Annotated in this window: 52 protein-coding genes (1 of these 52 cut by a window edge); 14 read left to right on the top strand and 38 right to left on the bottom strand. The window is 76.1% G+C overall.

All coding sequences use genetic code 11. From position 1 onward, the window contains the following. From ACI8AB_RS11300 to ACI8AB_RS11290, 3 genes are all read right to left on the bottom strand, one after another. Positions 1–1029: the 5' portion of an alkaline phosphatase gene (locus ACI8AB_RS11300; RefSeq protein WP_456950214.1), read on the bottom strand. It extends 315 nt beyond the left edge of the window; only the first 1029 of its 1344 coding nucleotides appear in the window; it begins with the start codon at positions 1027–1029; the stop codon falls past the left edge of the window. Positions 1030–1234: 205 nt separating this feature from the next. Further along, positions 1235–6139 carry an NAD-glutamate dehydrogenase gene (locus tag ACI8AB_RS11295; protein ID WP_456950213.1) on the bottom strand — a complete coding sequence of 1635 codons (4905 nt, stop codon included), beginning with the start codon at positions 6137–6139 and terminating at the stop codon, positions 1235–1237. Between the two features lie 181 nt (positions 6140–6320). Then, on the bottom strand, positions 6321–6686 hold the full coding sequence (locus ACI8AB_RS11290; protein ID WP_387991841.1) for a phage holin family protein: 366 nt from the start codon (positions 6684–6686) through the stop codon (positions 6321–6323). Positions 6687–6834: 148 nt separating this feature from the next. Here ACI8AB_RS11290 and ACI8AB_RS11285 point away from each other — a divergent pair, with 148 nt between their 5' ends. Then, entirely contained in the window at positions 6835–7785 is a 951-nt protein-coding gene (locus ACI8AB_RS11285; RefSeq protein ID WP_456950212.1) for a chemotaxis protein CheB, read from the top strand. 7 nt (positions 7786–7792) lie between these two features. Here ACI8AB_RS11285 and ACI8AB_RS11280 read toward each other — a convergent pair whose 3' ends face one another. Beyond that, entirely contained in the window at positions 7793–8176 is a 384-nt protein-coding gene (locus ACI8AB_RS11280) for a nuclear transport factor 2 family protein (RefSeq protein WP_456950211.1), read from the bottom strand. 54 nt (positions 8177–8230) lie between these two features. Beyond that, positions 8231–8947: a GAP family protein gene (locus ACI8AB_RS11275; RefSeq protein WP_456950210.1), complete on the bottom strand. Its 717-nt coding sequence runs from the start codon at positions 8945–8947 to the stop codon at positions 8231–8233. 72 nt (positions 8948–9019) lie between these two features. Between ACI8AB_RS11275 and ACI8AB_RS11270 the strand changes: the two genes are divergently transcribed. Continuing rightward, the gene (locus ACI8AB_RS11270) at positions 9020–9619 is read left to right on the top strand and encodes a TetR/AcrR family transcriptional regulator (RefSeq protein ID WP_456950209.1); all 600 of its coding nucleotides are present in this window, start codon (positions 9020–9022) and stop codon (positions 9617–9619) included. Positions 9620–9673: 54 nt separating this feature from the next. Beyond that, positions 9674–10861, top strand: coding sequence for an AAA family ATPase (locus ACI8AB_RS11265; RefSeq protein WP_456950208.1), 1188 nt, complete (start codon positions 9674–9676; stop codon positions 10859–10861). Here the strand turns inward: ACI8AB_RS11265 and ACI8AB_RS11260 are convergent. Next, positions 10815–11690: an alpha/beta fold hydrolase gene (locus ACI8AB_RS11260; RefSeq protein ID WP_456950207.1), complete on the bottom strand. Its 876-nt coding sequence runs from the start codon at positions 11688–11690 to the stop codon at positions 10815–10817. The two genes, ACI8AB_RS11265 and ACI8AB_RS11260, sit on opposite strands and share 47 nt — an antisense overlap. A gap of 137 nt (positions 11691–11827) precedes the next feature. On the opposite strand from ACI8AB_RS11260, the gene ACI8AB_RS11255 reads away from it, so the two are divergent. Next, positions 11828–12595 carry a ZIP family metal transporter gene (locus ACI8AB_RS11255; RefSeq protein ID WP_456950206.1) on the top strand — a complete coding sequence of 256 codons (768 nt, stop codon included), beginning with the start codon at positions 11828–11830 and terminating at the stop codon, positions 12593–12595. A gap of 17 nt (positions 12596–12612) precedes the next feature. Next, positions 12613–13536 (top strand): alpha/beta fold hydrolase, encoded by a 924-nt coding sequence (locus tag ACI8AB_RS11250; RefSeq protein WP_456950205.1) that lies wholly within the window; start codon positions 12613–12615, stop codon positions 13534–13536. Here the strand turns inward: ACI8AB_RS11250 and ACI8AB_RS11245 are convergent, their stop codons facing one another. After that, positions 13537–15309, bottom strand: a complete 1773-nt coding sequence (locus ACI8AB_RS11245; protein WP_456950204.1) for a SpoIIE family protein phosphatase — start codon at positions 15307–15309, stop codon at positions 13537–13539. A 171-nt stretch (positions 15310–15480) separates the two neighbouring features. On the opposite strand from ACI8AB_RS11245, the gene ACI8AB_RS11240 reads away from it, so the two are divergent. Beyond that, on the top strand, positions 15481–17163 hold the full coding sequence (locus tag ACI8AB_RS11240) for a SpoIIE family protein phosphatase (protein ID WP_456950203.1): 1683 nt from the start codon (positions 15481–15483) through the stop codon (positions 17161–17163). A 113-nt stretch (positions 17164–17276) separates the two neighbouring features. Then, positions 17277–17732, top strand: a complete 456-nt coding sequence (locus tag ACI8AB_RS11235; protein ID WP_387991874.1) for an ATP-binding protein — start codon at positions 17277–17279, stop codon at positions 17730–17732. Positions 17733–17836: 104 nt separating this feature from the next. On the opposite strand, the gene ACI8AB_RS11230 is transcribed toward ACI8AB_RS11235, so the two are convergent. From ACI8AB_RS11230 to ACI8AB_RS11170, 13 genes are all read right to left on the bottom strand, one after another. Continuing rightward, complete coding sequence (locus tag ACI8AB_RS11230) at positions 17837–18331, bottom strand: hypothetical protein (RefSeq protein ID WP_387991877.1); 495 nt, start codon at positions 18329–18331, stop codon at positions 17837–17839. Continuing rightward, positions 18328–18690 (bottom strand): response regulator, encoded by a 363-nt coding sequence (locus tag ACI8AB_RS11225; RefSeq protein ID WP_387991880.1) that lies wholly within the window; start codon positions 18688–18690, stop codon positions 18328–18330. The genes ACI8AB_RS11230 and ACI8AB_RS11225 overlap by 4 nt, the downstream gene beginning before the upstream one ends. Beyond that, positions 18687–19205, bottom strand: a complete 519-nt coding sequence (locus ACI8AB_RS11220; RefSeq protein ID WP_456950202.1) for a chemotaxis protein CheX — start codon at positions 19203–19205, stop codon at positions 18687–18689. The genes ACI8AB_RS11225 and ACI8AB_RS11220 overlap by 4 nt, the downstream gene beginning before the upstream one ends. Further along, positions 19202–19591 carry a response regulator gene (locus ACI8AB_RS11215; protein ID WP_456902936.1) on the bottom strand — a complete coding sequence of 130 codons (390 nt, stop codon included), beginning with the start codon at positions 19589–19591 and terminating at the stop codon, positions 19202–19204. The genes ACI8AB_RS11220 and ACI8AB_RS11215 overlap by 4 nt, the downstream gene beginning before the upstream one ends. Then, entirely contained in the window at positions 19588–20412 is an 825-nt protein-coding gene (locus tag ACI8AB_RS11210) for a CheR family methyltransferase (RefSeq protein WP_387991888.1), read from the bottom strand. Before ACI8AB_RS11210 ends, ACI8AB_RS11215 begins: the two co-directional genes overlap by 4 nt. Beyond that, the gene (locus tag ACI8AB_RS11205) at positions 20409–21530 is read right to left on the bottom strand and encodes a protein-glutamate methylesterase/protein-glutamine glutaminase (protein ID WP_456950201.1); all 1122 of its coding nucleotides are present in this window, start codon (positions 21528–21530) and stop codon (positions 20409–20411) included. The genes ACI8AB_RS11210 and ACI8AB_RS11205 overlap by 4 nt, the downstream gene beginning before the upstream one ends. A gap of 398 nt (positions 21531–21928) precedes the next feature. Then, a complete protein-coding gene (locus tag ACI8AB_RS11200) occupies positions 21929–22822 on the bottom strand; it encodes a hypothetical protein (protein WP_456950200.1) in 894 nt (297 codons plus the stop codon). A gap of 157 nt (positions 22823–22979) precedes the next feature. Next, positions 22980–23426, bottom strand: coding sequence for a chemotaxis protein CheW (locus tag ACI8AB_RS11195; protein WP_387991897.1), 447 nt, complete (start codon positions 23424–23426; stop codon positions 22980–22982). A gap of 1 nt (position 23427) precedes the next feature. Next, the gene (locus tag ACI8AB_RS11190) at positions 23428–25779 is read right to left on the bottom strand and encodes a chemotaxis protein CheA (protein WP_456950199.1); all 2352 of its coding nucleotides are present in this window, start codon (positions 25777–25779) and stop codon (positions 23428–23430) included. 205 nt (positions 25780–25984) lie between these two features. After that, positions 25985–27586, bottom strand: coding sequence for a methyl-accepting chemotaxis protein (locus ACI8AB_RS11185; RefSeq protein WP_456950198.1), 1602 nt, complete (start codon positions 27584–27586; stop codon positions 25985–25987). A gap of 401 nt (positions 27587–27987) precedes the next feature. After that, positions 27988–29589: a methyl-accepting chemotaxis protein gene (locus ACI8AB_RS11180; protein WP_456950197.1), complete on the bottom strand. Its 1602-nt coding sequence runs from the start codon at positions 29587–29589 to the stop codon at positions 27988–27990. Between the two features lie 306 nt (positions 29590–29895). After that, the gene (gene otsB, locus ACI8AB_RS11175) at positions 29896–30636 is read right to left on the bottom strand and encodes a trehalose-phosphatase (protein WP_456950196.1); all 741 of its coding nucleotides are present in this window, start codon (positions 30634–30636) and stop codon (positions 29896–29898) included. Next, positions 30633–32024, bottom strand: coding sequence for an alpha,alpha-trehalose-phosphate synthase (UDP-forming) (locus ACI8AB_RS11170; protein ID WP_456950195.1), 1392 nt, complete (start codon positions 32022–32024; stop codon positions 30633–30635). Before ACI8AB_RS11170 ends, otsB begins: the two co-directional genes overlap by 4 nt. 158 nt (positions 32025–32182) lie before the next feature. On the opposite strand from ACI8AB_RS11170, the gene ACI8AB_RS11165 reads away from it, so the two are divergent. After that, entirely contained in the window at positions 32183–32614 is a 432-nt protein-coding gene (locus ACI8AB_RS11165; protein WP_456950194.1) for an ester cyclase, read from the top strand. Positions 32615–32620: 6 nt separating this feature from the next. On the opposite strand, the gene ACI8AB_RS11160 is transcribed toward ACI8AB_RS11165, so the two are convergent. From ACI8AB_RS11160 to ACI8AB_RS11140, 5 genes are all read right to left on the bottom strand, one after another. Further along, positions 32621–32971, bottom strand: a complete 351-nt coding sequence (locus tag ACI8AB_RS11160) for a fluoride efflux transporter FluC (RefSeq protein WP_456950193.1) — start codon at positions 32969–32971, stop codon at positions 32621–32623. After that, complete coding sequence (locus ACI8AB_RS11155) at positions 32968–33354, bottom strand: fluoride efflux transporter FluC (protein ID WP_456950192.1); 387 nt, start codon at positions 33352–33354, stop codon at positions 32968–32970. Before ACI8AB_RS11155 ends, ACI8AB_RS11160 begins: the two co-directional genes overlap by 4 nt. Further along, complete coding sequence (ngg, locus tag ACI8AB_RS11150; protein ID WP_456950191.1) at positions 33351–35108, bottom strand: N-acetylglutaminylglutamine synthetase; 1758 nt, start codon at positions 35106–35108, stop codon at positions 33351–33353. Before ngg ends, ACI8AB_RS11155 begins: the two co-directional genes overlap by 4 nt. Before the next feature lie 11 nt (positions 35109–35119). Then, positions 35120–36901, bottom strand: coding sequence for an N-acetylglutaminylglutamine amidotransferase (locus ACI8AB_RS11145; RefSeq protein ID WP_456950190.1), 1782 nt, complete (start codon positions 36899–36901; stop codon positions 35120–35122). 101 nt (positions 36902–37002) lie between these two features. Next, positions 37003–38481 (bottom strand): S8 family serine peptidase, encoded by a 1479-nt coding sequence (locus tag ACI8AB_RS11140; protein WP_456950189.1) that lies wholly within the window; start codon positions 38479–38481, stop codon positions 37003–37005. A 136-nt stretch (positions 38482–38617) separates the two neighbouring features. Here ACI8AB_RS11140 and ACI8AB_RS11135 point away from each other — a divergent pair, with 136 nt between their 5' ends. Next, positions 38618–39289 carry a hypothetical protein gene (locus tag ACI8AB_RS11135; protein ID WP_456950188.1) on the top strand — a complete coding sequence of 224 codons (672 nt, stop codon included), beginning with the start codon at positions 38618–38620 and terminating at the stop codon, positions 39287–39289. A 3-nt stretch (positions 39290–39292) separates the two neighbouring features. Here ACI8AB_RS11135 and ACI8AB_RS11130 read toward each other — a convergent pair whose 3' ends face one another. The 4 genes from ACI8AB_RS11130 to ACI8AB_RS11115 form a co-directional block, all read right to left on the bottom strand. Further along, the gene (locus ACI8AB_RS11130; protein WP_387988575.1) at positions 39293–40051 is read right to left on the bottom strand and encodes an iron ABC transporter ATP-binding protein; all 759 of its coding nucleotides are present in this window, start codon (positions 40049–40051) and stop codon (positions 39293–39295) included. After that, complete coding sequence (locus ACI8AB_RS11125; protein WP_456950187.1) at positions 40048–41055, bottom strand: iron chelate uptake ABC transporter family permease subunit; 1008 nt, start codon at positions 41053–41055, stop codon at positions 40048–40050. Before ACI8AB_RS11125 ends, ACI8AB_RS11130 begins: the two co-directional genes overlap by 4 nt. Further along, the gene (locus ACI8AB_RS11120) at positions 41045–42001 is read right to left on the bottom strand and encodes an ABC transporter permease (protein WP_456950186.1); all 957 of its coding nucleotides are present in this window, start codon (positions 41999–42001) and stop codon (positions 41045–41047) included. Before ACI8AB_RS11120 ends, ACI8AB_RS11125 begins: the two co-directional genes overlap by 11 nt. A 79-nt stretch (positions 42002–42080) precedes the next feature. Continuing rightward, entirely contained in the window at positions 42081–43091 is a 1011-nt protein-coding gene (locus tag ACI8AB_RS11115; protein ID WP_456950185.1) for a siderophore ABC transporter substrate-binding protein, read from the bottom strand. A gap of 133 nt (positions 43092–43224) precedes the next feature. Here ACI8AB_RS11115 and ACI8AB_RS11110 point away from each other — a divergent pair, with 133 nt between their 5' ends. Further along, the gene (locus tag ACI8AB_RS11110; RefSeq protein ID WP_456950184.1) at positions 43225–44217 is read left to right on the top strand and encodes an aldo/keto reductase; all 993 of its coding nucleotides are present in this window, start codon (positions 43225–43227) and stop codon (positions 44215–44217) included. A gap of 62 nt (positions 44218–44279) precedes the next feature. On the opposite strand, the gene ACI8AB_RS11105 is transcribed toward ACI8AB_RS11110, so the two are convergent. Next, positions 44280–45092, bottom strand: a complete 813-nt coding sequence (locus tag ACI8AB_RS11105; RefSeq protein WP_456950183.1) for a PaaX family transcriptional regulator C-terminal domain-containing protein — start codon at positions 45090–45092, stop codon at positions 44280–44282. A 62-nt stretch (positions 45093–45154) separates the two neighbouring features. On the opposite strand from ACI8AB_RS11105, the gene ACI8AB_RS11100 reads away from it, so the two are divergent. Together ACI8AB_RS11100 and ACI8AB_RS11095 are read left to right on the top strand one after the other, a co-directional pair. Further along, positions 45155–45520, top strand: coding sequence for a hypothetical protein (locus ACI8AB_RS11100; protein ID WP_387988581.1), 366 nt, complete (start codon positions 45155–45157; stop codon positions 45518–45520). Beyond that, on the top strand, positions 45513–45986 hold the full coding sequence (locus ACI8AB_RS11095) for a hypothetical protein (RefSeq protein WP_456950182.1): 474 nt from the start codon (positions 45513–45515) through the stop codon (positions 45984–45986). Before ACI8AB_RS11100 ends, ACI8AB_RS11095 begins: the two co-directional genes overlap by 8 nt. A gap of 4 nt (positions 45987–45990) precedes the next feature. Here the strand turns inward: ACI8AB_RS11095 and ACI8AB_RS11090 are convergent, their stop codons facing one another. Continuing rightward, a complete protein-coding gene (locus tag ACI8AB_RS11090) occupies positions 45991–46842 on the bottom strand; it encodes a hypothetical protein (RefSeq protein ID WP_456950181.1) in 852 nt (283 codons plus the stop codon). A gap of 120 nt (positions 46843–46962) precedes the next feature. On the opposite strand from ACI8AB_RS11090, the gene ACI8AB_RS11085 reads away from it, so the two are divergent. Next, on the top strand, positions 46963–49368 hold the full coding sequence (locus ACI8AB_RS11085) for a SpoIIE family protein phosphatase (protein ID WP_456950180.1): 2406 nt from the start codon (positions 46963–46965) through the stop codon (positions 49366–49368). Between the two features lie 45 nt (positions 49369–49413). Here ACI8AB_RS11085 and ACI8AB_RS11080 read toward each other — a convergent pair whose 3' ends face one another. Continuing rightward, on the bottom strand, positions 49414–49908 hold the full coding sequence (locus tag ACI8AB_RS11080) for a flavin reductase family protein (RefSeq protein ID WP_456950179.1): 495 nt from the start codon (positions 49906–49908) through the stop codon (positions 49414–49416). After that, on the bottom strand, positions 49905–50849 hold the full coding sequence (locus ACI8AB_RS11075; protein ID WP_456950178.1) for a hydroxymethylglutaryl-CoA lyase: 945 nt from the start codon (positions 50847–50849) through the stop codon (positions 49905–49907). The genes ACI8AB_RS11080 and ACI8AB_RS11075 overlap by 4 nt, the downstream gene beginning before the upstream one ends. Before the next feature lie 130 nt (positions 50850–50979). Between ACI8AB_RS11075 and ACI8AB_RS11070 the strand changes: the two genes are divergently transcribed. Continuing rightward, the gene (locus tag ACI8AB_RS11070) at positions 50980–51870 is read left to right on the top strand and encodes a diguanylate cyclase domain-containing protein (protein ID WP_456950177.1); all 891 of its coding nucleotides are present in this window, start codon (positions 50980–50982) and stop codon (positions 51868–51870) included. 6 nt (positions 51871–51876) lie between these two features. Here the strand turns inward: ACI8AB_RS11070 and ACI8AB_RS11065 are convergent, their stop codons facing one another. The 5 genes from ACI8AB_RS11065 to ACI8AB_RS11045 all read right to left on the bottom strand — a co-directional run bounded on the left by ACI8AB_RS11065 (position 51877) and on the right by ACI8AB_RS11045 (position 56687). Then, positions 51877–52530 carry a hypothetical protein gene (locus ACI8AB_RS11065; RefSeq protein ID WP_387988588.1) on the bottom strand — a complete coding sequence of 218 codons (654 nt, stop codon included), beginning with the start codon at positions 52528–52530 and terminating at the stop codon, positions 51877–51879. Between the two features lie 66 nt (positions 52531–52596). Next, complete coding sequence (gene pgm, locus ACI8AB_RS11060) at positions 52597–54231, bottom strand: phosphoglucomutase (alpha-D-glucose-1,6-bisphosphate-dependent) (RefSeq protein WP_456950176.1); 1635 nt, start codon at positions 54229–54231, stop codon at positions 52597–52599. Positions 54232–54280: 49 nt separating this feature from the next. Next, entirely contained in the window at positions 54281–54655 is a 375-nt protein-coding gene (locus tag ACI8AB_RS11055; protein WP_456950175.1) for a hypothetical protein, read from the bottom strand. Further along, entirely contained in the window at positions 54652–56367 is a 1716-nt protein-coding gene (gene bluB, locus ACI8AB_RS11050) for a 5,6-dimethylbenzimidazole synthase (protein ID WP_456950174.1), read from the bottom strand. The genes ACI8AB_RS11055 and bluB overlap by 4 nt, the downstream gene beginning before the upstream one ends. After that, entirely contained in the window at positions 56364–56687 is a 324-nt protein-coding gene (locus tag ACI8AB_RS11045; RefSeq protein ID WP_456950173.1) for a hypothetical protein, read from the bottom strand. Before ACI8AB_RS11045 ends, bluB begins: the two co-directional genes overlap by 4 nt. Positions 56688–56833: the final 146 nt, after the last annotated feature.

Genomic DNA, 56833 nt, shown 5'->3' with positions numbered 1-56833 from the left:
CGGGTGCTCGGCCACGTACGCCCGGGCCACCGCGACGGCCGCGTCGAGGGACCGCATGGCCTCGAGCACGCGGGTGCCGTTGTCGTTGTGCGCCATCTCGTCGACGGCCTCCTCCTCGACGAGGAGGAAGAAGCCGTCCTCGTCCTGGGAGAGGACGTCGAGGGCCTTGGTGGTCATGTCGGCGAGCGACACGGCGGGGTCGAACTCGTCGCCCTCGCCCTCGGGCCGCTGCTGGAACATCTCCTCGTTGGCGAACAGCCCGAGCAGCGGGCCGGAGCCGGCGGCGGCGAACTCCTCGGCGGTGCTCACGTACTCGTAGCCCTGCGCCTGCGCCCGCGCGACCAGGTCGCCGTGGGTGCTGCGGGACACCTCCGGGTCCTCCGTGTCGCCGGTGCGCGGCGGGTGGGTGCCCTCGTCGCCGGCGGGCAGCCACCAGTCCTCGCCGCCGCCGAGGACCACCTCGGGCCGGCTGCGCTCCAGGTACTGGCGGGCGATGTCGTCCTGCGCGGCACGGTCGGTGCTGTTGGCGAAGAACGCCGCGGGGCTGGCGTCGGTGACCTGCGCGGTGGTCACGATGCCGCCGGCCAGGCCCGCGTCCTCCACCTGCTGCCCGACGGTCGGCAGCGGCTCGCCGTCGACGTCGACGCTGATCGCCCCGTTGTAGGTCTTCACGCCGGTGGCCCAGGCCGACGCCCCGGCCGCGGAGTCGGTGACCGTGTCCTCCGGGTCCCGCGCGTCGGTGGTCTGCAGGCCGGCGATCGGCAGCGAGTCCATCGCCAGCTGCCCGTCGAAGCCGACCTGGTCGAGCCGGGCGGCCTCGCGGTGGGCGGCGCCCATGCCGTCGCCGGTGATGAAGATGACGCTGCGCGGGTGCCCGTCCGCGTGGCCGCCGCCGTGCCCTCCGCCGCCGTGCGCGGATCCGCCCCCACCGGCGAACGCCCCCGTCAGCGGCAGCAGCGCGAGCGTGCCGCCGGCCACCGCCACCACGGTGGCCGTCCGCAGCCGCCGTCCTGTCCTCGGGTCGGTCATGGTCGTCCTCTCGTCGCCGGGCCCCCGGCGACCGGTCGCACCGCCCGGGGGACGCCCCACCGTGGGACGTGACCCGGGCCACTCGCGCAGGCGGCGCACCACCGGCGTTCCGGGTCGCGGCCGGTCCGGTCGGACCGTGACGGACCGACCCCTCACAGCGACCGCACAGCCGCCTCCCAGCCGCGCCCGGTGGCGGCGCCGGTGGTCAGCGGCGGCGCAGGCCCCGCAGGGTCCGGACGGCGACCAGCAGCTCGGGCAGGTCGTGCCGGTCGCCGGCGGCGATGTCCGCGAGCTGGGCCGCGGCCCGCCGCTGGGCGGGGTCCCAGCCCTCCACCCAGCCCGCGACCAGGGTCGTGGCATCGGGGGAGGCGTCGTTCCCGCTCCCCCGCCCGGCCAGCACCTCGACGGCGAGCTCGGCCTGCTCGGCGGCCAGGTCGTCGCGCAGCGCCGCGCGGGCCATCGACGGCCAGCGCCGGTCCCGGGGCAGCGCCGTCACGAGCTCCCGCAGCGGCACCAGCGCCAGCCGCTCGGCCAGCTCCTCGGTGACCCGCCCGGCCAGCTCGATCGGCGCGCCGGTGCGCTCGGCGACGACGGCCAGGTCGAGGGCCGTCGGCAGCAGCGGCGCGGCCGCCAGCTCGCCCGCCAGCCCGGCCGGCACGCCCGCGGCCTGCAGCCGCCGCGCCCGCTCGGCGTAGGCGGCGGCCTCGTGGCCCAGCAGCCAGCCCGGCAGACCGGCCCGCACCGCCGCCACGGGGCCGGCGAACCGCTCGGTGAGGGCGGCGATCCCCGCCGCGGGGTGCGCGCCGATCTCGGGCAGCCGCAGCAGCCACCGGGCCGCCCGCTCGGCCAGCCGGGTCGCCTCGGTGCGCAGCTCCACCTGCACCGGCGCGGGCACCCGGTTGTCCAGCGGCCGGACGGCGTCCCACAGCCGGTCGACGTCGAACACCGCGCGGGCCACCGCGTGCGCCCGGACGACGGCGGCGAGGTCGAGCCCGCTCTCCTCGGCCAGCCGGAACAGCCCGGTCACGCCGGCGGTGTTGACGGCCCGGTTGGTCAGCGCGGTGGCGATGATCTCCCGGCGCAGCGGGTGGGCCTCGACCGCGTCGGGGAACCGCTCGCGCAGCGGGGCCGGGAAGTACTCGCGCAACAGCCGGGCCAGGGCGGGGTCGTCGGGCAGGTCGGAGCCGAGGACGGCGTCGCCCGCCTCGAGCTTGGCGTAGGCCAGCAGCACCGACAGCTCCGGGCTGGTCAGCGCGTGCCCGTCGCGGCGCCGCTGGGCGAGCGCCCGGTCGTCGGGCAGCGCCTCGACCGTGCGGACCAGCCGCCCCGACCGCTCCAGCGCCCGGATGAACCGCTCGTGCGCGTCGAGCAGGCTGCGCGCGGAGGTCACCTCGACGGCGAGCGCGGCGTTCTGCGCGTGGTTGTCGGTGAGGACGGCCGCCGCGACCTCCTCGGTCATGTCGGCCAGCAGCGCGGCGCGGCCGTCGGCGGCGAGCACGCCGGCCTCCACCACCTCGTTGAGCGCGATCTTGATGTTCACCTCGTGGTCGGAGGTGTCCACGCCCGCGGAGTTGTCGATGGCGTCGGTGTTCACCCGGCCGCCGGCCAGCGCGTACTCCACCCGCCCGCGCTGGGTGAGGCCGAGGTTGCCGCCCTCCCCCACCACGCGCACGCGCAGCTGGGAGCCGTCGACCCGGACGGCGTCGTTGGCCTTGTCGCCGACGTCGAGGTGGCTCTCGGGGGCGGCCTTGACGTAGGTGCCGATGCCGCCGTTGAACAGCAGGTCCACCGGGGCGAGCAGCACCGCGCGGACGAGCTCCACCGGGGAGAGCGTGTCGACGTCGGCGTCGAGGCCGAGCGCGGCCCGCACCGGCTCGCTGACCGGGATCGCCTTGGCCGTCCGCGGCCACACGCCGCCGCCCGCGCTGATCAGCGCGGGGTCGTAGTCGGCCCACGACGAGCGGGGCAGGTCGAACAGCCGCCGGCGCTCGGCGTAGGACGTCGCGGCGTCGGGGGTGGGGTCGACGAACACGTGGCGGTGGTCGAAGGCGGCCACCAGCCGGATGTGCTCCGACAGCAGCATCCCGTTGCCGAAGACGTCGCCGCTCATGTCGCCGATGCCGACGACGGTGAACTCCTGGCTCTGCACGTCGACGCCGAGCTCGCGGAAGTGGCGGGTCACCGACTCCCAGGCGCCGCGGGCGGTGATGCCCATGGCCTTGTGGTCGTAGCCGACCGAGCCGCCGGAGGCGAAGGCGTCGCCGAGCCAGAACCCGCGCTCGAGCGCGACGGCGTTGGCGATGTCGGAGAAGGTCGCCGTCCCCTTGTCCGCGGCGACGACGAGGTAGGCGTCGTCGCCGTCGTGGCGGACCACCCGCTCCGGGGGCACGACCTTCCCGCCCACCAGGTCGTCGGTGAGCGACAGCAGCGCGCCGATGAACAGCCGGTAGCAGGCCTGGCCCTCGGCCAGGACCTCCTCGCGGGAGGCGCCCTCCGGTGGGGGGGTGCGGACGACGAACCCGCCCTTGGCGCCGGTGGGCACGATGACGGTGTTCTTCACCATCTGCGCCTTGACCAGGCCCAGGACCTCGGTGCGCAGGTCCTCGCGGCGGTCGGACCAGCGCAGCCCGCCGCGGGCCACCGCGCCGAACCGCAGGTGCACGCCCATCACCCGCGGGGAGCTGACGAACACCTCGCGGGCCGGGCGCGGCTCGGGCAGGTCGGGGACCGTCCGGCAGTCGAGCTTGATCGCCAGCGGCCCGCCCGCGTAGTAGGTGGTGCGCTGGGTGGCGAGGACGGCGGCCAGCAGGCTGGTGAGCACACGGTCGGCGTCGAGGGTGTCGACCCGGCCGATGGCCTCGCGCAGCGACGCGGCCAGCGCCTCCTGGCGGGTGGCCCGGCCGGCCTCGCGCCCGGGCGAGAACCGGGTCTCGAACAGCGCCACCAGCCGCGCGACGACGTCGGGGTGGGCAGCCAGCGTCGTCTCCACGTACCGCTGGCCGAAGGGCAGCCCGGCCTGGCGCAGCCACTGCACGTAGGCGCGCACGACCGTCACCTGCCGCCAGTTGAGCCCGGCCAGCAGCACCAGCGCGCCCAGGCCGTCGTCCTCGGCGTCACCGCGCCACACCGCGGCGACCGCCTCGGTGAACCGCTCGGGCAGCGAGCCGGGGAAGGGCAGCTCCCCGCCGGGGGCGGTCAGCCCGAAGTCGTAGATCCAGGCCGGCGGGGCGCCGATCCGGTCGATCTCGTAGGGCCGCTCGTCGACGACGTCGACGCCCATGTGCTGCAGCACCGGCAGCACGTCGGACAGCAGCAGCCGCTCCCCCACCCGGTAGACGGTCAGCCGCGGCTCGGTGGCGTCGGCACCGCGCGGTCGGCGCAGCCGCAGGCCGAGCTCGCCGGGCGGCAGCGCGTCGAGGCGGGCGAGGTCCTCGACGGCCGTCGCCGCCGGGAAGTCCTCCTGGTAGGCGGCCGGGAAGGCGTCGGCGATGCGGGCGAGGACCTGGTCGCCGTCCGGGCCGTACCGCTCGGCCAGGGCGTCGGACAGGTCGTCGGTCCAGCTGCGGGCGACGGCCGCGAGCTCCTGCTGCAGCGCCTCGGCGTCGACGTCGGGCAGCGCCGGCGTCCCGCCCCGGCCCACCGGCAGCCGGACGACGAAGTGCAGCCGGGCCAGCACCGACTCGGTGGAGCGGGCGGTGAACTCGATGTCCCGGCCGCCCAGGCGGGACAGCAGCAGCCGCTGCATCGCCAGGCGGACCTCGGTCGTGTAGCGGTCGCGCGGCAGGTAGACCAGCGCGGACCAGAACCGGCCGTAGGGGTCGAGGCGGAGGAACAGCCGGGTCTGCCGGCGCTCCTGCAGGTAGAGCACGGCCAGCGCCACCGGCAGCAGCTCGGCGGCCGGCGCCTGGAACAGCTCGTCGCGCGGCAGGGTGTCCAGGACGTCGACCAGCGTCTTGCCGGTGTGGCTGTCGGCCGGCACGCCGGAGCCCTCGACCACCTCGGCGACGCGCCGGCGCACCAGCGGCACGTCGCGGACGTTGGCCGCCGCGGCCGCGGAGGGGAACAGCCCGACCAGCCGGTGCTGGCGGGCGGGGCGGTCGCCGTCGGCGGGCTCGGTCACCGCGACCAGGTCCAGCCAGGCGCGGCGGTGCACCGTCGAGCGGATGTCGGCCTTGGTGACCGTCAGCAGCGCCGGGCCCAGCGGGCCGGCGGCCTCCGGCAGCGCGGTCCCGGTGTCGCTGCGCAGGACGCCCAGGCCGGTGCCGGGGACGGCGCGCACGGCGGTCCCGACCTCGACCTCGCGGGCACCGAGGAACACGAAGTTGCCGTCGGCCAGCCAGCGCAGCAGGGCCGCGGCCTCGGCGGGGTCGTCGGCGGGGTCGGCGGTGTCGGCGCTGCCGCGCTCCTCCAGCCGGGTGGCCAGCTCCAGCGCGCGGGCGGCGGTGCGCGGGGCGTCCTCGTCGACGGCGCGGACGTCGGCGAGCACGGTGCGCAGCCCGGCGACCAGGTCACCGGCGGCCTCGTCGTCGAGCGGGCCGTCCAGGACGGCGGCCATCCACGACTCGGCCAGCGCGTCGGGGCCGCAGCGGGCCACGGCCGTGCCGGGGCTGTCGCAGAAGGCCCGCAGCACGCCGGAGACGTCCCGCCGGACCACGACCACGGGGTGCACGACGTGCTGCAGCCCCACGCCCTGCCGGACCACCTCGGCGGTCACCGAGTCGACGAGGAAGGGCATGTCGTCGGTGACGACGAGCAGCAGCCCGCGCCCGTCGCCCAGCCGCTCGACGACGACGGTGGCCGCGCCCTGCGCCCGGACGCCGGCCAGCCGGAGGTGGCGCAGCGCCAGCCCGGCGAGGTCGGCCGGGTCGTGCCCGAGGACCTCGGCGGCCGGCTCGCTCCAGTAGTAGCGCTGCAGCAGGGCCGGGAGGTCCGCGGTGCCGCACCCGGCGGGCAGGTCGGGCCCGCCGTCGGCGTCGTCGGCGGCGGCGCGCGCGGCCTCGGCGAGCAGGGCCCGCTTCTCCTCGTTGGCGGCCTCGAGGGCGACCAGTCCCGGCGGGACGTCGTCCTCCGGTCGGTCGGGGACGACGGTGTCCACGCCGGTGGTGCTCATGTCCGGCGACGCTAACCCGCCCGCGCCACCTCGTCAGCGCGACGCGGCCGCCCGGCGGGGTGACGTGCTGGAACGGCCCCGCTGCAGGAGCCCGCCGCGAGCCAGGTGACGTGCTGGAACGGCCCCGCTGCAGGGGCCCGCCGCGAGCCTGCGAGCGGTGGGGGGCAGCGGGGTCCTTGCTCTAGCGGTCCAGGAGCTGGTCGGCGGCCCAGCCGACGACGGCGAGGACGAGCCCGCCCAGGATCGCGGTGCCGAAGCCGTCGACCGAGAGCCGGTCCGACAGCGCGGCGGTGAGGCCGAGCAGCGCGGCGTTCACGACCAGGAGGAACAGGCCGAGGCTCAGCAGGATCGCCGGGAAGGACAGGAACCGCAGGATCGGCCCGACCACCGCGTTGACGACGGCGAACAGCAGCGCCACCCAGAGGAAGGTGCCGCTGACGCCGAGCGCCCCGTTCTCGTTGCCGTCGATCTGGATGCCCGGCAGCAGCCGCGTGAGGCCGTAGAAGGCCAGGGCCATGACGACGACCTTGAGCGCGAACCTGATCACGCGTCCACGCTAGTGGCCGGGCCTGGCAGTCCCCTGGTTCTGCACACCTCTACCGCTCTCTGGCGTCCGCGCTAGAGAGCGGTAGACCGGCCTCGACGTGCGTGCGGGCGCGTCCGTGTGGGCACTGCGGACGGTGAGGAGGTGCACCGTGGTGGACCGACTGGTGGTCGTGGGTGCGTCCGCGGGGGGCATGGACCCCCTGCGGCAGCTGCTGGCGGCGCTGCCCGCCGACCTGCCGGCCGCCGTCGCCGTCGTCCTGCACCTGTCCCCCACCGGCGAGAGCCGGCTGCCGGATCTGCTGTCCCGGGCCGGTCCGCTGCCCGTGCGGCACCCTCCGGAGGGCGGGGTCCTGGTGCCGCGGCAGGTCGTCGTCGCACCGCCCGACCGGCACCTGGTCGTGCGCGACGGCCGGGTGCACCTCACCCGGGGGCCGCGGGTCAACCGGCAGCGGCCGGCGGTCGACGTGCTGTTCCGCAGCGCCGCCGTCTCCCACGGCGCCGGCGTGGTCGCCGTCGTCCTGTCCGGCGCGCTCGACGACGGCGCCCTCGGCGCGGCCGCGGTCGCGGCGCAGGACGGCCACGTGCTGGTGCAGGACCCCGGCGAGGCGCGCGTGTCCGCGATGCCCCGGGCGGCACTGGCCGTCGTACGCCGCGCCCGCGCGGCCCCCACCGCCGAGCTCGGGCCGCTGGTCGCCGAGCTCGTCCGCGCCCCCCTCCCCCCGGCGCCCGCCGCCGGCGCCCCGTCCGACGAGAGGAGTCCGCAGATGACCGGCGGACCGACAGCCGTCACCGACCGGGGGGTCCCCGCCGCCCTCGGCTGCCCCGAGTGCCAGGGCGGCATGTTCGAGAGCGCCGCCGACGGGTCGGTGAGCTGGGCCTGCCACGTCGGCCACGCGTGGTCGGCGCAGAGCCTGCTCGAGGCGCAGCGCCAGGCCGTCGAGGGCGCGGTCTACAACGCCGCGTCCAAGCTGCTGGAGATCGCGTCGGTGCACCGGCGGCTGGCCGAGCTCGGCACCGACGGGCAGGACGAGCACCTGCGCGCGGCCGAGCGGGCGGAGGCGCGCGCCGCCCAGGTCCGCGGCGAGGCCGGCGACGGCTGACCGGCGGTCAGCGCGCGGGCGTCTGCGTGTAGAGCGCGAGCCGCCAGCGGTCGCCGTCGCGGACGTACAGGCTGCTCATCGCCCCGGTGAACGGCGGCTCCTGCTCGTGCCGCCAGGCCCGGCCGGTGTAGACCAGCGCCGCCGCGTCCGCGCCGGCGCGCACCAGCCGGACGTCGCCCAGCTCGTAGCGCAGCCACGGCGGGGAGGCTCCCAGGGCGGCGACGACGGCGGCGCGGTCCATCACCGTCCCGTCCGCGAGCACCATCAGGCCGTCGTCAGCCATCACCTCGCCGTAGAAGTCCCCGCCGGTCGCGTCGCACAGGGCGTCCCAGCCCCGCCGCTCCAGGGCGAGGAGCTCGGTCTGCACCTCGGTCTCCGTGTGGGTCTCCATGTGCCCGACCCTGGCCCGCGCAGGTGCCCGACGTCCAGCCCCCGGCCGACGTCGTCAGGTGAGCGGCAGGGCGTCGGCGACCAGGTAGAGGCCGAGCAGGAACAGCACCCAGGCCACCACCTCACCCGAGGCGCGCGACAGCCGGCCCTCGATCCGGGCCAGGACGGGCGTGAGCCGGTCGTGCAGCGCCGTGCGGAGGGCCAGCAGGACCAGCGCCGGCAGGACCATGAGCAGGCAGTAGCCCGCGAGCAGGGCCAGCGTCGCCGCCGGACCCGGTGCCGACGTCACGAGCAGGGCGATCGCGGCGAGGTAGGGCAGCATCGAGGCCGCCTCGATCCCCACCGCGGTGACGGCGAGGACGACGACCGCTCCGGGCGGGCCGTCGCCCCGGGCCCGGTCGCGCCACCGGCCCAGCCGCCCCGGTCCCCGGGCCGCCCGCGCAGCGCGCCGCCGCTCCTTGCCCTCCCGCGTCCACGGCTCCACGGTCAGCCCGAGCAGGACCAGGACGGCCCCCACGACGAGCTCGGCGACGCGGCCGGCCGTGCTCTGCAGGGCTGCGCCGAGCGGTTCCAGCAGCACCCCGGCACCGAGGACGAGCGCGATCCCGAGCAGCAGGTACGCGCCGGCCACCGTGCCGAGGAAGAGCAGCACCCTGGCCACCCGCACCCGGCCGGGGGCCAGCAGCAGCCACAGCGGGAGGACGAGCGTGCCGACGCTGGTGCTGTCCACCAGGGCCAGGCCGGCCAGTGGCAGCAACAGGGCGACGTCCACGGCTCCTCCGGTGTCTTGGCAGCACACCTGTGCTGTTCTGCCAACGTAGCACAGTCGTGCTAGAACGAGGCCGTGCCCAGGACCGTGGACGCCACCGTGCGCCGGAGGCAGCTCGCCGAGGCCGTCTGGCGGGTCATCCGGCGCGACGGCGTCTCGGGCGCCTCGGTGCGCAACGTCGCCCGGGAGGCCGGCACGTCGACGGGCTCGCTGCGGCACTGGTTCGCCACCCAGGACGAGCTCCTGCACTTCGCGATGACCCTCGTGATCGAGCGCGCCCGGGAACGGGCGGAGGCGGTCGCGGCCGCCGGCGGGCCCCTGGTGCCGAGCCTGCTGCGGGTGCTGGAGGAGACCCTCCCCCTCGACGAGGAACGGCGCGCCGAGACGGAGGTCTGGCTGGCGCTCACCGCGCGCGCCCTGGTCGACCCCCGCCTGGCCGAGCTGCGCGACCGGTCGGCCGCCGACCTGCGCGCCTTCTGCGCCCACGCCGTGCGGGCCCTGGTCGCGGCCGGGGAGGCCCGATCCGACCTGGACCCCGACCTGGAGGCCGAGCGGCTGTACGCGGTCCTCGACGGCCTGGCCGTGCACGCCGTGACCCGGCCGTCCACGCTCCCGCCGGACCGGGCCCGGGAGGTGCTGGCGGCACACCTGCGCTCCCTGGGCGACACGCCCTAGCCGCTTCTACCGATCTCTACGGCGGGGGCTAGACGGGGCCATACGGTGCTCGACGTGGACCCCGTCCGGAACCCCTACGCCCCTGGCGCCGGGCAGCGCCCGCCGGAGCTCGCCGGCCGCGACGACGAGCTGTCGGCCTTCGACGTCGTCCTGGAGCGGATCGCCCGCGGCCGGCCCGAGCGGTCGCTGGTGCTCACCGGGCTGCGCGGCGTGGGCAAGACGGTGCTGCTCAACCAGCTGCGGTCGGCGGCGATCGGCCGCGGCTGGGGCACCGGCAAGATCGAGGCGCGACCGGACCAGTCGCTGCGCCGGCCGGTCTCCTCGGCGCTGCACATGGCGCTGCGCGAGCTGCGCCACCCCGACCAGGAGTCGATGGACGCCGTCCTCGGGACGCTGAAGGCATTCGCCCAGCGGCTGGCCCCGTCCGACGCGAGGCTGCGGGACCGCTGGCAGCCGGGCATCGACGTGCCCGCCACCACCGGCCGGGCCGACTCCGGCGACATGGAGATCGACCTGGTCGAGCTGCTCAGCGACGCCGCCGGGCTGGCCGCGGACGTCGGCAGGGGCGTCGCGCTGTTCATCGACGAGATGCAGGACGTGCAGGCCCCCGACGTCTCGGCCATCTGCGCGGCCTGCCACGAGCTGTCGCAGCAGGGCGCGCCGCTGATCGTCGTCGGCGCCGGCCTCCCCCACCTGCCGGCGGTGCTGTCGGCGTCGAAGAGCTACTCCGAGCGCCTGTTCCGCTACCTGCGCATCGACCGGCTGGACCGGCCCGCCGCCGACCGCGCGCTGCTGGCGCCCGCCGAGCGCGAGGAGGTCACCTTCGAGCCGGCCGCCCTCGACGCCCTCTACGCGGCCGCCGACGGCTACCCGTACTTCGTGCAGGCCTACGGCAAGGTCACCTGGGACGTCGCGGCGGCCTCCCCCGTCACCGCCGACGACGTCGCGATGGCCGCGCCGGTCGCCGAGGCCGAGCTGGCGGTCGGGTTCTTCGGCTCCCGGTACGACCGCGCCACCCCGGCCGAGCGCGAGTACATGCACGCGATGGCCGAGCTCGGGGGTCCGGCCGGCGCCCCGGTGGCGACGTCGGAGGTGGCCGCGACGCTGGGCCGCAAGCCGGCGTCGCTGTCGCCGGCGCGCGACTCGCTGATCAAGAAGGGGCTGGTCTACTCCGCCGAGCGGGGGCAGATCGCCTTCACCGTCCCCCACTTCGGCCGCTACCTGCTGCGCCACCCGGACTAGCGGCCCGGGTGTCGCGTCGGCCGGGCAGGAGGAAGGCGTCCAGGTCGGCGGCGAGGGCCGGCGGGCACTCCCAGTTCGGGCAGTGGCCGGTGCCCTCGTGGACGCGCAGCCGGGCGTCGGGGAGCGCGGCCAGGAGCCGGTCCTGCTGCCCGCGGTCGAACAGCGCGTCGCGGTCGCCCCACACCAGCAGCGTCGGCGCGGTCACGGCCCCGAGGCGGTCGCGGTCGTCGACGGCGACCATCTCCTCCCAGGCGTCCCGGTAGACCCACCCCGGCGCCCGGCGGCCCTCCGCGACCAGCGCGTCGAAGAACGCCGGCTCCACCGGCCGGTACACCGCGCTCGCGGCGAACTCCCGCACGAAGCCCTCGGGGACGTCGTCGGGCAGGTCGGCGATCGCCGCCCGCACCTCCGCGGCCAGCCGCCCGCCCACCCGGTCGGCCGAGTCGACGAGCACCATCCGGTCGACCAGCCCGGGGTGCTCCTCCGCCACCCGCCGCACCACGAAGCTGCCGTGGGAGTGACCCACCAGGTGCGCGCGCCCGATGCCGAGGACCTCGCACAGGGCCACCAGGTCCTCGGCGAGCCGGTCCATCGCGTAGCCGGCCCGCGGGTGGTCGGACCCGCCGAACCCGCGCTGGCTGTAGGCGACGGCGTGCAGCCGCGGGTCCAGGTGCGCGAGGACGCGGCTCCAGGAGAACCAGGAGTCGGGCCAGCCGTGGACGAGGACGACGACCGGCCCGCCGGGGTCCCCCTGCTCCACGGTCTCCAGCCGCAGCCCGCCCGGGAGGGTCACGGTGCGCGGGCGGAGGGTCTGCGTCGTCCCGGACACGGGGCCTCCCCGGAGCCGTCCCCCCGCACGGCCACGGTAGGGGCGGAGCCCTCCCCGCGGGCCGGTCGGATGCGGCAGGAGTGGGCGTTTCTGCCGCCCGGACGGTTGCTGCGCGCAACCGGGGGCAGGAGCATCCCGTGCCCGACGTCGTCGAAGCCGGTCTGTGGGGTCTGCTGGGCGGCGCCGCCCTGGTGCTCGGGGCGCTGGTCGCCTGGTTCGTGCGGGTGCCGCAGGCGGTGATCGCCTCGGTCATGGCGTTCGGCTCGGGTGTGCTCATCTCCGCCGTCGCCTTCGACCTGGTGGAGGAGGCCGCCGACACCGGCGGGCTGGGCCCCACCGCGATCGGCTTCCTCGGCGGCGCGGTCGCCTACCTCGCCGCGAACGCGGCGCTGGCCCGGCGCGGCGCCCGGCACCGCAAGCGGTCGGGCGGGGCGGGGAGCGAGCAGCAGCCGTCGGAGGGCGAGCAGGGCGGCAGTGGCGCCGCGATCGCCGTCGGCGCGCTGCTCGACGGCGTCCCGGAGTCGGTCGTCCTGGGGCTCGGCCTGCTCGGCGGCGGCGCGGTGAGCGCGCCGGTCCTGGCGGCGGTCGTCATCTCCAACGTGCCCGAGGGCCTGTCCAGTGCCGCCGGCATGAAGGCCGGCGGACGGTCGGCCGGCTACGTCTTCGGGGTCTGGGGCGGCATCGCGGTGGCCAGCGGCCTGGCCGCGCTGGTCGGGTACGCCGCCCTGGGCGGCGCCCCGCCCGAGGCCATCGCCGTCATCACCGCCGTCGCCGCCGGCGCCATCCTCACGATGATCGCCGACACGATGATCCCGGAGGCCTTCGAGCGGACCCGCACCTGGACCGGCCTGATCACCACCGCGGGGTTCCTCGTCGCCTTCGCGATCGAGCGGCTCGGCGCGTGAGCGGGCAGGGTGGGCCCGTGGCAGAGGCACGCGACCCCGTCCAGATCAGCGTCCCCGTCGACGGCGGCGAGCTGTCCGCCCTGCACTGGGCCGCCGACGCCCCCGGCTCCCCCATCGCCGTGCTGGTCCACGGCATCACCGCCAACGCGATGGCCTGGGCCCGCGTGGCGGCCGCGCTGGCCGGTGAGTTCGAGGTCGTCGCCCCCGACCTGCGCGGGCGGGCGGGCTCGGCCGGGCTGCCCGGCCCCTACGGCCTGGAGCGGCACGCCCGGGACGTCGCCACCCTGCTCGACCGGTTCGGCGCCGACGACGACGCCGGGGCCGACGCCACGGTGCTCGTCGGCCACTCGATGGGCGCGTTCGTGGCCGCGATGGCCGCGGCCGGCCCCGCCCGCGACGAGGTGCACGGCCTGGTCCTGGTCGACGGCGGGCTGGCCCTCCCCCAGCCCCCGGGCGCCGACGCCGACGCGATGCTCTCCGCCGTCCTGGGCCCGTCGCTGGACCGGCTGTCGACGTCGTTCCCCGACGTCGCCGCCGTGCGCGCGTTCTGGGCGCGGCACCCCGCCGTCGGCCCGTGGGTGGACGTGCCCTCGGTGGCCGCCTACCTCGCCCGCGACCTCGCCCCCGGCGGGCCGCCGCTGCGCAGCGCCTGCGTGCCCGAGGCGGTCCGCGTCGACGGCGGGGACGTGCTGCTCAACGAGCGCGTGCTGGAGGCCACCACCGCCCTGCCAGTGCCCGCCACCCTGCTGTGGGCCACGCGCGGCCTGCTCGACCAGACGCCCGGCCTCTACGACGAGGTGCGCCTGTCCTCGCTCGGGCTGGAGCCGGCCGGCATCACCGCGCGCGAGGTGCCCGGCACCAACCACTACTCGGTGCTGTGGGCCGAGGAGGGCGTCGCGGCGATCGCGGACGAGGTCCGGGCGGCCGCCGCCCGGACCTGATCAGGCGGGGTGGCCGAGCAGCGGGGGCAGCACCTCGGGCCCGGCCTCGGCCGGGCGCTCCCCGCCCACCGGGTGCGCCCGGACGGCGAGCACCGCGACGTCGTCCTCGGCGCCGTCGCCGAGCATGCTGGCCAGCAGCCCGTCGCACAGGTCGGCCAGCGACGAGCCGGCCGCGGCCTCGACCAGCCGGCGGAGCTCCTCGCGGCTCTCGTCGAGCGGCACGCCACGCCGCTCGAACAGCCCGTCGGTGAACAGCAGCAGCGTGCTGTCCGCCGGGATGACGTCGTGCCCGTCGGCGCGGGGGCCGCGCCAGCCGATGCCCAGCGGCGGGCCGACCGGCGCGGAGAGGTCGCGGACGGTCCCGTCGGGCAGCAGCAGCATCGGCTCGGGGTGGCCGGCCGTGGCCCAGCGCAGCCGGCGCAGTCCCACGGCCGCCTCGGCCGGGGTCTGCTCGACCCGGCACACCAGCGCGGTGGCCATCGCGGGCACGGCGAGGCCGACCAGGGCGTGGTCGACCCGCCGCAGCACCCCCGCGGGCTCCTCCAGCCGGTCGAAGGCGATCGCGCGGACCAGCGTCTTGACCTGCCCCATGGCCGCGGCGGCCTCGATGTCGTGGCCCATGACGTCGCCGATCACCAGCACGGTGTCGCCGTCGGGCTGCAGGAACGCGTCGTACCAGTCGCCGCCGATGGACACCCCGCGGGTGGCGGGCCGGTAGCGGACGGCGAGCTCGAGGTGGTCGGGCTGCACCGGCGGGGACAGCAGACTGTGCTGCATCCGCTCGGCCACCTGCTGGGCGGCGCTGGCCAGCCGGGCGTTGTCCAGCGCCAGCGCGGCCCGCCGGGAGGCGATCTCGGCGGTGCGCAGCTCGACGTCGGTGTGCGGGCCCCGCTCGGGCCCGTTGACCAGCGTGAACGCGCCGAACACCTCGCCGCGGGCGAGCAGCGGGAAGGTGGCGACGGCGGACACCCGCAGCGGCGCCAGCGCCTCGCGGCTGGCCTCGTCGGCGACCATCACCCGGACGTCGTCGTCGGTGACCTGCGGGAGGACCACCGGCCGCCCGCTGGCCAGCGCCGTGGGCACCGGGGCGGTGGGCCGGTTGCTGCGCACCCGCAGGTCGGCGTAGCGGTGCATCGCCGGCACCATCGCCGGGTCGCTGTGCGCGCGGCCGACGTCGCGGCGGGTGCCGTCGGGGTCGACGACGCTGACCAGGCACCAGTCGGCCAGCAGGGGCACGACCAGGTCCGCGAACCGGGCGACGGCCTCGTCGACGTCGGTGGTCGACGTCATCGCCTGGCTGATGTCGCCGAGCAGCACCAGGTGGCGGGCCGACACCTCGGCCCGCGCCGCGGCCGCGGCCGCCTCCGCGGCGGCGGACTCGCGGGCCGCGACGGCCGCGGCGCGCTCCTCCTCGGTGCGCCGGCGCTGCGTGACGTCGTCGTAGGTGACCACCAGGCCGGCCCCGGTGAGGAACGCGTCGGCGCGGAACCACCGCCCCAGCGGGGGGAAGAACGCCTCGGTGGAACCGGACTCGCCGGTCTCGCGGACGTGCCGGTACAGCTCCTCGAACGGTCCCCCGACCGCCTCCGGGAACTCCTCCCAGATGCCCCGGCCCTGCAGCCCCGCGACGGTGCGCTCGAGGACCGCGGCGCCGGCCGGGTTGACGTAGCGGAACCGCCAGTCGTCGTCGAGCACGAGCAGCGGCCGGTCCATGCCCTCCACGGCCTGGACGAGCAGGTCACGGGGCGGCGGAGCGGCGCCGTCCGGGGTCATGGGGCCATGCTGCCCCATCCCCGGCGGCCGGCCCGCCTGCGGTCCCTCGTCGTGGGGAACGGTCCGGCGCGGACCCGTTGGCAGCGCGGCCAGGGCGCGGAACGATCGGGGCCGGCCCGTGGCGTCCGGCACCCGTCCGCCGGTGCGGACGGCCGGCGAGGAGGTGCGGGCATGGCCGGTCCGCTGCCGGACCCGCCCGCCGGTCCGGGAGCGGGGTGGCGGCAGGACGCGCAGCACCGGGCGACCGTGCCCCTCGCCTGCCGGCTGCCCGACCCCGTGGCCCTCGCCGCCCTGGCGGACCGCCTGCCGGCCGCCGTCCTGGCGCTCGACCCGGCCGGCCGGCTGACCTGGCTCAACGCCGCCGCGGCGCGGCTGCTGGGCGGCACCGCCGCCGAGCTGACCGGCCGGCCGCTGGACGACGGCGTGCCCGGCGGCACCGGCCACGTCCTGGCCCAGGCCTGCTCCGAGGCCGCCGTCACCGGCGAGCCGGTGACCGTCGCCGCCGGGGACGGCTGGTACGAGGTGCGGGCCCTGCCCGGGCCCGAGGGGCTCGCGGTGACGGTCACCGACGTCACCGCGCGGCGCGCGGTGCAGGAGCAGGCCGACCGCGCCGCGGCCCGCGCGACCCTGCTGGTGCGGGTCAGCGGGGAGCTCTCCGGTGCGCTCGACGGCGTCTCGGCGCTGGGCCGGCTGGCGCGGCTGGTGGTGCCGGTGCTGACCGACGGCTGCGTGGTCACCGTCGTCGACCGGGAGGGCCGCGCCCGCGACGTCGGCTCCTGGCACGCCGACCGCGAGCGCCGCGAGCTGCTGGCCCGCTACACCCGGGTGCGGCTGGAGCGCATGTCGCCGTCCTCCCCCGTGGCGCAGGCACTGCGCGCGGGCACGCCGCTGGCCACCTCCGTCGCCGACGTCCTGGAGGACATGACCGACGAGGACGCGCGCGAGATGCTGCGCGGCCTGCGCGCGGAGTCGGTGGTGGTCCTCCCCCTGCCCGCCGAGTCGCGGACCGTCGGCGTGCTCACCCTCTACCTCGACACCGGCCGCACGCTGGGCGAGGCCGACCTCGCCACCGCGCGGGCGGTCGCGGTGCAGGCCGGCCGCGCGGTGGACCGGGTCGGGCGGCAGAGCCGGCAGATCCAGCTGGCCGAGGCGCTGCAGCGCAGCCTGCTCACCGACCCGCCGTCGTTCCCCGGCCTGGAGGTCGCCGTGCGGTACCTGCCGGCGGCCGAGGCGGCCCGGGTGGGCGGGGACTGGTACGACGCCTTCTCCTCCCCCACCGGCGACCCGGTCGTGGCGATCGGCGACGTCGTCGGCCACGACACCGCGGCCGCGGCGACGATGGGCCAGCTGCGCGGCCTGCTGCGGGGGATCGCGCACGCCCGCGGCGCCGGCCCCGCGGAGGTGCTGCACGGCCTGGACGAGGCCATGGCGGACATGCACCCGGAGACGCTGGCCACGGCCGCGGTCGCCCGGCTGGAGGACGGCGGCCGGCGGCTGCGGTGGGCCAACGCCGGGCACCCGCCCCCGGTGCTGCTCCTGCCCGGCGGCCGGGTCGTCGCGCTCGACCACGGCGACCCGATCGGCGACCTGGCGCTGGGCGTGGACGCGACGGCCGAGCGGCGCGAGTCGGCGGTCGCCCTGGTCCCGGGGACGACGGCGCTGCTGCACACCGACGGGCTGGTGGAGCGGCGCGGCAGCACGCTCGACGCGGACACCGCCCGCCTGCACGACGTGCTGGCCGGGCTCGCCGGCCGGCCGCTGCCGCAGCTGTGCGACGAGCTGCTCGCCCGCCTGGTGCCGGGCCCGCCCGAGGACGACGTCGCGCTGCTCGCGGTGCGCGTCGGGACGGGCTGAGCCGAGATCCGGCTCACCCCGCGGAGGCAGGTGGGCGCCGGCAGGGTTGGGCCGCCGGCCGGCTGGGCACCGAGTCATCGTCCGAGCAACAGGACGACGACGGAGAAGAGGTCATGGGCCGACTGACCTGGCCGCTGCGCCCGCTGCCCGACGGGCGCGGCGAGCTGTGGCGCCGGGACCTGAGGGGCCTCGCCGAGCTGCCCGCCGCACGGGCCGGCCTGCGCGACCACCTCAGCAGCGTCGGCTTCCCGCGGGACGACGACCCGGCCACCGACCGGATGATCCTGGCCTTCGACGAGCTGGCCTCCAACGCGCTGCGGCACGGCGTCTCGCCGGTCGTCGCGACCGTGGTGGCCGGCTCCGGCGGCTGGCTGCTCGACGTGAGCGACCGCGACCCCGACACCATGCCGGCGCCCGCGGTCGGCCGGGACCCCGCGCAGGGCGGGCTGGGTCTCTACCTGGTGGCCCGGCTGTCGGTGGCCCACGGCTGGTACGTCGACGACGGCTGCAAGCACGTGTGGGCCTGCCTGCCGACGACCTTCGAGGAGTGCGCGGCCACCGCCTCCTGAGGACGTGGGCGCGCCCGGGGCGGCGGGGAGGGCGGTCCCTGCGCCGCCCCGGGGCAGCCGGTGCGGGCGCTCCCGGCCGGGTCCCGGCCGGGAGCGCCCGTCGGTCAGGAGGGGACCACCAGCGACAGCCGGCCCTTGCCGTAGCCGGGGACCTCGACGGCGAGGTCGAGCCGGTTGAAGGCGGCGAGCATGCCGGCGACGTCGCCCGGCAGGTCGTCGCCCGGCGCGTACAGCTGGTAGAGCTTCGAGTGCGGGGCACCGGGGACGTTGAACAGCGCCGAGAGCACGTTGACGACCTCGTGCAGGGCCTCGGTGAGCATCGCGGTGAGCTCGCCGTCCTCCTCGACGACGTCCTGGACGCCGCCCGGGGGCAGCAGGGCCAGCGCGCCGCCGGTCCAGGCCGACAGCGGCAGGTCCATGACGCACAGCGCGTTGACGGCCATGGTCGGGCTGACGTAGACGGCCACCGAGACGGGGTCCTTCTCGGTCGGCGTCACCGGGGCGCCCGGCGTCACCGCGACGGGCTTGCCGACGAGGCCGGACAGCATGTCCTTGACGGCCTTGGCGTCGGGCAGGACGACGGTCAGCGGCGCGGTCACGCGAGCACCCCGTCGAGGTGCTCGGTGAAGGTGTCCGCGGTGAACGGCTTGGCGATGAGGAACAGCGCGCCGGCGTCGGCGGCCTTCTCCCGCATCTCCGCCGACCCCTCCGAGGTCACGAAGCCGAACGGGACGGTCGAGCCCGAGCCGCGCAGCGCCTGCAGGCACTCCAGGCCGCTCATGTTCGGCATGTTCCAGTCCGACAGGACCAGGTCGGGGCTCTCGCTCTGCACCTTGTCGTAGGCGTCGCGGCCGTCCTCGGCCTCGACGATGTCGTGGTCGTCGTAGCCGGCCTGCCGCAGGGTGCGGATGACGATCTGCCGCATGACGCGGCTGTCGTCGGCGACCAGGATCTTCACAGGGGCACCTCGTTCTCTTCCTCGGCGTGCGACTGCACGGAGACGGTCAGGGGCTCACCGCGCCACAGGACGGCGACGCGGCAGGTGTCGGCCTCGCGGCCGGCAGGCGGGGTGGCGCCGGTCTCGGGCAGGCCGAGCACCGACGGGCCGGGGAGGACGGCCTTGACGTTCCCGCCGACGACGTTGGCGAGCTCGCCCAGCGCGTCGTCGACGTCCTCCTCCTCGAGCGCGGCGGGGGCGTGCTCACGGAGCAGGGCCCGGGTCAGCTCCTGCGCCGTCCCGCGGCCGCAGGTGAGCACGACGGCGCCGGTCCACGGGCCGACGATCTCGACCCAGGCGCTGCGCGTGTCCGCGGGCAGCGGCGCCGGCAGCGGGACGAGCACCTCGTCCTCGCCGACGAGCGCGCACCACGCCTGCTCGGTGATCTCCTGGACCGTCGCCTCGTCGATCAGCTCGCGGACCGCCGGCGGGCGGTCGGACGCGCGGCGGCGCAGCCCGGTGTCCGGACGGATCACAGCGAGACCTCCTGCGGGAGCAGGCCGAGCAGCGCGAGCTTGTCGCGGATGGCGTCGGCGGTGAACGGCTTGATGACGTACTCGTGGGCGCCGGCGGCCAGCGCGCGCACGATCTGGCCGTGCTCGCTCTCGGAGGTGACCATCATCAGCGTCACCGCGCGCCAGGCCGGGTTGGCGCGGACGGCGTTGACGAACTGCAGGCCGTCCATCACCGGCATGTTCCAGTCGATCGTGCAGAGGTCGGGCACCCAGCCCTCGTGGAGGACGTCGAGCGCCTCCTGGCCGTGGCCGGCCTGCCGGGTCTCGTAGCCGAACCCCTCGAGGGTCCCGGTCACGATGCGCCGCATGGCGCGGGAGTCGTCGATCACCAGAGCACGCACGGTCATGCCCCCTTCAGCGGGCGGTAGGCGGAGCTGCGGCCGAGCACGACCCGGCTCCAGGAGTCGTCGACGCCGAGGGTGGTCTCGGCGGCACCGAGGAATAGCCAGCCGTCGGGGCGCATGAGCTCCCGCACCCGGCGGAGGATCGCCTGCTTGGTGGGCAGGTCGAAGTAGATGAGCACGTTGCGCAGGTAGACGACGTCGAACGGGCCCATCCGCGGCAGCGGGGCGGCCAGGTTGCACTCGCGGGCGGTGACCATGCGGCGCAGGCCCGGGGCGACCTCCCACTCGCTGCCGGCCCGCTGGAAGTGGCGGACCAGCATCGGCGCGGGCAGGCCGCGGTTCACCTCGAGCTGGCTGAACCGGCCGGCCCGGGTGCGCTCCACCATCTCGCGGGAGATGTCGGTGGCCGTGATCGAGACCCGCGCCGAGGCGTTGGGCAGCGCGTCCTCGAGCAGCATCGCGACCGTGTAGGGCTCCTGGCCGCTGGAGCAGGCGGCCGACCAGATCTGCAGCCGCTCGGCGGGACCGCGGGCGGACAGCAGCGAGGGCAGCACGGTCGAGGTCAGGGCGGTGAACGGGTCACCGTCGCGGAACCACGAGGTCTCGTTGGTGGTCAGCGCCTCGACGATGGAGCGGGTGTCGTCCGGGCGGGGGCGGCTGCGGACGGAGTCGACGAACGCGTCGACGTCGGTCAGCCCCATCCTGCGGGCCAGGGGCAGCAGGCGGGCCTCGACGAGGTACTCCTTGCCCGGCGCGAGGACGATCGCGCTCTCCCGGTGCACCAGCTGGCGCACCCAGTCGAAGCGGGTGGCGGTGAGGGTCATCGTGGTGCTCCCGTCGCGTGGATCAGGGGGGCGGGCTGCGGCGGGATGCCGGGGACGGCGCGGCCGAGGTGGCGGGTGATCGCCTCGGCGACGCGGTCGAGCGGGAGGACCTCGTCGGCGAGGCCGGCGGAGGCGACGGCGCCGGGCATGCCCCACACGACCGAGGTGGCCTGGTCCTGGACGACGACGGTGCCGCCGGCGTCGCGGACGGCACCCGCGCCGCTGCGGCCGTCGGAGCCCATGCCGGTGAGCACCACGGCGAGGACGGCGCCGTCGTAGGCGGTCACCGCGCTCCGGAACAGCGGGTCGACGGCGGGCCGGCAGAAGTTCTCCGGCGGGCCCTGCGACAGGACCGTCGTCGCGCCGCGGCCGGTGCCGCGCACGGTGAGGTGGTGGTCGCCGGGGGCCAGGTGGACGGTGCCGGGCAGCAGCGGCGCGCCGTCGGCGGCCTCGACGACGCGCAGCGCGGAGAGGCGGTCCAGCCGCTGGGCGAACTGGCGGGTGAAGACCGGCGGCATGTGCTGCACGAGCAGGACCGGCACCGGGAGGGTGGCCGGCAGCGCGGGGAGGACCCGGGCCAGCGCCTCGGGGCCGCCGGTGGAGGAGCCGATGACCAGCACCGCGGGCGCCTTGTGCGGCGCGCTGCGCGGCGCCGGCGGGCGGGGTGCGACGGGGGCCGCCACGGGGCGGGCCGCGCCGAGGCCGACCGGGCGCCCGGTGAGGGCCTTGATCTTCGGGATGAGCTGCTCGCGGACGCTCTCCATCGACTGCGCGACGCTGCCGACGTTGGCCGGCTTGGTGACGTAGTCGTTGGCGCCGGCGGAGAGGGCGTCGAGGGTCGCCGCGGCGCCGCGCTCGGTGAGCGTGCTGAACATGACGATCGGCACCCGGTCGCGGCGGGCCCGGATGGCGCGGACCGCCTCGATGCCGTTCATCTCCGGCATCTCGATGTCCATCGTGACCAGGTCGGGCTTGAGCGCGTCCAGCTTGACGAGCGCCAGCCTGCCGTTGACCGCCGTGCCGACGACCTCGATGGCGGGGTCGGAGGACAGCACGTCGGTCACGATCTTGCGGACGACGACCGAGTCGTCGACCACCAGCACGCGGATCGGGTCCACACGTCCTCCTGCTCCGGCGACGACGGCCGGCGAGGGCCGTCGTCGGGGTCTCGGCAGCGCGGCGGGGGGCCTCAAGGTCAGCTCCGGGGCTGTTCCGGAACGTCCTCGGGCGTCCCACCCGCATCGCTTGTCCCAGGAGTTGTCGGCCGTCCCACCCGCCGGGTTGACGCGGGCCGCGCAACCGTTACGGGGTGGGCGGTGACCACGGGCCCCGCGGGGACTTGTCGACCCGTGTGCCGGTGGGGGGGAGCAGCCGGCGCGCGTCCGACCTGCGCGGTCCCGGGGATCGGCGGGTCGACCCTCGGCTCGTCGCCGCTCCGGCGGCGTGTCACCCCGTGCCGGCGGCGACGACTCGGTTCTCGACCCGGAGGCGGCGGGCGGTCGGGCGCCCGCGCGGCTCAGCGGCCGGTGGCGCGGTGCCAGGGGGCGAGCAGCACGCCCAGGGCGCTCGCGTCGAGCAGGTCGCCCATCGTCAGCGCCTGGACGACGCCCGCGAGGGCGTTCCACGAGCCCGTGGCGCCGTCGTGGGCGTCGAGGCCGCCGTCGGCGAACGCGCGGACGGCGAGCAGCTGGGCGGTGGCGAGCGTCCGGGTGCGGCCGGAGACGTGCGCGGCCCACGCGGCCTCGTGCATGGCGGCCGCCCACGGGCGCTGGGTGGCGCGGCCCTCGTCGACGGCGGCCCGCCAGCGCTCGCGGCCGCGGGCGTCCAGGCCGGCGAAGGTGGCCAGCAGCGAGCTCAGCTCGGGCGTGGCCGGGCCGAGGTCGGCGTCCGCGCCGCGGGTGCCGGCGTCCGGGACGGCTGCGTGGAACGGCGCCACCAGCTCGCGGTGCACGAGCCGCGGCAGCACGTCGGCGGCCCACTCCCCCACCGCGGCGTCGGCGAGGACCTCGGCGGCCTCCTCGCGGACGTCGTCGTCGGCCTGGGTGGACGCGCCGTGCTCGGGGCCGAGGACGTCCTCGCGCAGCAGCCGCTCCAGGGCCGCGGCGTTGCCGATGGTGCCGCGCTCGAGCTGGGCGACCAGGACGGCGGCGCGGTCCTCCCCCGGCTCGGGGGACACGGAGCGCAGCTGGGGCACCGCGGCGGCGAGCTCGCGGGCGCGGCGGGCGCGGACGGCCAGGACGGTGCGCTGGTCGCGGTCGGCACCGCGGGAGCGGGCACCGTCGGCGATCGCGGTGAGCTCGGCGTGGCCGGCGGCGAGCCCGGTGAGCAGCACGTCGGCGACGGCGCGGCCGGCGGGCAGCCGCACCAGGTCGAACCCGAGCGTCGCGGCACTGACCAGCGAGTACGGCACGTCTCCCCCTCCGACGGCACCGCCGTCGAGCAGGCGGTCAGCCCATGCTCGCGGTGATCACCCCGCGACGCCACGCGGCCGTCACCCGATCGCCGGAGGGGCGATGGGTGACGGCCGCGTGTCGGAACCGGTCGGGTGAGGCGTCAGTGACGCTGTGTCACGCGCCGACCGCCTTCTGCACGTCGAGCGCCAGGAGCAGCTGCCCGTCGAGCTTGTAGGCGCCGCGGATGAGCTCGCGGGCCTGCCCGTCGAGGGTGTCCGGCGGGGCCTCGAAGTCGGCCGCGTCGACGTCGACGACGTCGGCGATCGAGTCGACCAGCAGGCTCACCGCCTCGCCGTGCAGCCGCACCACGATGACGACGGCGTCGGTGCCGGCCGGCCGCGGCGGGCGGCCCAGCCGCTCGCGCAGCTCGATGGCGGTGACCACCTGGCCCCGCAGGTTGATCAGCCCGGCGACGGCCGGCGGGGCCAGCGGCACGCGGGTCAGCTTCTGGCTGCGCAGCACCTCCTGCACGTGCTCCACCTCGACGCCGTACAGGTCGCCGTCGAGCCGGAAGGTGGCCAGCTGCCCGCTGGTGGCGCGGGTGGCGGTCTCGATGGTCACGTCAGACCTCCAGCAGAGCGGACGCGGGGGAGTGGTCGTCGGTGGCGTAGAACGCCGGGTCGGCCGCGAGGATCGCGGCGCGGACGTCGAGCAGCTCGGTCACCCTGTCGCCGAGGACGGCGGAGCCGAGCAGGCCCATGTCGTCGATGTCGCTGCGGACGGCGGCGCCGCCGTCGACGATGTCGAGGATCTCCTCGACGACGATCGCGACGCTGCGGCCGTGGTCGCTGTAGACGATGACCTCGAGCACCTCGCGCTCGCTCGTGCCGTAGGCGCCCAGGTGCCGGTCGAGCCGGACGATCGGCAGGATCGCGCCCCGGTACTGCACGACCTCCCGGTTGCCGACCCGCTCGACGGCCTCGGCGCGCACCTGTTCGAGGCGGGTGACGGTGTCCAGCGGGATCGCCACGCGGCGCCCCTCGCCGATCGCGGCCAGCAGCATGCGCTGGCGCTCGGTCTCGCCGCCGCCGGTGCCGGCGGCGGCCGCCTCGCGGGCCTCCTGCCGCTCGCTGCTCTCGGTGCGCAGCGCGCGGCGGGCCAGGGCCTGCACGTCGAGGATGAGCGCCACCGCGCCGTCGCCGAGGACGGTCGCGCCGGAGTAGAGGCCGATCGCCTTGAGCTGGCCGCCGACGGCCTTGACCACGATCTCCTCGGTGTTGATGACCCGGTCGACGACGAGGCCGAAGCGCCGGCCCTCCGACCGCAGCACCGCGATGACGACGTGGCCGTCGTGCCGGTCGGAGGCGAGACCGAGGACGTCGGTGAGCCGGACGAGGGGGAGCAGCTCGCCGCGCAGCCGGTAGACCGGTGCGCCGCCGACCTCCTCGACGGCGTTGGCCGCCTTCTCGGCGTCGAGGCTGACCAGCTCCTGCAGGCTGATCTGCGGGATGGCGTAGCGGTCGCCGGCGCACTCGACGGTCAGCGCCGGGACGATCGCCAGGGTCAGCGGGATGCGCAGCCGGCAGACGGTGCCGCGGCCGGGCTCGGACTCGACCTCGATGGTGCCGCCGATGGCCTCGATGTTGGTCTTGACGACGTCCATGCCGACGCCGCGTCCGGAGACGTTGGTGACCGCGGCGGCCGTGGAGAAGCCCGGCAGGAAGATGAGCTGGAAGACGTCGGCCGGGCTCATCCGCGCCAGCTGGTCGGCGGTGACGAGGCCGCGCTCGACGGCCTTGGCGCCGACCTTGACCGGGTCGATGCCGGCGCCGTCGTCGGCGACCTCGACGACGACCTGCCCGCTCTCGTGCTTGGCGCGCAGGGTGAGCACGCCCTCGGCGGGCTTGCCGACGGCGCGGCGGCGGTCGGGGGCCTCGATGCCGTGGTCGACGGAGTTGCGGACCAGGTGGGTCAGCGGGTCCTTGACCGCCTCGAGCAGCGTCTTGTCCAGCTCGGTGTCCCGGCCCTCCATCTCCAGGCGGACGCTCTTGCCGCACTGGATGCCGAGGTCGCGGACGACGCGCGGCAGCTTGGACCAGATGTGGTCGATCGGCTGCATGCGCGTCTTCATGACGCCCTCCTGCAGCTCGCTGGCGATGAGGTTGAGCCGCTGCGAGGCGCGCACCAGGTCGGTGTCGGTGGAGCGGCCCACGTACTGGACGATCTGGTTGCGGGTCAGCACCAGCTCGCCGACCAGCAGCATCAGCGAGTCGAGCAGGTCGACGTCGACGCGGATGGTCGAGTCGGCGACGGCGCGGCGCTGCTGAGCACCCTGGCCCTCGGGGCGGGCGGCCCCGGCCGGCAGGCCGCCGTCGGCGTGGTCGTCGTGCACCTCGTCGTGGTGCTCGTCGTGGTGCTCGTCGTGCACCTCGTCGTGGACGGGCTCGGGCTCCGTCTCGGCGGCCGCCTCGACCACGGCCTCGGCGGCCGCGACGACCTCCGCGGCGGCCTCCGGAGCGATCTCCGGGGCGACCTCGGCGGGCGCCCCGGCGACGGCGACCGGCGCGGGGGCAGTGGCAGGGGCAGGGGAGTCCTCCATGGCCGCACTGATCTCGGCGACGACGGCGGAGACGTCCACGCCGCCCTCGCCGCCGGTGGCCTCGATGGAGGCGAGCAGCGAGCGGACGGTGTCGACCATCCGCAGCAGCACGCTGGTGCGCTCGGGGGTCAGCGCGAGGACGCCGTCCCGCAGCCGGGAGAGCATGTTCTCCCCGACGTGGGTGACCTCCTCGAGCCGGCCGAAGGCGAGGAAGCCGCTGGTGCCCTTGATCGTGTGGATGGTGCGGAAGATGCTCGAGAGCCGCTCGCGGGAGTCGGGCTCCTGCTCGAGGGCGACCAGGTCCGTGTCGAGCTGGTCGAGGTTCTCGTGGCTCTCGACGAGGAACTCCTCGACGATGTCGTCCAGACCGTCCACCGTTGCCTTCTCTCTCGCGTGCAGGGGACGGATCCGTCCCCGGATGGTCTTCGGCGGCCCGCCGTCGGACTCAAGGTGAGCGCCGGGCGGCCGCGGGGGTGTCGGGGCGCCTCCCGCGGCCGGCCCCGGAGGCCGGCCGCGGGAGGTGGCCCCCCTGCCGGGCCCCGCCGCGAGCGTGCGGGCGGTGGGGGCAGGGGCGGCCCTCTCAGTACGTGAAGCGGGCGACGCTGGTGCGCAGGTCGGCGGCCATGCGGGAGAGCTCGTCGACGGCGGTGCGCGTCTGGGTCAGCGCCTGGGTGGTGGAGTCCGCCGCGGCCGAGACCCCGGAGATGTTGTCCGCGATCTGCCCCGAGCCCTGCGCGGCCTCGGACACCGACCGGCTCATCTCGTTGGTGGTCGCGGTCTGCTCCTCCACCGCGGAGGCGATGGTGGTCTGCCGGTCGGAGATCTGCGCGACGATCTGGGAGATCTCCCCGATCGCGGCGACGGCGGCGGTGGTGTCGCCCTGGATGGCCTGCACCCGGCGGGCGATGTCCTCGGTGGCCTTGGCCGTCTCCTGCGCCAGCTCCTTGACCTCGTTGGCCACCACCGCGAAGCCCTTGCCGGCCTCCCCGGCCCGGGCCGCCTCGATGGTGGCGTTGAGCGCCAGCAGGTTGGTCTGCTCCGCGATGCTGGTGATCACCTTGACCACGTTGCCGATCTCGGCCGACGAGTCACCCAGCTTGGCCACCGTCGCCGTCGTGGTCTCCGCCGCGGTCACCGCGCGGGCGGCCACCGCCGACGCCTCGGCGGCGTTGGTGGCGATCTCCCGGATGGAGGCGCCCATCTGCTCCGCGCCCGCGGCGACCGTCTGCACGTTCCGGCTGACCTCCTCGGCCGCGCCGGCCACGACGCCGGACTGCGCCGAGGTCTCCTCGGCCGACGCCGAGATCTGCGCCGAGGACGCCGACAGCTCCTCGCTGGAGGCCGCGACCGCGTCCGCCGAGGCGACCACGGCCGACATCACCGAGCGCAGGTTCTCCTGGGCCTCGCCGAGGGCGGCGGCCATGCGGCCGAGCTCGTCGCGCCCGCGCACCTCGGGCGTGACGGTGAGGTCACCGGCGGCCAGGGCCTCGACCGAGTGTTGCACCGAGCGGACGGTGCCCACGAGCCGCCGGACCACGAGGACGGTCAGCCCGCCGGCGACCAGCGTGCCCAGCGCCAGGGAGACCCACAGGGTGGTGGTGGCCGAGGAGACGATGCCCACGGCGTCGTCGGTGTCGGCCTGGCCGGCGGCGACCCGCCGCTCCTGCATGGCGTTGTACTGGTCCATGAGCACGTCGGAGCGGTCCTGCAGCGGGCCGGTGATGACGGCGGCCGCCACGGCGAGGTTGCCGGCGTCGGCCGCGGGCAGCAGCTGGGTGTCGGCGATCGTGTAGTAGTCCTCGACGGTCCCGCGGAACTCCTCGAACGCCTCCCTGTTGACCGTCACGGCGGCGTAGGCGTCGAGCTGGCCGTCGATGGTCTCGCGGCGCTCGGCCAGGTCGGCCCGCAGGGCGGCGCGCTGCTGCGCGTCCGCGATCGGGTACGTGTTGTAGCGCGACCGGTCGCCCTGCCAGGAGCGCTGGATGTTGGCCAGGTCGGACAGCCGGACGACGTTGTCGTTGATCCGGGCGGCCGCGTCCTGGACCGCCGACAGCCGGTTGACGGCGAGGACGGTCATCGCGACGGCGACCAGCGCGAGGACGGCGACGGCGGCGCCGATCTTGACGCCGACAGGGCGGTCGGCGAACCAGCCGCCGGTGCGGCCGGCGCGTTGCGTGCTCATGGGGACTGCTCCTGGGTTCTCGGGGTGGTCGGTGGGGAAGAAGCGGGCGCTCTCGGGGTAGGAGAGTGACGGATCCGGAAAGGAACTCGCGTCGTCCGGAAATGGCGTGTCGGTAACGATCCGAGCACGGCCGTTATTGGTTGCGGCGGGCAACGCCGGGACCATTTTCGGCAGCAAGTCGACAAGCGGCACGACGCGGTCGAGCAGCACAGATGCCCAAGTCGACAAGGGCATCCGCGCGGCCGGCCGAGCTCTCCAACGGCGGAGACGGCCATTTCCGCCGGTCGGGGCGGGGGCGGACGACCGCGCTCGGAGCCATTGTCGCGAGAATGGTTCCGGACGGGTCCGTGGTCACCGGCCGCCGGGACGGACGACCATTCCCGGCGGCCGGGTCACACGGGTCAGTGGGTGAAGCGGGCGACGCTGGTGCGCAGGTCGGCGGCCATGCGGGAGAGCTCGTCGACGGCGGTGCGCGTCTGGGTCAGCGCCTGGGTGGTGGAGTCCGCCGCGGCCGAGACCCCGGAGATGTTGTCCGCGATCTGCCCCGAGCCCTGCGCGGCCTCGGACACCGACCGGCTCATCTCGTTGGTGGTCGCGGTCTGCTCCTCCACCGCGGAGGCGATGGTGGTCTGCCGGTCGGAGATCTGCGCGACGATCTGGGAGATCTCCCCGATCGCGGCGACGGCGGCGGTGGTGTCGCCCTGGATGGCCTGCACCCGGCGGGCGATGTCCTCGGTGGCCTTGGCCGTCTCCTGCGCCAGCTCCTTGACCTCGTTGGCCACCACCGCGAAGCCCTTGCCGGCCTCCCCGGCCCGGGCCGCCTCGATGGTGGCGTTGAGCGCCAGCAGGTTGGTCTGCTCCGCGATGCTGGTGATCACCTTGACCACGTTGCCGATCTCGGCCGACGAGTCACCCAGCTTGGCCACCGTCGCCGTCGTGGTCTCCGCCGCGGTCACCGCGCGGGCGGCCACCGCCGACGCCTCGGCGGCGTTGGTGGCGATCTCCCGGATGGAGGCGCCCATCTGCTCCGCGCCCGCGGCGACCGTCTGCACGTTCCGGCTGACCTCCTCGGCCGCGCCGGCCACGACGCCGGACTGCGCCGAGGTCTCCTCGGCCGACGCCGAGATCTGCGCCGAGGACGCCGACAGCTCCTCGCTGGAGGCCGCGACCGCGTCCGCGGAGGCGACGACCGAGGCCATGACGCCGCGCAGGCTCTCCATCGCCGCGTCGAGCGCACGACCGGTCTGGCCCAGTTCGTCGCGCGAGCGCAGACCGCTGGTACGGGTCAGGTCGCCGTCGGCCAGTCCGGCGGCGACGTGCTGGACGCGCCGCAGCGGGCGGACGATCTGGCGGCCGATGACCAGCGCCAGCGCCAGGCCGAGGACGGCGCCGACCACCAGGATCACCAGGACCTGCGTCCGGGCGCTGTGGTACGACGCCGCGGCGTTCGCCTGGGTGCCCTCGACGGCGTCGGCCTGTGCGGCACCCAGCGCGCCGCCGGTCTCCACGACGACGCCGAACAGGCGGTCGCACTCGGCGAGGACGGGCGCCACGTCGACGGCGGGGTCCATCGCCCGGCTCGCGGGCAGGATCGTGCCGTCCCGGTAGGTGCGGTACTCCGTGACGGCCGCGAGGTAGTCGTCCAGCAGGCCCGGGTCCACCGCCTCCCGGCGCAGGGCCGCGACCGCGGTGTCGAAGACCTGGTCGAACCGGGTGATCTCCTGCTCGCGGCGCGGCTTGTCCGTCACCGGTCCGGCGAGGTGGAGCAGCACGCGCTGCCGCATGCTGCCCACGGCCTCCTGGGCCTCCGCCAGGTCCCTGAGCGGCACCGCGCCGTCGCTGTAGATGCTCTCCGCCGCGGCGTTCACCGTCCCCAGCTGCACGACGGCGAGGCCCCCGACGGCGCCGGCCACCAGCAGCAGTGCGGCGAGCAGGGACATGAGCTTGGTGTTGACGCGCAGGTCGGCGAACCAGCCGGCACGCGGGCGGGATGCGGCGTTCACGAGAGCCTCCTGGGCTTCCTGTGCACGCTGCGACGGGTGTGACGGGCGTGCAGCAGGAATGGTGGCGGCGGCCGGCGCCCGCGCCCCGCTGCCGGAGACGCCCCGGGACGGATCGTTGCGGAGGAGGCGGTGACCGCCCGCCGCGCCGTCGCCGAGTCGACGGAGCCCGGCGGTGACCGGCCGGGCCCAGGGACGTCCGTGCAGGTCGGCGCAGGGGAGGGGCGCCGTGTCGACCCGCAGCGGGCGGTGACCGCGCGACGGGGGAGCGGTCGTCCCGGGCCGGCGCGCGACGCGCCGCGGCGGGGGTCAGGCGAGCAGGTCGCCGAGCAGCCGGAGGGCGGCGAGGGCGGCGACCGGGTCGGTCACCCGCTGGGTCGCGGCCGTCTCGCCCTCGCCGACCTTGATGCCGACGTCGTCCGGGCCGAGGGAGCGGAAGACGTCCTCGTCGGTGCGGTCGTCGCCGAGGTAGACGACGGCGGCGGCGCCGATCTCCGCGCGCAGCCGGTGCACGGCACTGCCCTTGTCGGCGTCGGTGACCGCGAGCTCGAGCACCGCCTTGCCCGGCTTCTTCGTCAGTGACGGATCCGCGACCGCATCCGCGGACGCCAGCAGCGCGGTGGCCGCCGCGGGGTCGGTCACCTGCCGGACGTGGACGGCGACGCTGGCGGGCTTGACCTCCAGCCGCGCACCGGGGACCGCGGCCACCAGCGGCGCCAGCTGCCCGGCGAGGGCGTCCCGGCGGCCGGCCAGGTCGCCGGTGAGCGGGCCGTCGAACTCGGCGCCGTGGCTTCCCACCCAGCGGTAGGGACCGGTGAAGCCGCTGACCGCGCGCAGGTCCTCGAGCCCGCGGCCGCTGACCAGCGCCACGGTCACGCCGTCGGCGGCGGCGACCCGGGCGAGGGCCTCGGCGGTGCCGGGGGAGGGGACCGCCGCGCCCGGGTCCCCGACCAGCGGGGCCAGCACGCCGTCGTAGTCGGAGGCGACCAGCAGCGGGCGGCGGGCGGCGACCGCCGCCAGCGCGGCCGCCGTCCCCTCCGGGACGCTCACGCCTGGGCGCGCAGGGCGTCGAAGAAGGACGACGCCCAGTGGTCGAGGTCGTGCTTGGCGAGGTACCGGCGCATGGCGCGCATCCGGCGGGCGCCCTCGGCGGGCTCGATCCGCAGCGCGCGCAGCAGCTGGTTCTTCACGCCGGCGATGTCGTGCGGGTTGACCAGGAACGCCTGCTTGAGCTCGGCGGCGGCGCCGGCGAACTCGGACAGGACGAGCGTGCCGCCGAGGTCGCCGCGGGCGGCGACGTACTCCTTGGCCACGAGGTTCATGCCGTCGCGGTAGGGCGTCACGAGCATGACGTCGGCCGCGCGGTAGAGGGCGGCGAGCTCCTCGCGGGGCATCGACTGGTTGAAGTAGTGCACCGCCGGCCCGCCGATGGAGCCGAAGACGCCGTTGATGTGGCCGACCTGCTGCTCGATCGTCTCCCGCATGTGCACGTAGTGCTCGACCCGCTCGCGGCTGGGCGTGGCCACCTGCACCATGACGGTCCCGGGGCCCTCGATCGCGCCGTCCTCGAGCAGCTCCTGGAAGGCGTTGAGCCGGACGCTGATGCCCTTGGTGTAGTCCAGCCGGTCGACACCCAGGATGATCTTGTCCGGCTCGCCGAGCTCGGCGCGGATCTCCGCGGCCCGCTTGACCACCTCCGGCGAGGAGGCCAGCTCGTCGAAGGCGGCGACGTCGATGGAGATGGGGAACGCCCGTGCGGTCACCGTGCGCCCGTCGTACTCGACCGTCGCGCCGCGGGTGGGCAGCTCGTGCAGCCGGCGGGCCAGTTGGACGAAGTTCACCGCGGCGCTCGGCCGCTGGAAGCCGACCAGGTCCGCGCCCAGCAGCCCCTCGACGATCGCCGACCGCCACGGCAGCTGGGTGAACAGCTCGTAGGGCGGGAACGGGATGTGCAGGAAGAAGCCGATCGTGAGGTCGGGCCGGCGCTGCCGGAGCATCGCGGGCACCAGCTGCAGCTGGTAGTCGTGCACCCAGACGATCGCGTCCTCGGCGGCCACCTCCGCGGTCCGCTCGGCGAAGCGCTTGTTGACCTGCACGTAGGCGTCCCACCAGGTGCGGTGGTACTCCGGCTTCTCGACCACGTCGTGGTACAGCGGCCACAGCGAGGCGTTGGACATGCCCTCGTAGTAGCGGTCGACCTCCTCCTCCGAGAGCTCGACGGGGATCAGCGACATCCCGCCGGACTCGAAGGGTTCGGGCGCCTCACCGGCCGAGCCGGACCAGCCCACCCACGCGCCGCCGCGGCCGGCGACGAAGGGCTCGAGCGCGGTCACCAGGCCGCCGGGGCTGCGCTGCCAGCGCGTCGTCCCGTCGGGGTCGGTCACCTGGTCGACCGGCAGCCGGTTGGCCACCACGACGACGGGACTGTCCGCCCCCACGTCTCCCGCGCCTGTCCTGGCCATACGCCGTCGACCCTACTGAGACGCAGGGGCCACGTCACCCGCGGGGCCGGTCCGTGACGGACTGAGCCGTCGGCCCCTTGTGGTGGGCGGCGCGCCGCACGAGTCTGCGACCACTCCCTGGCGCAGGAGGGGTCATGACGTCGACGATGTCGGCCGGCCCCCCCGTGCAGGAGCGGGTCCGGCTCTTCGAGCAGGCGTGCAACGCCGAGGGGCTCGAGGCCTACGCCGCTCTCCTGGCAGCGGACGTCCGCAGCCGCACGGGGGACGTGACGGTGACCGGGCGGGACGCCGTCGTCCGGTTCATGACGGCCGTGAGGACGACGTTCCCCGACTTCTCCGTGACCTTCACGCACGTGCTCGTCTCGGGGGACGAGGTCGCCGCGGAGATCGTCGAGCGGGGGACCCACCGGGGGCCACTGGTGCTCCCCGACCGGACGGTCCCGCCGACCGGGCGCCGCGTCGAGTGGCAGGCCGCGACCTTCTTCCGGTACGGCGAGGACGGGCTGATCCGGGTCATCCGCGACTACCTCGACACGGCGGCCCTGCTGCGTCAGCTCGGCGTGTGACCGCGGTCAGCGCGCCAGCAGGTACCCGGCGGCCGCGGCGCCGAGGCCGAGCACCAGCGTCGCCGCGAGGTAGGCGGCCGCCCGGCCGACGGCCCGCTCCTCGACCAGCCGGACGACGTCGGCGCCGAAGCCGGAGAAGGTGGTCAGCGTCCCGCAGAGACCCGTGCCGACCAGCGCGACCACCGCCGCGGGCGTGTCACCGAGGCCCAGCAGCACGCCGAGCACGGTCGAGCCCGCGACGTTGACCGCCAGCGTGCCGACCGCGGGATCCCGGCCCGCCCGTCCCGCGAGGCGGACCGCCAGCAGCCGCAGCGGCGCGCCGACCAGCGCGCCGGCCGCGACCAGCAGCGGGGTCACGGCGTCCGCCGCCGGACCGCGAGCAGGCCGGCGGCCGTGGCCAGCACCCCGCCGAGGACCGACGCGAGCACGTAGCCCGCGGCGAGGAGGACCCGGCCGGCGTCGGTCAACTCGACGACCTCGACGGCGAACGCGGAGTACGTCGTGTACCCGCCGAGCACGCCGACGGCGAGGAACGGCCGCACCCACGCCGGCTCCGGGCCCGCGGTGAGCAGGCCGAGGAGGACGCCCATCAGCAGGCAGCCGGTGAGGTTGACCAGCAGCGTCGCCCAGGGCCAGCCGGCGCCGGGGGAGGGGAGCGCCTCGGCGACGCCCCACCGCGCCAGCGCCCCCAGCGCCCCGCCGGCCGCCGCCAGCACACAGGCCGCCGCCGGGGCCCTCACCGCCGGCGGGTCTCGGGGAACAGCAGGTCGACGAAGCGCGCCGCGGTGGGCTGCGGCTCGTGGTTGGCCAGCCCCGGGCGCTCGTTGGCCTCGACGAACACCGCGTCGGGTCCCTCGACGTCGGGGACGAGGAAGTCGACGCCGGTCACCGGGATGCCGATCGCCCGGCTGGCCCGCACCGCCGCCTGGCCGATCGCCGGGTGGAGCCGGTCGGTGACGTCCTCGATGGTGCCGCCGGTGTGCAGGTTCGCCGTCCGCCGCACGCGCAGCCGCTGCCCGTTGGCCAGGACGTCGTCCATCGCGTACCCGGCCGCGCGGACGACGTCGGTGGTGACGTCGTCGAGCGGGATCCGCGACTCGCCGCCGGTGGCCCGCTCCCGCCGCCGGCTGGTCTCGCGCACCAGCTGGGCCACGGTGCTGCGGCCGTCGCCGACGACCTCCGCGGGCTTGCGCACCGCCGCGGCGACCACCTCGTGGTCGATGACGACGACGCGCACGTCCTCGCCGTCGACGAGCTCCTCGACCAGCACGTCCGGGCAGTACAGCCGCGCGGCGTCGACGGCCCGAGCGAGCTCCTCCTCGCTGGTCACGCCCACCGTGATGCCCTTGCCCTGCTCGCCGCGGGCGGGCTTCACCACCAGCTCCCCGCGCTCGGCCAGCAGCTCGCGGGCGGGGCCGAGGTCGTCACCGGGCACGGTGACACCGCGGGGCACGCGCACCCCGGCGGCCTCGACGATGCGGCGGGTGACCCGCTTGTCGTCGCAGCGGCTCATGGCGACGGCGGTGGTGAACTCCGACAGCGACTCGCGGGTCAGCACCCGGCGGCCACCGAGGGACAGCTGCATCTCGCCGAACTCGGCGTCGGTCACCTCGACGCGGATCCCGCGCCGCAGCGCCTCGTCGGCGATGATCCGCGCGTAGGGGTTCAGCCGGGTCAGCCCCGGCGGGCGGGCCGCGAACAGCGGCGTGTTGATCGGGTTCTTCCGCTTGACGCACACCGCGGGCGCGCGCACGAAGCCGAGCTTGCGGTAGAGCGCGATCGCGCCCTTGTTGTCGTGCATCACCGAGAGGTCGACGTAGGAGCGGCCGCGGCCGACGTACCGCTCGGCCAGCACCCGCACCAGCGCCTCGCCGGTGCCGGGCGGCGCGCTCTGCCCGTCGACGGCGAGGCACCACAGGCTGGTGCCGCCCTCCGGGTCGCCGAAGGCCAGCACGTGGTCGACGCCGGTGACCGTGCCGACGACGCGGGAGGTCCGGGTGTCCTCGGCGACGAGGTAGGTGAAGGCGCGGGTGCGGTGGTTGGCCCACATGGTCTCGGGGTCGCCGGTCACCATGCCGTTGCGGGCGTAGATCTCGTTGATCGCCACCATGTCCTCCAGCGAGGTCACCGTGCGCACGAAGACGCCGCGGATGAGCTCGGGGCGGGGCCGGTAGCGGTAGAGGTCCAGTCGGTAGGTGTAGCTGGGGTCGATGAACAGCTCGTCGGGCGCGAGGCCGACGAGGACGTGCGGGTCGCGGGCGTAGATGCAGATGTCGCGCTGCCCGGTCTCCTCGGCCCGCAGCGCGGCGAGGATGTCGCGCATCTCGGTGAAGGTCTGGCCGAAGACCAGGCGCCCCCACGCCAGGTCCAGCACGACGTCGGCGGCCATGCCCTCCAGCTGGTGCTCGGAGGGCCGCGTCCAGTTGCGTCCGGTGAGGTCGGGGGTGCCGGCCACCGCGGTGCGGCGGCGGTGCCCGGCGAGCCGGGGTGCCACGGTGCGCCTCCTCAGACCCCGTGGTTCTGCAGCCACAGCTCCAGCAGGCCCAGCTGCCACAGCTTGTTGCCGCGCAGCGGCGTGAGCTCGCCGTTGGGGTCATCGAGCAGCCGGGACACGTACTCCGGGCGGAACAGCGCCCGCTCCCGCGCCGCCTCGCTGGACAGCGCGTCCTTCACCAGGCCGAGCACCTTGCCCTCCAGGTGGGTGATCGCCGGCACCGGGAAGTAGCCCTTGGGCCGGTCGATGACCTCCGGCGGGATGATCCGGCGGCCGATCGCCTTGAGCACGCCCTTGCCGCCGTCGGCGAGCTTGAGCTCCGGCGGGCACTGGGCCGCGAGCTCCACCAGGTCGTGGTCGAGGAAGGGCACCCGGGCCTCCAGCCCCCACGCCATCGACATGTTGTCCACCCGCTTGACCGGGTCGTCGACGAGCATGACCTCGCTGTCCAGCCGCAGGGCGGCGTCGACGGCGGTCTGCGCGCCGGGGCGGGACATGTGGTCGCGGACGAACTCCAGGCTGGGGTCGCCGTCGAGGGCGTAGCGCTCGCCGACGAGCGCGCGCACGTCCTCCGCGCCGCGGTCGAAGAACGCCTTCGCGTAGCGCTCGACGGCCTCCTCGCGGTCGACGTCGGCCAGCGGCGGGTACCAGTGGTAGCCGGCGAAGACCTCGTCGGCGCCCTGCCCGGACTGCACGACGCGGATCGACTGGCTGACCCGCTCGGACAGCAGGTCGAAGGCGACGACGTCGTGGCTGACCATCGGCTCGGCCATCGCGCCGATGGCGTGGCCGAGCGCGGCGGCGAGCTCGTCGGAGGACACCCGGATGCGGTGGTGGTTCGTGCCGAACCGCTCGGCGATGACGTCGGAGTAGCGGAACTCGTCGCCCGCGTGGCCGCCGACGGTCTCGAAGCCGATCGAGTAGGTGGCGAGGCCGGTCTGCCCCTCCTGGGCGAGCAGGCCCACGATCAGGCTGGAGTCCAGCCCGCCGGACAGCAGCACGCCGACGGGGATGTCGGAGACCAGGCGGCGGCGGACGGCGACCCGCAGCGCCTCCTCGATCGCGTCCTCCCAGTCGCGGTTCGACCAGCCGGAGTGCTCGGGGCGCCGCTCGTAGGTGGGCTCCCAGTAGCGGTGCTCGCGGCTGGTGCCGTCGGCCTCGACGACGCGGACGGTGGCCGGCGGCAGCTTGCGGACGCCGTTGAGCAGGGTGCGCGGCGCGGGGACGACGGCGTGCCAGGTCAGGTAGTGGTGCAGCGCGACGGGGTCGATGGAGGTGTCGACGTCGCCGGCGCGCAGCAGGGCGGGCAGCGACGAGGCGAACCGGAGCCGGCCCGGCGTCTCGGCGAGGTACAGCGGCTTGATGCCCAGCCGGTCGCGGGCCATGACCACCCGGCCGGTGTCCCGCTCGTGGATGACGACGACGAACATGCCGTGCAGGTGGTCGACGAAGTCGAGGCCCCAGTGGTGGTAGCCCTTGAGCAGGACCTCGGTGTCGCTGGTGGAGAAGAAGCGGTAGCCGTGGCCCTCGAGCTCGGCGCGCAGCTCCTTGTAGTCGTAGATGCAGCCGTTGAAGACCGCCTCGAGGCCGAGCTCGCTGTCCACCATCGGCTGGGAGCCGCTGGGGGAGAGGTCGATGACCGACAGCCGCCGGTGGCCGAACGCCACCCGGCCGGCGCTCCACTGGCCCTGCCCGTCCGGCCCGCGGGGGACCAGCGCCTCGACCATCCGCGCCACCGCGGTGGTGTCGGCCAGGGAGCCGTCGAACCTGATCTCGCCGGAGAGGCCGCACATGGGTTCGATCCAACCCCAGGGTGCCGGGCCTCGCGACGTGGTGGGCCCAGTTCACAGGAAGGTCACACGGCCCGGTTCCACGTGGAACCGGGCCGCGCGACCTACCGCTGGGCGGTCAGCGCGGCGACGGCGGCCGGGACGTCGACCAGGCCGGTGCCCTTGTCGTACGACGTCGTCCGGCTGCCGACCGCGGTGTAGGCGGCACCGTCGGGATAGCGGTGCGCGGTCGAGGTGAGCGCCTCCTCGACCTCGGCCGGGGTCGCCGCCGGGTCGGCCTCGAACAGCTGGGCGACGATGCCCGCGACGTGCGGCGCGGCCATCGAGGTCCCGCTGATCGTGGTGAAGGTGCCCAGGTCGAGCAGGCCGGGACCGTTGCGCGGGTCGAGGCCGGTGGCGCAGACCGGCAGGTACGGCCGGCACGACGACGTGATGGCCTCGCCGGGCGCGGAGACGTCCGGCCAGGTGGAGGGGTCGGCCGCGGCGCCGCGCGAGGAGAACCCGCTGACCGTGCCGTCGCGGGTGCCGGTGTCGCCGTCGTTGTAGGAGGCCACGCTGATGATCCCGCCGGTCGGGTCCTGGCCGGGCGGGTTGGTGAGCGACGTCGAGCCGTCGCCGCCGTCGTTGCCGGCCGCCCACACGGTGACGACGCCCTCGGCCGCCAGTGCGCGCTGCAGCTTGACCGTGGCGCTCTCCGGGTCGAACCCCCCGCCGCCGCTCGGGCCGTAGGAGTTGTTGGTGACCCGGATGGGCGGGCAGACGTCCGCGGGGACGTCCGCGCCGCACGGGTGCTCGTGGTTCTCCAGGACCCAGTTCAGCGCCGCGTCGGCGCCGACGATGAGCAGCGCCGCGCCGGTGGAGACGGACACGAGGCTCGCGCCGGGGGCCGCGCCCTGCAGCCGGCCGCCGTCGGGGAGCGCCGTCGGCCGGCCGGCCACGATCCCGCTGACGTGCGTGCCGTGCCCGCCGACCGACAGCGTGTCGGTGTCGACCACGGTCGGCACCCGGACGACGCAGTCCGGCGTCGTCGTGGTCTCCAGCAGGCACAGGCTCTTGAGGTTGGCCACGACGGCGCTGCCGCCGTCGGGGTCGCGCAGGTAGGGGTGGGTGGGGTCGACGCCGGAGTCGATGACGGCGACCGAGACGCCGCTGCCGTCGAGCGGGGAGCCGTCGGGGCCGGTGAGCGTCCGCACGGCCTGCGCGCCGGCCGTGGCGGTGTGGGAGGTCTCCTGGGCGAACTCGATCGGGGTGTTGCCCTCGAGGTAGGTGACGCCGGGCTCGCCGCGGGCGGCCCGGACCTGGGCGGCGGTGCCGCGGGCGACGACCACGCCGATCCGCTCGAACTCGGTGACGGTCCGCATCCCGCTGGCGGCGACGGCGGCCCGGGCGGCCCGCGCGTCCTCCCCGTGCACCAGGACGGTGGTGGGGACGGCGGCGGCCAGGCCGGCGAGCTGGTCGGCCAGGAAGTCCTGGACGGGGGCGAGCGGATCGGGGGCCGCCTGGGCGGGGGTGGCCAGCAGCGCGCCGGCGACCAGCGCGGCCAGGCTCCCTCCTCCGAGCGCGCGACGGGTCGACCGGGTCATGGGCTCTCCTCGTTGAGAACTGACGGGTGCCTTGCTCGAACGAGTCGCTGCGACGCCGGTCACGCCGTGGGGCGACCGGGCGTGTCGCCGGGTTCCGGGTACCGGGCCGGCCGCTCCCGTTGGGCAGGGTGGGGGCGTGTACGACGACCCGCCGGACGAGGCGCCCTGGGCGATGCAGCTGGTGGCGCGCGTGGAGCGGGTCGACCCGCCGGGCCGGACGGCCGTCTGCGAGGCCGCGGCGGTCGCGGTCGTGCGGCTGCTCGCCGACGACCGGGCGCTGCCCGGCGGGGAGTGGGAGCCGCTGGTCCGCCGGTGGACCGACGGGGCGATCCGCAAGCACTGCCGGCGGGCGCGGGGGGTCGCGTGGGACCGGGTCTCGGGGCTCCCGGGGGTGACCGCCGCGGTCGCCGGGGCGGAGGTCCGCGCGCTGGTGCCGGGCCCGACCGACGCCATCCCCCCGGAGGTCGCGAAGCTGCAGCTGACCGGCAGCGAGCCCGCCGACCCCGCCGCCCGGCCGGTGGTCGACCCGGGACCGGGCGGCCCGCTCGTCGTCTCGGTCTGCCCCGAGCCGTTCCTGCCGCTGGGCAAGGCGGCCGCGGCCTGCGGTCACGCCGCGCAGCTGTCGGCGATGCGCATGCCCGGCGGGCGGTTCGACGCCTGGGCGGCCGCCGGCTTCCCCGTGGTGGTCGAGCACCCCGACGCCGCGCGGTGGACGGCGCTGCGCCCGCGGGCGGACGTCGAGGTGGTCGACGCGGGGTTCACCGTGGTCGCCCCCGGGACGAGCACCGCCCTCGCCCGCTGGGCATAGCGCTCAGCCGTAGTAGAGGGCGACCGGGCGGCCGTCGATCTCGCGGACGTCGACCGTGGTGTCGTAGACGGCCGCGAGCACCTCGGGACGCATGACGTCGCGCGCGGGGGCGTCCGCGACGACGGTGCCGTCCCGCATGGCCACGATGCGGTCGGCGTGAGCAGCCGCCGAGTTGACGTCGTGCAGCACGGTGACGACGCGCTTGCCGAGCTCGTCGGCCATCGTCCGGACCAGCCGCATGATCTCGGTCATGTGCCGCAGGTCGAGGTTGTTGAGCGGCTCGTCGAGCAGCACGTACTCGGTGTCCTGCGCGAGGACCATCGCGATGAACGCCCGCTGGCGCTGACCGCCGGAGAGCTCGTCGAGGTACCGGTCCCGGTAGGGGTCGAGCTCCAGGTAGGCGATCGCCCGGTCGACGTGCTCGCGGTCGGCGACGGTGAGCCGGCCCCGGGAGTGCGGGAAGCGCCCGAACTCCACGAGGTCGGAGACGGTCAGGCGCGCGGCGACGTGGTTGTCCTGGCGCAGCACGGCCAGGCGCCGGGCAAGCTCCCGCGACGGCGTCGTCGCGACGTCCAGGCCGTCCACCGTGACCCGGCCGGCATCCGGCCGGACCAGGCGGCCGACGAGGCCGAACAGCGTCGACTTGCCCGCGCCGTTGGGACCGATGAGCGCCGTCACCCCCTCGCCGCCGAAGCGGATCGTGACGTCGTCGACCACCGTCTGGCCGCCGTAGCGCTTGGTGACGCCCTCGAGCGCGATCACCGCGCCCCCTTCCGCAGGACGAGGTACAGGAAGAACAGACCGCCGGCGAAGTCGATGACCGTGGAGAGGGTGCCGCCGGAGCCGAGCACCCGCTCCAGGACCAGCTGACCGCCGAGCAGGCAGACGACGCCGAGGAGCACCGCCGTGGGCACCGTCCACACGTGGCGGAACGAGCCGGCCCACGAGTAGGCGAGGTTGGCGACGATCAGGCCGAAGAACAGGATCGGCCCGACGAGCGCCGTCGACGCCGCGACCATCACCGAGACGACCAGGAACAGCGTCATGACCACGCGCCGGTGGTCGACGCCCAGGCCCACCGCGGCCGGCTCGCCGAGGGTCAGCACGTCGAGGGTGCGCAGCAGCGGCACCACCACCGCGCAGCCGAGGACGACAAGGCCCGCGGTGAGCGCCAGCAGCGTCTCGTCGGGCCGGGTCAGGGAGGCGAAGAAGGCGTCGGAGAGCACCTGGAAGTCCAGCGGGTCGAGCATCCGCTGCATCCACTCGCTGAAGGCGCGGAAGAACGTGCCCAGCACGACGCCGACCAGCAGCATCAGGTGGATGGAGCGCCGCTTCCCGCCGAACAGCCAGGTGAACAGGACGACGCTGAACCCGACCATGACCGCCACCTGCACCGCCCACAGGACGAGCGGGTCCGCCGCCAGGAACGCCGCGGACCCGGCGGCGAAGACGACGACGGTCGAGACGAGCACGTAGAACGCGTCGAACCCCATGATCGACGGGGTGAGGACGCGGTTCTGGGTGATCGTGTGGAAGACGACCGTCGAGACCCCGACCGCCGCCGCGACGACGACGACCGCGGCGACGGTCAGGCCGCGCTTCTCCAGCGCGTAGGCCAGCGACCCGGGCACGTCGGTGAACAGGTAGAGGGCGGTCAGGACGACGACGACCGCGCCGAGCACGGCCAGGCGGGCGGCGGGCCCGGCCCGGCGCGCGCGCACCGCCGCGCGGGGGCGGACCGTCGTCGGGGCGGGGTCAGTGAGCACGGCTCCCCCTCCGCAGCAGCAGCCAGAGGAACAGCACCGCGCCGACGATGCCGACGACGACCGACAGCGGGATCTCGTAGGGGAAGCGCAGGACCCGCGCGAGGACGTCGCAGGCGACGACGAACACGGCCCCGAGCGCGGCCACCCACGGGATCGCGCGGCGGACGTTGTCGCCGATCAGCAGGCTGACGACGTTCGGGACGACGAGGCCGAGGAACGGGACCAGCCCCGCGGTGACGAGCACCGCCGCGGTGATGACCGCGACGACGACCATCCCGACGGCCACCCACCGGCGGTGGTCCAGCCCCAGGTTGGTCGCGAAGTCCTCGCCGAGGCCGATGACGCTGAACCGGTCGGCGGCCAGCCAGGCGACGACGACCATCACGCCGGCGATCCACACCAGCTCGTACCGGCCCTGCACGACGCCGGCGAAGCTGCCCTGCGCCCACTGCCCGAGGGACTGCAGCAGGTCCAGGCGGTAGGCCACGAACGTCGTCACCGCGCCGACGACGCCGCCGAGCACGATGCCGACCAGCGGGACGAGGACGAGCTGGCGGACCGGCACCGCCCGGACCACCCGCAGGAACACCCAGGTGCCGAGGAGGCCGAACACCGCGGCGACGGCCGTCTTGCCGACGACGGCCAGCCCCGGCAGGAACACCGTCGTCACGAGCATGCCGAGCGTGGCGAACTCGGTGACGCCGGTGGTGCTCGGCTCCACGAACTTGTTCCGCACGAGCATCTGCATGATCAGCCCGGCGATGCCCAGCGAGGCGCCGGCGAGGACCAGGGCCACGGTGCGCGGGATCCGGGTGGCTCCGAGCAGGAAGGCGGCGGTGCCGTCGGACCCGCCGGTGAGCACCGACACCGGGGAGACGTCGGAGACGCCGATGAACAGGCTCACGACCGCGAGGACCGCGAGCAGCACGCCGACGAGCACCCCCACGCCGGTGCGCCGGGGGCGCGCCGGGGCGGGGGTGCTCGTCCGACCCGTGTCGAGTGCCGTCACGGAGGAGGTGCGGGACTCAGCCGGCGATCTGCAGGACGTCGTCGATCATGATCCGGGTGGTGTCGAGGCCACCGAAGACGACGTACCAGGCGACCGGGTCGAGGTAGTGGATCTGGCCCTGCTGGGCGGCGGTCGTCTGCGCGACGACGTCGTTGTCGAGCACCGCCGCGGCCGCCTGCGCGCCCTCCTCGCCGGTGGCGGCGTCGCGGTCGACGACCCACAGGTGGTCGGGGTCCGTCTCGAGCAGGAACTCGAAGGAGACCGGCTCGCCGTGCGTGGCGGCCTGGATGTCGTCGACGACGGGCTGCACGCCGAACGCGTCGTAGATGAGACCGCCCCGGGCGCCCCGGGCGTCCGCGCCGTCGCCCGCCGGGGCCATGGCGCTGAGCTCGCCACCGGCCACCATGAGGCCGAGGCCGGTGCCCGCGTCGGCGGTGGCGGCCCGCGCCTCCTCGATCCCCGCCTCCAGGTCGGCGACGGCCGCGGCCGCCTCGTCCTCCGCGCCGAGCACCTCGCCGAGGAAGGTGGCGTTGCGCTCGAGGGTCTCGGTGTAGCTGCCGCGCAGGCTCAGGTCGACGGTCGGCGCGATCTCGCTGAGGTCCTCGTACAGCGTCGAGGAGCGGCCGCCGATGACGATGAGGTCGGGCTGCTGCGACTCGATCTCGACCAGGTCGGCCTCGAACAGCGTGCCCGCGTCGAAGGCGTCGTCGGCCAGGTACCGCTGCAGGTAGTCGGGCACCGAGTCCAGCGGGGCGCCGGCGACCTCCCCGCCCAGGGCGCCGATGGTGTCGAGGCTGGCCATGTCGAAGACGACGATCCGCTCGGGGTCCACCGGGACCTCGACCGTCGTCTCCTCGTACTCCGGTTCCTGGTCCTCGGCGGCGGTGTTCCGGTCCCAGGTCCAGGTCACGGTCCCGGCGTCGGTCGACGCCTCGGCCACCGGCCCGTCGGACGAGCACGCGCCGAGTGCGACGACCGTGGCCAGGGACAGGGAGGCGGCCGCCAGCGGCCGGGTCGCGGTGCGCATCGTTCTCCTGCTCGAAGTAGGTCAGGCTGCCCTAACTGAGGACGGCCTAACCTGTCACAGCCCCCGGAGCAACGGAACGGCGGGGTCCCCTCACGGCCGGTTGCCCCCCTCCACCGGCGGGCAGGAGCGGCCCGTGCAGGCACGCACCCTCGGGTCCCTGTCCGTCCCCGCCATGGGGCTGGGCTGCATGGGGATGAGCGAGTTCTACGGCACCGGCGACCGGGCCGAGGCCGAGCGCACCATCCAGCGGGCCCTCGACCTCGGCGTCACCTTCCTCGACACCGCGGACATGTACGGCCCGTTCACCGACGAGCGGCTGGTCGGGAAGGCGATCGCCGGCCGCCGCGACGAGCTGGTGCTCGCGACCAAATTCGGCAACGAGCGCGGTGAGGACGGCTCGTTCCGCGGGGTCAACGGGAGGCCGGACCACGTGCGGCGGGCCTGCGACGCCTCGCTCGAGCGGCTCGGTGTCGACGTCGTCGACCTCTACTACCAGCACCGGGTGGACACCACCGTCCCGGTCGAGGACACCTGGGGCGCGCTGGCCGAGCTGGTCGAGGCGGGCAAGGTGCGCACCGTCGGCATCTCCGAGGCCGCGCCGGAGACCATCCGCCGCGCGCACGCCGTCCAGCCGGTGACCGCCGTGCAGACCGAGTACCCGCTGTGGAGCCGCGACCCCGAGGAGAACGGCGTCCTGGCCACCTGCGCCGAGCTCGGCATCGGGTTCGTGGCCTACTCGCCGATCGGCCGCGGCTTCCTCTCCGGGCAGATCCGCAGCCTCGACGACCTCGCGCCCGACGACTTCCGCCGGCACAACCCGCGGTTCCAGGGCGAGGCGTCCCAGCAGAACCTGCGCCTGGTCGACCGGGTGCGCGAGATCGCCGACGAGAGGGGCGTGACGGCGTCGCAGCTCGCGCTGGCGTGGGTGATGGCGCAGAGCGACCGCGGGGGCAACCCGGGCGTGGTGCCGATCCCCGGCACCAAGCGGGTGCGCTACCTCGAGGAGAACGCCGCGGCCGCCGACGTCGAGCTGTCCGACGACGACCTGCGCCGGCTCGACGAGGCCGCCCCGGTCGGCGCCGCGGTCGGCGACCGCTACCCGGACATGTCCGGCGTCCACCGCTGACGGAGGACCTCCCTGCCCCCACTCCTCGCACGCTCGCGCCGGGCTCCTGCAGGGAGACCGGACTACGCGGCCGCGCGGGGGGTGACGGCGCCCAGCACCTCGGCGACGTGGGCGCGGGCGGCGGCGGCCAGCCGGGCGCCGACGTCGGCCCACGCGTCACGGACCTCGCGCGCCGGCCAGGCCTCCGGCTGCAGCGCCGGGGGCAGCAGCGGGTCGCCGGTGAGCACCGCCCGCAGGTCCGCCCGCAACCGCAGGTGCCGGCCGAGCGCGGCCGGGCCCTGGGGCACCGCGTCCCCGACCGCGCGCAGCCGGTCGAGCACCCGGGTCCAGGCGGCGGCGAGCCGGGGGAGGTCCCAGCAGCGGGCGGCCAGGTCGGCGTCGGACAGCCGCGGGTCGGCCACGCGGGCGGTGAGCAGGTCCAGCCGGGAGGTGCGCTCGCCGGCCAGCTCGGCGCGCACCTCCTCCAGCGCGGCGGCGTGCGGCGACACCCACGTGGCCGGTGCCAGGGGGCCGAAGCCGGCGCGGGCCAGGCCGCGCCGCACCCGCTCGCGGGCCGCGCGGTCGGTCTCCGGCACGCCGTAGACGACCATCCGCCACTCCCCGTCCCACGGGCCCAGCCGCGACCGGATCCGGTCGCAGCGGGTGGTGACCGCCGCGCGCAGCGCCGCGGTCGGGGCGAGCAGCGTCTCCCGCCCGCGCCGGGACGCGGTCAGCCACCCGGCGCGGCGCAGCGCCGACGCGGCGACCCGGGTGCTCGGCTCGGCGACCCCGCACGCCGCGAGGAGGCCGACCAGGGCCTGCAGCGGCACCGGGTCGCCGGTGACGGCGTCCAGGTGCTCGGCGCACAGGTCCACCACCAGGTCGCGGACGGTCATGGCCCGTGCCTACCCCGCGCCCGCTCCCGGCTCCCCCGGAGGGCGCGCGATCATGGGAGGCGATGAACGCCCTCCTCGTCTGGTCGGCCACGGCGGTGGCCCTGCTGGTCGCCCTCGCCGGCCTGGCGTCCACCCTCGCCCGCCGGCGGATCGGACTGCTGCACCTGGCCGGTGCCGCGGTGCTCGAGGTGCTGCTCGTCGTCCAGGCGGTGGTGGCGGCGGTGGCGCTGGCGGACGGGCAGCGGCCCCCGGAGACGGCGACCTTCGTCGGCTACCTGGCCGGCGTCGTCCTGCTGCCGGTGGCCGGGGTGCTGTGGTCGCGCACCGAGCCCAGCCGCTGGGCGGGGACGGTGCTGGCCGTGGCGTCGCTGGTGACCGCCGTCATGGTCTGGCGGCTGGTGCAGCTCTGGGAGGCCCCCGGTGCCTGAGCGGGACGCGCGGGGCACCGCGCCGGGCGGGACCGCCGCCGGGCCGGGCCGGGTGCTGGTGGCCGTCTACGCGGTCTTCGCGCTGGCCGCCGGCGCGCGGGCCGGCGTGCAGCTGGCCACCCGCTTCGCCGAGGCGCCGGTGGCCTACCTGCTGTCGGCCCTGGCCGCGGTGGTCTACCTGGTCGCCACCGTCGGGCTGGCCCGCGGCGGGCGGGCGGGGCGGCGGACCGCCGTCGTCGCGTGCTCGGTGGAGCTGGCCGGCGTGCTGGTGGTGGGCGTGCTGTCGCTGGTGGACCCGGCGGCCTTCCCCGACGAGACGGTGTGGTCGGCGTTCGGCCGCGGCTACGGGTTCGTGCCGCTGGTGCTGCCGGTGCTCGGCCTGCTGTGGCTGCGCCACCAGGCCGACGTGACGGCGGGGGAGGAGGCGGCCGGGACCGTCCCCGAGGACGGTCCCGGCCGGTCCTGAGCGGTCAGAAGTCGCCGCCCCCGAAGTCGCCGCCGAAGTCCCCGCCCCCGAAGTCCCCGCCGCCGTAGTCGCCGCCGGCGAAGCCGTCGTCGGCCCCGCCGGCGAAGTCGGCGCCCGGGTCGCCGCCGTAGTCACCCTCGGAGGCCGCGTAGTCGCCGCCGCCGCCGCCGTCGCCGTCACCGCCGCCGTCGCCGCCGGCCCCGGCGCCGTCCTGGTAGCCCTCGGCGTAGGCCTCCTCGTCGCCGCCGCCGAACAGGCCGCCGTCACCGAGGCCCGTGTCGAACAGCGCGTCGGCGACCGCCGTCCCGACGACGAGGCCGCCGATGGTCCCGAGCAGGCTGCCGCCGATCGAGCCGGCGAAGCCGCCCATCCGGGGCCCGTAGCCGCCGCCGTAGCCGTACCCGCCACCGCCGTGGCCCAGGCCGTAGCCGGGTCCGTACCCGCCGCCCCCGTAGCCGGGGCCGCCGCCGTAGCCGCCGAAGGTCCGCTCGAGGAACCCGGGCTGGCGGAGCTCGGCGCGGGTGGCGACCCGGGCCAGTGTCTGGGCGTCGTCGCTGCGCGGACGCTCGGCCGCCGGTACGCCGGCCGCGAGCTGGGTGAGCACCTCCTGCCGCTGCTCCGGGGTGAGCTGGGCGAAGGCCTCCGCGTGCGCCTGCTCGATCTGGTCCGGCGGCGCGGTCTTCAGCAGGTAGCGGTAGCGCTCGATGGCCTGCTGGTCGGTCAGCGGGCGGTCGCCGGAGGCCCGCCGGGCCGCGGGCGGGGCCGGTGCGGGCGGCGGGGCGTAGCCGTCGTAGCCGCCGTAGGCCGGGGGCTCCGGCGCGCGGCGCCGGCCGAGGAGCCGGTCGAGCAGTCCCATGACGTCTCCCTCCCGAGTGGTCCCCGGGAGGGTGCCCGTCACGCAGCCGCGCACACCTGTCCGGGCAGGTCACCTGGCGGTCGGGAGCAGTCGGCCGGGGTCGGCCGGTAGATTGGTTGCGTGCGACCGGACGGGAACCGACCGCAGGAGGGGCAGGGCCCGCCGCCCGGCGTGCTCCCCGGCGTCGGCGGTCCCACCGACTCGCCGTCCGGTGACGGCATCCCGCCCCGCACCCGCGCCGCCGTGGCCGAGGCCACGGCACCTGCCGGGGACGACGCCACCGGCCGGCAGGCCGGCATCGTCAGCGCCGCCACCGCCGTCGTCTCCGAGCACCGCGGGGACCACGCCGCGTCCACCGCCCTGCCCGCGGTCCTGGCCGACGTCCCGGTCGCGGTCCTGCTCATCGACCAGGAGTCGGGCGCGGTCACCTACGCGAACACCGCCGCGGTCGAGATGGCGGGCAACGTCCGCCTGCCGGTCGCCGTCGACACCTGGGGCGCGTCGGCCGGGCTCACCGACCTCGGTGGTGCTCCGCTCGCGCGCACCAGCGGCCCGCTGTCGCTGGTGGCCCAGGGCCGGCCCGTCACCGGCGAGGCGGTGCGGCTCTCGCCGGGCCGCAGCACCGACGCCGGCCGGGCCCGGGAGGACGACGGCGACGCGGACCGGCTGCTGTGGGTGACCGGCTTCCCGCTCTCCCAGCCGGACAACAGCCAGCAGCTGTCGCTGGTGGTGCTGCTGGAGGTCGAGAACGCGGGCGGCGAGGACGCCGACGCCGAGCTGCAGGCGCTGCGCGAGCGGGCCGTCGTCGCCACCGACATCGCGTTCACCATCACCGACCCCCGCCAGCCGGACGACCCCCTGGTCTGGGTCAACCCGTCGTTCTCCCGGATCACCGGGTACTCCTACGAGGAGTCGGTGGGTCGCAACTGCCGCTTCCTGCAGGGCCCCACCACCGATCGGGCGAGCGTCGAGCAGATCCGCACGGCCCTGCGGGCGCGGGAGGCGGTCACCGTCACGCTGCTCAACCACCGCCGCGACGGCACCGCCTTCTGGAACCAGCTCGCGATCAGCCCGGTGTTCGACGGCGACGGCGAGCTGGTCAGCTTCGTCGGCGTGCAGACCGACGTCACCGAGCGGGTGCGGGTCGAGGCCGAGCGGGAGGCGGCCTTCGCCGCCGAGCAGGCCGCCCGGCGGGAGGCCGAGCTCGCCCGCGCGGTCGCCGAGCAGGCCCAGCGCGACGCCGAGCGGGCGCAGCGCGACGCCGAGAGCGCCCAGGCCCGGCTCGCGCTGATGGCCGAGGCGACCAGCGCGCTGATCGCCACCCTCGACATCGCCGACGTGCTCGACCGGCTGGCCGCCCTGTGCGTGCCGCAGCTGGCCGACTGGGCGGTCATCACGCTGGTCGACGAGTCCGGCGAGGTCCGGGAGCTGGTCTCCCGCGATCGCGAGCACCAGCGCACCGACCTGCGCCGGTTCGACGCCGGGCACGCCCTGCGGCTGCCCCCGGACTCGCCGAGCCAGCGCAGCATCACCACCTCGCGCGCGGTGCTGGTCGAGCGGCTGCCCGAGCGGCTGGACGACGTGACCGCCTCCGCGGTGGCCCAGGAGATCGCCGGGCGGCTGGGCGCGGCGTCGGCGCTGAGCGCGCCCATGGTGGCCCGCCGCCGGACCCGCGGGGCGATCACGCTGGTGCGCACCTCCCCGGAGCGCCCGTTCACCCCCGACGACGTCGGGCTGGTCGAGGACCTCGCCCGCCGGGCGGCCCTGGTCATGGACAACGTGCGGCTCTACCAGCAGGAGCACGCCGTCGCCGACACCCTCCAGCGGTCCCTGCTGCCGGACCTGCCGGAGATCCCCGGGCTCGAGGCCGCCGCGCACTACGTCAGCGCCTCGACCGCCGCCGACGTCGGCGGGGACTTCTACGACCTGCTGCAGCTGCCCGACGGGTCGGTCGGGATGGTCGTCGGCGACGTCGTCGGCCACGACGTCGCCGCGGCCGCCGCGATGGGGCACCTGCGCGGACTCATCCGCGCCTGCCTCTGGGACGCCCCCGACCCCTCCCCGAGCACGGTGCTCACCCGCGTGGACCGGCTGGTGCAGGGCCTGCGGGTCGCCTCGCTGGCGACGATGGCCTACCTGCGCGCCCTCCCCCCGGACGGGCCCGGCGGCGCCTGGACGGCGGAGCTGGCCAACGCGGGCCACCCGCCGCTCCTCCTGCGCTCACCCGACGGGTCCGTGCGGCCGGTCGACGGCGTCACCGGCCTGCTGGTCGGCGTCGACGCCACCGCCGAGCGGCGGACGCGGACCCTGCGGCTGCCGCCGGGCTCCACGGTGCTGGCCTACACCGACGGGCTGGTGGAGACCCCCGGCTCGGACCTCGACCAGGGCATCGCCGCGCTGGTGGAGCGGGTGTCGGCCACCCCGGCCGACGCCTCGCCCCGCGAGCTGTGCGACGCCGCGGTGAGCGGCACCCTCGACGGCCGCGACGACGTCGCGCTCATCGCCGTCCGCTTCGGCGCGGCATAGGAAGCTCTCCGCACGCCTGCGAGCCCCAGACGTGCGGAATGCTCCCTATGCCTCGTCGGCCAGCCCGTAGCGGCCGCGGTGGAACAGCAGCGGCCGGCGGCCGGGATCGGCGCCGAGGTCCAGCACGCGGGCCGCGACGATCGTGTGATCGCCGCCGTCGTACTCCGCCCACAGCGTGCAGTCGATCCACGCGACGACGCCGTCGAGCACGGGGGAGCCGTGCCGGCTCGGCCGCCACGGGACGCCGGCGAACTTGTCGACGCCCGAGCGGGCGAACGCCGCCGACAGCCCGGACTGGTCCTCGGCGAGGACGTTGACGCAGAACCGGCCGATGTCCCGCAGCCGCGGCCAGGTGCTCGACGTGCGCGCCGGCGCGAGCGCCACCAGCGGCGGGTCCAGGGACAGCGAGCTGAACGACTGGCAGGTGAAGCCGATCGGGCCGTCGTCGGTGTCCGCGGTGACCACGGTGACGCCGGAGGCGAAGTGGCCGAGCACGTCCCGCATGACCCGCGGGTCGACGACCTCCGCCGGACCGCTCACGCCGTCGTCCCGGCCGCCGCCCGGGGCACCGAGCGGCCGCCGGCGCGGTACAGGGAGCTCGGCAGCTCGTGGCCGACCGCGGACTCGGTGACCCGCGCGGCGACCAGCAGCGCGTCCAGGTCGATCCCGGTGCGCACGTCGGACTCCTCCAGCCAGTAGACGAGCTCCTCGGTGGCGATGTTGCCGCTCGCGCCGGGCGCGAACGGGCAGCCGCCGAGCCCGCCGACGGAGGCGTCGAGCTGGGTCACCCCGGCCTGGACGGCGGCCAGCGCGTTGGCCTGGCCGGTGCCGCGGGTGTCGTGGAAGTGGACCGCGACCGGGGTGCCGGGGCAGGCGCGGCGGACGGCGTGCAGCAGGCGGACCACCCGCGCCGGCGTCGTCGTCCCGATCGTGTCGCCCAGGCACAGGGCGTCGGCGCCGGCGGTGACCGCGGCGCGGCACACGTCGACGGTGCGGGCGATCGGGGTGCGCCCGTCGAACGGGCAGTCCCACGCGGTGGCGACGACGACCTCCAGCGAGCCGCCGGCGCCGTGCGCCAGCGCGGCCACCTCGCCGACGCCGGCCAGCGCCTCCGCGGTGGAGCGGCCGGCGTTGGCCCGGCTGTGCCCGTCGGAGGCGGACACGACCAGCTCGAGGTCGGCGATGCCGGCGTCGACCGCGCGGACCGCGCCGCGGGGGTTGGCGACCAGCGCCGACCAGTGCACGCCGGGCCACCGGGACAGCTCGGCGGCCACCCGGTCGGCGTCGGCCAGCGCCGGGACGGCCTTCGGCGAGACGAACGACGTCACCTCGATGCGGCGCACGCCCGTGGCGACCAGCGCCTCGAGCATCGCGAGCTTGCCCTCGAGCGGGACGGGGGCCTCCAGCTGCAGCCCGTCGCGCATGCCGACCTCGCGGACGTCGACCGCCGTCGGCAGCACCAGGTCGAAGTCCGACGGCACCGCTGCCCTCCTGTCTGCTCGCCCGGACGGGGGAACCCGACCATCCTGCCTCGCCGAGGGGTTCTACGTGGAACGCAGGAGGTAATGACTGGGGTCGGTACACCGAGACGAGGTGCGGGAGGGAGGCGCCGTGGACCTGGAGGGCGCCACGGGCACCCTGCCGCCCCCCGACCTGGGCAGCGCGTTCACGAACTCGCCGATGGGGGTGGCACTGACCACCCCGGAGGGCGTGCTGATCGAGGCGAACGCCGCGCTCGGCGAGCTGCTCGGCCGCGAGCCCGGGACGCTGCGCGGCACGACGCTGTTCGCCGTCACCCACCCCGAGGACGTGGCCGGCGCGGTCGCCGTCTGCACCGGCCTGCAGGAGAGCCGCGGCCGGGCCCGGCACGAGTGCCGGATGGTGCGGGCCGACGGGGAGGTGGTGCCGGTCCAGGTGACGTCGTCCTGGGTCGACGGCACCCCGGGCGTCACCGCGCCGCACCTGGTCCTGGTGGTCGAGGACGTCACCGACCGCAAGGCGTTGGAGGCCCGGCTGCTGCACCTGTCGGCGCACGACCCGCTCACCGGGCTGCCCAACCGGCTGCTGTTCCGCGACCGGCTGCGGCACGCGCTCGAGCGCGGCCACCGCGAGCACACGCCGACCTGCGTGCTCGTGCTGGACCTCGACGGGTTCAAGGCGGTCAACGACCAGTTCGGTCACCCCGTCGGTGACGCCGTCCTCGTGGCCGTGGCCGGGCACCTGGCCTCGGTGCTGCGGGCCAGCGACACCGCGGCCCGGCTGGGCGGCGACGAGTTCGCCGTCGTCTGCGAGAACACCGAGCGGGCCGACGCCGAGGTGCTGGCCGCGCGGCTGCGGGAGGCGTTCCCCGGCTCGCTGAGCATCGGCTCGACCACCGTGCGGGTGGGCCTGAGCATCGGCATCGGCTCGGTCGACGGCGGCGTGGACCCCGAGGAGGCGCAGGAGGCGGTGGTCCGGGAGGCCGACGCGGCGATGTACGCCGACAAGGCCCGCCGCCGCTGAGCCGGCTCAGGCGCGCGAGCCGGCCCAGCCCACCGTGCGCGGCAGCCGGGCGAACACCGCGGTCAGCACCGGCAGCGGCAGCGCGAACACCAGGAACGCGGTGAAGCCGGCGACGTCGTCGGCGTCCTGCGACGCGGCCCCGACGACCAGGGCGAGGAAGAGCACGACGACCGAGGCGAGCGCGGAGGCGAACAGGACCGTCGGGGAGTGCCGGCCCAACAGCCGCGCCGCCCCGGTGACCAGCCCGGCCGCGCAGGGGAGCCCGAGCAGCAGCGTGACGGTGATCGGGTCGTCCTCGGCACCGGTGAGCACCGCGACGAGGAAGGCCAGCGACACCAGCGCGGTCAGGCCGCCGGTGACGAAACCGAGCACGGCCGCGGTGGTCGCCGTCCCCGGCCGCCCCGGACCGTGCGGCCACGCCGGCGGCGCGAACGGCACCGCCGCCCAGCCGGGGCCGTACGGGACCGGCTGGGGGTGGGGCGGGACCTGCCCGTGGGGCGGCACGGCGCCGTACGGGGGCGGGGCGCCGTGGGGAGGCGGGGCGCCGTACGTGGGCTGGGCGCCGTACGTGGGCCGGCTGCCGTACGCGGGCGGCGGGGGAGGGGGGACGGACCCGGGCGGGACGACGTCCCACTCCTGCTCGTACGGCTGACCGGTCATGCGCCCAGTCTGCGGCTGCCGCCCCCGCGCCCTCCGCTCCTGCTCCCGTGTCGTCGCCCGCACGGGTCAGACGCCGAGGGCGGCGCCGACGACGGCGCGGGCCTCCTCCTGCACCTGCGCGAGGTGGTCGGGGCCGCGGAACGACTCCGCGTAGACCTTGTAGACGTCCTCGGTCCCCGACGGGCGGGCGGCGAACCAGGCGTTCTCCGTGACCACCTTCAGCCCGCCGATGGCGGCGTCGTTGCCGGGCGCGCGGGTGAGCTTGGCGGTGATCGGCTCGCCGGCCAGCTCGGTGGCGGTGACGTCCTCCGGCGACAGCTTCCCCAGCGCCGCCTTCTGCTCGCGGGTGGCCGGGGCATCCACCCGCGCGTAGGCCGACGCGCCGTACCGCCCGGTCAGCTCCGCGTGCAGCTGCGACGGCGAGCTGCCGGTCACCGCCTGGATCTCGCTCGCCAGCAGCGCGAGCAGGACGCCGTCCTTGTCCGTCGTCCACACCCCGCCGTCGCGGCGCAGGAACGACGCCCCCGCGGACTCCTCGCCGCCGAACCCGACCGAGCCGTCGAGCAGCCCGGGCACGAACCACTTGAACCCGACCGGCACCTCGACCAGCCGCCGCCCCAGCCCGGCGACGACGCGGTCGATCAGCGACGACGACACCAGCGTCTTGCCGACGGCGACGTCCCCGCCCCACTCCGGGCGGTGCGCGAACAGGTAGGAGATCGCGACGGCGAGGAAGTGGTTGGGGTTCATCAGCCCGGCGTCGGGGGTGACGATGCCGTGCCGGTCGGCGTCGGCGTCGTTGCCGGTGGCGATCGCGTAGTCGGCGCGCTTGCCGATGAGCGAGGCCATCGCCGACGGTGACGAGCAGTCCATCCGGATCTTGCCGTCCCAGTCGAGCGTCATGAACCGCCACGTGGGGTCGACCAGCGGGTTGACCACGGTGAGGTCGAGCCGGTGCCGCTCGGCGATCGCCGCCCAGTAGTCCACCGACGCCCCGCCGAGCGGGTCGGCGCCGATCCGGACGCCGGCCGAGCGGATCGCGTCGAGGTCGAGCACCGCGGGCAGGTCGTCGACGTAGGCGGCGACGTAGTCGTACCGCTGCGCCGCCGCGTGCGCCCGGGCGAACGGCACCCGTCGCACGCCGTCGAGGCCCGCGGCGAGCAGCTCGTTGGCGCGGTCGGCGATCACCTTCGTGGCGTCGGTGTCGGCCGGGCCGCCCGAGGGCGGGTTGTACTTGAAGCCGCCGTCGCGGGGCGGGTTGTGCGACGGCGTGACGACGATGCCGTCGGCCAGGCCGCTCGTCCTCCCCCGGTTGGCGGTGAGGATCGCGTGGCTCACCGCCGGGGTGGGCGTGTACCGGCCGGCGGCGTCGACCAGCACGGGGACGTCGTTGGCGACGAGCACCTCGAGCGCGCTGGCCCACGCCGGCTCGGACAGCGCGTGGGTGTCGCGGCCGAGGAACAGCGGCCCGTCGAAGCCCTGCGCCGCCCGGTACTCGCAGATGGCCTGGGTGGTGGCCAGGATGTGCGCCTCGTTGAACGCGGTATCGAACGCCGACCCGCGGTGCCCGGAGGTCCCGAACGACACCCGCTGCGCCGGCTCGGCCGGGTCGGGCACCAGCGTGTAGTAGGCGGTCACCAGGGAGGCGACGTCGACCAGGTCGGACGGGGCGGCGGGCTGGCCGGCACGGGGATCGGTCACGCCGCCGATCCTGGCCCGGCTCCCGGCCCGGTGGCGAGCGGAGACCGTGCTACTGCCCGAAGGAGTACCGCAGGTCCGCGTTGACCAGCTCGTCGAGCCGCCTCCGCAGGTGCCCGAGGAGCGAGGCGTCCGGCAGGGGTCCGTCGACCAGCAGGGTCCAGCGGAGGTCGGTCCCGGAGGCGCCGGCGAGGGCGAGCACGTCGAAGCGGACCCGCGCGTCGGGCCGGCGCTCCCACAGCGAGGACCAGACGACGAGGTGCGGCCGCTCGGCGTGCACCACGGTCGGCGGGTGCTCGTCGTCGAGCAGCCGCAGCCACGGGCGCGCGGGATCGCGGTCGGGCCCGGTGAGCGCCTCGAACACGACGTGCGGGGGAGCGGGCTGGTCGCGCCGCCGCGCCCCGGCCTCGATCACGGCCTCGATCACGGCCCGACGCGGGCCGTCGCGCGGCGGACCCGGAGGCCGTCGAGCAGCAGGCCGGCGGCCAGCGCGGCGCCGGCGCCCTCCCCGGCGCGCAGCCGCAGGTCCAGCAGCGGCTCCAGGCCGAGGGCGTGCAGCACCAGCTCGTGCCCGCGCTCGCGGCTGCGCTGCCCGGCGACGAGGCATGCCTGGGCGCCGGGCTCGAGCAGGACGGCGGCCAGCGCGGCCACCGAGACGGCGAACCCGTCGAGGACGACGGGGGTGCGCGCCGCCGCGGCGCCGAGGACGGCCCCGGCCAGCACGGTGAGCTCCGGCCCGCCGAGCTCGGCCAGCGCGCGCTCCGGCGCGAGCCCGCTGCCCGCCCTGCGCACCGCCTCCGCCACCACGGCGCGCTTGCGCTCGAGCACCTCGCTGTCGGCGCCGGAGCCCAGCCCGGTGACGTCGGCGGGGTCGGCGCCGAGCAGCCCGGCGGCCAGCGCGGCGGCGACGGTCGTGTTGCCCACGCCCACCTCGCCGAGCGCGAGCAGGCCGTCGCGGGCGCCCAGCTCCCGCCCGGCCGCCAGCAGCCGCTCGACGTCGGCGGCGGTCAGCGCCGGGGCGGCGGCGAGGTCGCCGCGCGGGCCGGCCGGCCGGGCGGCCACCGCGCCGGGCAGCGGGTCGCCGTCCACCCCGGCGTCGACGACGACCGTCGCCAGCCCGGCCGCGGCCGCGGCGGTGGCGCCGACCGAGGTGCCGGCCAGCGCGGCGCGGACGACGTCGCGGGTGACGTGCCCGCCGTAGGCCGAGACACCGAGCGCGGCGACCGGGTGGTCCGCGGCGGCGAGCACGAGCGTGCCGCCGGCGACGTCGCCGCGGCCGAGGGCCACGACCCGGTCCACCGCGCGGTCGAGCACGCCGAGCGACCCCGGGGGAGTGAGCAGGCGGTCGGCGTCGTCGCGGGCGCCGACGACGTCCTCGCGGCCGGGCGCGCGCAGGTGCGACGGGGGAGCGGCCGGGCCGCCGTCGTCGGCGGGCCAGCGGTCCTCCAGGACGACGGCCTCCAGCGGCAGCCGCCGTGACCAGCCGGCCCGCTCCAGCCCGGGCGCGGGCGGGCGCTCGTCGGGCCAGCCCAGGCACAGCCAGCCGAGGGTGGCCACGCCGTCGGGGAGGCCGACCAGCCCGGCCAGCTCCTCGGGGCGGAACAGCGTCACCCAGCCCATGCCCAGGCCCTCGGCGCGGGCGGCGAGCCACAGGTTCTGGATGGCTGCCGCGCAGCTCCACAGGTCGGCGTCGGGGAAGGTCGCGCGGCCCAGCACGCCGGCCGCGGGGGTGCGCCGGTCGCAGCAGACGACGATCCCCAGCGGCGCCTCGCGCACGCCCTCGAGCTGCAGGTCCAGCAGCCGGCGGGCGGCGTCGGGCTCCATCTGCGCGGCCTGGCGCAGCCGCTCGCGGTCGGTGAGGACGGCGGCGCGGTCCCGGACGGCCGGGTCGCGGACGACGACGAACCGCCACGGCTGGCTGTGGCCCACCGACGGGGCCGAGTGCCCGGCGGCCAGCACCCGGCGCAGGACGTCGTCGGGCACCGGGTCCGGGCGGTAGCGGCGGACGTCGCGGCGGGCGGCGACGACGGCGTAGAACCCGCCGGCGTCGTCGGGCATGGCCCAGCCGGCGGGGTCGCCGGCCCGCTCGGCGGCGGAGGTGGCGTCGCCGATGAGCGGGACCGGCCGGGGGTACGTCACGGGCGCTGCCTCCGCAGCCGGGCGGGGGCCCGGCGGGCCCAGGCCTCGTCCAGCAGGTCGGCGACGACGGCCGGGTCGGTCGCGGCCAGGTCGACCTGCACGCCCGAGAGCCGCTTCCCCCACCACAGCAGCGAGACCGCACCCCCCTCGGCCGCGCGCGCCTCCGACTCCCCGACCACGACGTTGAGGATGCCCGGTGCCCACAGCGTGGCGAGCACGGCGGTCCCCAACCGGAAGGACGGGCGGCCGTGGTGGTCGGCCTCGGTGACCTCCGGCAGCGCCAGCGCCAGCGCGCGGACCTCCTCCTCGGTCATCGTCACGGCCTCCCGGCAGTCCGGGGCGGGGGGGGGGGGGGGGGGGGGGGGGGGGGGGGGGGGGGGGGGGGGGGGGGGGGGCGGGGGGGGGGGGGGCGCGGGGCGGGGGGACTGGCCGGGCCCCCGCGGGGTCTCCGAACGCACCCCGATGC

It is taken from the genome of Geodermatophilus sp. SYSU D00698 (assembly GCF_054050335.1).
Note: the sequence above shows the minus strand (reverse complement) of the source record. Positions and strands in the feature narration are given on the sequence as shown.

What these genes read in the sequence shown, in the direction of transcription:
- ACI8AB_RS11295 (WP_456950213.1), bottom strand. Translation starts at nt 6,139, where the DNA reads ATGAGCACCACCGGCGTGGACACCGTCGTCCCCGACCGACCGGAGGAC.
- ACI8AB_RS11280 (WP_456950211.1), bottom strand. Translation starts at nt 8,176, where the DNA reads ATGGAGACCCACACGGAGACCGAGGTGCAGACCGAGCTCCTCGCCCTG.
- ACI8AB_RS11245 (WP_456950204.1), bottom strand. Translation starts at nt 15,309, where the DNA reads ATGACCCCGGACGGCGCCGCTCCGCCGCCCCGTGACCTGCTCGTCCAG.
- ACI8AB_RS11240 (WP_456950203.1), top strand. Translation starts at nt 15,481, where the DNA reads ATGGCCGGTCCGCTGCCGGACCCGCCCGCCGGTCCGGGAGCGGGGTGG.
- ACI8AB_RS11235 (WP_387991874.1), top strand. Translation starts at nt 17,277, where the DNA reads ATGGGCCGACTGACCTGGCCGCTGCGCCCGCTGCCCGACGGGCGCGGC.
- ACI8AB_RS11215 (WP_456902936.1), bottom strand. Translation starts at nt 19,591, where the DNA reads ATGACCGTGCGTGCTCTGGTGATCGACGACTCCCGCGCCATGCGGCGC.
- ACI8AB_RS11210 (WP_387991888.1), bottom strand. Translation starts at nt 20,412, where the DNA reads ATGACCCTCACCGCCACCCGCTTCGACTGGGTGCGCCAGCTGGTGCAC.
- ACI8AB_RS11185 (WP_456950198.1), bottom strand. Translation starts at nt 27,586, where the DNA reads ATGAGCACGCAACGCGCCGGCCGCACCGGCGGCTGGTTCGCCGACCGC.
- ACI8AB_RS11165 (WP_456950194.1), top strand. Translation starts at nt 32,183, where the DNA reads ATGACGTCGACGATGTCGGCCGGCCCCCCCGTGCAGGAGCGGGTCCGG.
- ACI8AB_RS11145 (WP_456950190.1), bottom strand. Translation starts at nt 36,901, where the DNA reads ATGTGCGGCCTCTCCGGCGAGATCAGGTTCGACGGCTCCCTGGCCGAC.
- ACI8AB_RS11140 (WP_456950189.1), bottom strand. Translation starts at nt 38,481, where the DNA reads ATGACCCGGTCGACCCGTCGCGCGCTCGGAGGAGGGAGCCTGGCCGCG.
- ACI8AB_RS11115 (WP_456950185.1), bottom strand. Translation starts at nt 43,091, where the DNA reads ATGCGCACCGCGACCCGGCCGCTGGCGGCCGCCTCCCTGTCCCTGGCC.
- ACI8AB_RS11105 (WP_456950183.1), bottom strand. Translation starts at nt 45,092, where the DNA reads ATGACCGTCCGCGACCTGGTGGTGGACCTGTGCGCCGAGCACCTGGAC.
- ACI8AB_RS11100 (WP_387988581.1), top strand. Translation starts at nt 45,155, where the DNA reads ATGAACGCCCTCCTCGTCTGGTCGGCCACGGCGGTGGCCCTGCTGGTC.
- ACI8AB_RS11090 (WP_456950181.1), bottom strand. Translation starts at nt 46,842, where the DNA reads ATGGGACTGCTCGACCGGCTCCTCGGCCGGCGCCGCGCGCCGGAGCCC.
- ACI8AB_RS11065 (WP_387988588.1), bottom strand. Translation starts at nt 52,530, where the DNA reads ATGACCGGTCAGCCGTACGAGCAGGAGTGGGACGTCGTCCCGCCCGGG.